The organism is Micromonospora palythoicola, from assembly GCF_036689795.1.
GTDB lineage: Bacteria > Actinomycetota > Actinomycetes > Mycobacteriales > Micromonosporaceae > Micromonospora > Micromonospora palythoicola.
The window spans coordinates 1-56,967 of record NZ_JBAGKI010000005.1; the positions used below are offsets into that span (position 1 = coordinate 1).

49 protein-coding genes, 2 tRNA genes, 1 pseudogene and 1 riboswitch (1 of these 53 only partly in view) are annotated in these 56,967 nt (G+C 71.8%); of the genes and pseudogenes, 24 read left to right on the forward strand and 28 right to left on the reverse strand.

Annotation, left to right across the window (positions count from 1 at the left end):
- Positions 1–99: 99 nt before the first annotated feature.
- Positions 100–1,977 carry a molecular chaperone DnaK gene (gene dnaK / locus V5O40_RS03425; RefSeq protein ID WP_332904100.1) on the reverse strand — a complete coding sequence of 626 codons (1,878 nt, stop codon included), beginning with the start codon at positions 1,975–1,977 and terminating at the stop codon, positions 100–102.
- A 220-nt stretch (positions 1,978–2,197) separates the two neighbouring features.
- On the opposite strand from dnaK, the gene V5O40_RS03430 reads away from it, so the two are divergent.
- The 10 genes from V5O40_RS03430 to V5O40_RS03475 all read left to right on the forward strand — a co-directional run bounded on the left by V5O40_RS03430 (position 2,198) and on the right by V5O40_RS03475 (position 17,423).
- Entirely contained in the window at positions 2,198–4,063 is a 1,866-nt protein-coding gene (locus tag V5O40_RS03430) for a GTPase domain-containing protein (RefSeq protein WP_332904101.1), read from the forward strand.
- A 5-nt stretch (positions 4,064–4,068) separates the two neighbouring features.
- Positions 4,069–5,745 (forward strand): GTPase, encoded by a 1,677-nt coding sequence (locus V5O40_RS03435; RefSeq protein ID WP_332904204.1) that lies wholly within the window; start codon positions 4,069–4,071, stop codon positions 5,743–5,745.
- A 51-nt stretch (positions 5,746–5,796) separates the two neighbouring features.
- The gene (locus V5O40_RS03440) at positions 5,797–7,017 is read left to right on the forward strand and encodes a hypothetical protein (protein ID WP_332904102.1); all 1,221 of its coding nucleotides are present in this window, start codon (positions 5,797–5,799) and stop codon (positions 7,015–7,017) included.
- A 487-nt stretch (positions 7,018–7,504) separates the two neighbouring features.
- Entirely contained in the window at positions 7,505–7,933 is a 429-nt protein-coding gene (locus tag V5O40_RS03445) for a hypothetical protein (RefSeq protein ID WP_332904103.1), read from the forward strand.
- A gap of 636 nt (positions 7,934–8,569) precedes the next feature.
- The gene (pdhA, locus tag V5O40_RS03450) at positions 8,570–9,745 is read left to right on the forward strand and encodes a pyruvate dehydrogenase (acetyl-transferring) E1 component subunit alpha (protein WP_332904104.1); all 1,176 of its coding nucleotides are present in this window, start codon (positions 8,570–8,572) and stop codon (positions 9,743–9,745) included.
- Positions 9,745–10,734, forward strand: coding sequence for an alpha-ketoacid dehydrogenase subunit beta (locus V5O40_RS03455; RefSeq protein WP_332904105.1), 990 nt, complete (start codon positions 9,745–9,747; stop codon positions 10,732–10,734). Before pdhA ends, V5O40_RS03455 begins: the two co-directional genes overlap by 1 nt.
- Before the next feature lie 5 nt (positions 10,735–10,739).
- Entirely contained in the window at positions 10,740–12,215 is a 1,476-nt protein-coding gene (locus V5O40_RS03460; RefSeq protein WP_332904205.1) for a dihydrolipoamide acetyltransferase family protein, read from the forward strand.
- 217 nt (positions 12,216–12,432) lie between these two features.
- The gene (locus V5O40_RS03465; RefSeq protein ID WP_196255796.1) at positions 12,433–12,570 is read left to right on the forward strand and encodes a hypothetical protein; all 138 of its coding nucleotides are present in this window, start codon (positions 12,433–12,435) and stop codon (positions 12,568–12,570) included.
- Between the two features lie 342 nt (positions 12,571–12,912).
- Positions 12,913–15,372: an LppU/SCO3897 family protein gene (locus tag V5O40_RS03470; RefSeq protein WP_332904106.1), complete on the forward strand. Its 2,460-nt coding sequence runs from the start codon at positions 12,913–12,915 to the stop codon at positions 15,370–15,372.
- 215 nt (positions 15,373–15,587) lie between these two features.
- A complete protein-coding gene (locus tag V5O40_RS03475) occupies positions 15,588–17,423 on the forward strand; it encodes an NHL domain-containing thioredoxin family protein (RefSeq protein WP_332904107.1) in 1,836 nt (611 codons plus the stop codon).
- Between the two features lie 29 nt (positions 17,424–17,452).
- On the opposite strand, the gene V5O40_RS03480 is transcribed toward V5O40_RS03475, so the two are convergent.
- The 3 genes from V5O40_RS03480 to V5O40_RS03490 are packed head-to-tail and all read right to left on the reverse strand — an operon-like array spanning position 17,453 to position 19,717.
- Positions 17,453–18,202: a LamB/YcsF family protein gene (locus V5O40_RS03480; RefSeq protein ID WP_332904108.1), complete on the reverse strand. Its 750-nt coding sequence runs from the start codon at positions 18,200–18,202 to the stop codon at positions 17,453–17,455.
- Positions 18,186–19,142, reverse strand: coding sequence for a 5-oxoprolinase subunit C family protein (locus V5O40_RS03485; protein ID WP_408631822.1), 957 nt, complete (start codon positions 19,140–19,142; stop codon positions 18,186–18,188). Before V5O40_RS03485 ends, V5O40_RS03480 begins: the two co-directional genes overlap by 17 nt.
- Complete coding sequence (locus tag V5O40_RS03490) at positions 19,040–19,717, reverse strand: 5-oxoprolinase subunit B family protein (RefSeq protein WP_332904110.1); 678 nt, start codon at positions 19,715–19,717, stop codon at positions 19,040–19,042. Before V5O40_RS03490 ends, V5O40_RS03485 begins: the two co-directional genes overlap by 103 nt.
- 106 nt (positions 19,718–19,823) lie before the next feature.
- Between V5O40_RS03490 and trhA the strand changes: the two genes are divergently transcribed.
- The gene (gene trhA, locus V5O40_RS03495; protein WP_332904111.1) at positions 19,824–20,501 is read left to right on the forward strand and encodes a PAQR family membrane homeostasis protein TrhA; all 678 of its coding nucleotides are present in this window, start codon (positions 19,824–19,826) and stop codon (positions 20,499–20,501) included.
- Between the two features lie 77 nt (positions 20,502–20,578).
- Here trhA and V5O40_RS03500 read toward each other — a convergent pair whose 3' ends face one another.
- On the reverse strand, positions 20,579–20,863 hold the full coding sequence (locus V5O40_RS03500) for a DUF6458 family protein (protein ID WP_164448696.1): 285 nt from the start codon (positions 20,861–20,863) through the stop codon (positions 20,579–20,581).
- 117 nt (positions 20,864–20,980) lie between these two features.
- Here V5O40_RS03500 and V5O40_RS03505 point away from each other — a divergent pair, with 117 nt between their 5' ends.
- Entirely contained in the window at positions 20,981–21,520 is a 540-nt protein-coding gene (locus tag V5O40_RS03505; protein WP_332904112.1) for a SixA phosphatase family protein, read from the forward strand.
- A 34-nt stretch (positions 21,521–21,554) separates the two neighbouring features.
- Here the strand turns inward: V5O40_RS03505 and V5O40_RS03510 are convergent, their stop codons facing one another.
- From V5O40_RS03510 to V5O40_RS03525, 4 genes are all read right to left on the reverse strand, one after another.
- Entirely contained in the window at positions 21,555–21,824 is a 270-nt protein-coding gene (locus V5O40_RS03510; RefSeq protein WP_088996804.1) for a DUF6458 family protein, read from the reverse strand.
- 174 nt (positions 21,825–21,998) lie between these two features.
- Positions 21,999–23,855, reverse strand: coding sequence for an acyl-CoA dehydrogenase (locus V5O40_RS03515; protein ID WP_332904113.1), 1,857 nt, complete (start codon positions 23,853–23,855; stop codon positions 21,999–22,001).
- A 145-nt stretch (positions 23,856–24,000) separates the two neighbouring features.
- A complete protein-coding gene (locus V5O40_RS03520) occupies positions 24,001–25,128 on the reverse strand; it encodes a PP2C family protein-serine/threonine phosphatase (RefSeq protein ID WP_332904114.1) in 1,128 nt (375 codons plus the stop codon).
- Positions 25,129–25,228: 100 nt separating this feature from the next.
- Positions 25,229–25,858, reverse strand: a complete 630-nt coding sequence (locus V5O40_RS03525) for a septal ring lytic transglycosylase RlpA family protein (RefSeq protein WP_332904115.1) — start codon at positions 25,856–25,858, stop codon at positions 25,229–25,231.
- A 179-nt stretch (positions 25,859–26,037) separates the two neighbouring features.
- Here V5O40_RS03525 and V5O40_RS03530 point away from each other — a divergent pair, with 179 nt between their 5' ends.
- On the forward strand, positions 26,038–26,607 hold the full coding sequence (locus tag V5O40_RS03530) for a phosphoribosyltransferase family protein (RefSeq protein WP_332904116.1): 570 nt from the start codon (positions 26,038–26,040) through the stop codon (positions 26,605–26,607).
- Positions 26,608–26,679: 72 nt separating this feature from the next.
- Here the strand turns inward: V5O40_RS03530 and V5O40_RS03535 are convergent, their stop codons facing one another.
- Positions 26,680–27,195 carry an alpha/beta fold hydrolase gene (locus V5O40_RS03535; RefSeq protein ID WP_332904117.1) on the reverse strand — a complete coding sequence of 172 codons (516 nt, stop codon included), beginning with the start codon at positions 27,193–27,195 and terminating at the stop codon, positions 26,680–26,682.
- A 116-nt stretch (positions 27,196–27,311) separates the two neighbouring features.
- Between V5O40_RS03535 and V5O40_RS03540 the strand changes: the two genes are divergently transcribed.
- Entirely contained in the window at positions 27,312–27,743 is a 432-nt protein-coding gene (locus V5O40_RS03540) for an ASCH domain-containing protein (RefSeq protein ID WP_332904118.1), read from the forward strand.
- Between the two features lie 55 nt (positions 27,744–27,798).
- Here the strand turns inward: V5O40_RS03540 and V5O40_RS03545 are convergent, their stop codons facing one another.
- The 3 genes from V5O40_RS03545 to V5O40_RS03555 all read right to left on the reverse strand — a co-directional run bounded on the left by V5O40_RS03545 (position 27,799) and on the right by V5O40_RS03555 (position 29,485).
- Positions 27,799–28,719, reverse strand: a complete 921-nt coding sequence (locus V5O40_RS03545; protein ID WP_332904119.1) for an LLM class flavin-dependent oxidoreductase — start codon at positions 28,717–28,719, stop codon at positions 27,799–27,801.
- Between the two features lie 47 nt (positions 28,720–28,766).
- A complete protein-coding gene (locus V5O40_RS03550) occupies positions 28,767–29,303 on the reverse strand; it encodes a phosphoribosyltransferase family protein (protein ID WP_332904120.1) in 537 nt (178 codons plus the stop codon).
- A 108-nt stretch (positions 29,304–29,411) separates the two neighbouring features.
- Positions 29,412–29,485: transfer RNA gene (locus tag V5O40_RS03555), tRNA-Gly, on the reverse strand.
- A gap of 304 nt (positions 29,486–29,789) precedes the next feature.
- On the opposite strand from V5O40_RS03555, the gene V5O40_RS03560 reads away from it, so the two are divergent.
- Positions 29,790–30,794: a zinc metalloprotease gene (locus V5O40_RS03560; protein WP_332904121.1), complete on the forward strand. Its 1,005-nt coding sequence runs from the start codon at positions 29,790–29,792 to the stop codon at positions 30,792–30,794.
- A 66-nt stretch (positions 30,795–30,860) separates the two neighbouring features.
- On the opposite strand, the gene V5O40_RS03565 is transcribed toward V5O40_RS03560, so the two are convergent.
- A complete protein-coding gene (locus V5O40_RS03565) occupies positions 30,861–31,397 on the reverse strand; it encodes a pyridoxamine 5'-phosphate oxidase family protein (RefSeq protein ID WP_332904122.1) in 537 nt (178 codons plus the stop codon).
- Between the two features lie 77 nt (positions 31,398–31,474).
- Between V5O40_RS03565 and dcd the strand changes: the two genes are divergently transcribed.
- The gene (gene dcd, locus V5O40_RS03570) at positions 31,475–32,053 is read left to right on the forward strand and encodes a dCTP deaminase (RefSeq protein WP_093409429.1); all 579 of its coding nucleotides are present in this window, start codon (positions 31,475–31,477) and stop codon (positions 32,051–32,053) included.
- A gap of 12 nt (positions 32,054–32,065) precedes the next feature.
- Here dcd and V5O40_RS03575 read toward each other — a convergent pair whose 3' ends face one another.
- The 4 genes from V5O40_RS03575 to V5O40_RS03590 form a co-directional block, all read right to left on the reverse strand.
- Positions 32,066–33,097 carry an NlpC/P60 family protein gene (locus V5O40_RS03575; RefSeq protein WP_332904123.1) on the reverse strand — a complete coding sequence of 344 codons (1,032 nt, stop codon included), beginning with the start codon at positions 33,095–33,097 and terminating at the stop codon, positions 32,066–32,068.
- Between the two features lie 12 nt (positions 33,098–33,109).
- Positions 33,110–33,244: riboswitch (cyclic di-AMP (ydaO/yuaA leader) on the reverse strand.
- Positions 33,245–33,437: 193 nt separating this feature from the next.
- Positions 33,438–34,433, reverse strand: a complete 996-nt coding sequence (locus V5O40_RS03580) for a C40 family peptidase (protein ID WP_332904124.1) — start codon at positions 34,431–34,433, stop codon at positions 33,438–33,440.
- Positions 34,434–34,701: 268 nt separating this feature from the next.
- On the reverse strand, positions 34,702–36,897 hold the full coding sequence (locus tag V5O40_RS03585) for a (Fe-S)-binding protein (RefSeq protein WP_332904206.1): 2,196 nt from the start codon (positions 36,895–36,897) through the stop codon (positions 34,702–34,704).
- A 279-nt stretch (positions 36,898–37,176) separates the two neighbouring features.
- Positions 37,177–37,443 (reverse strand): cell division protein CrgA, encoded by a 267-nt coding sequence (locus V5O40_RS03590; protein WP_093409169.1) that lies wholly within the window; start codon positions 37,441–37,443, stop codon positions 37,177–37,179.
- 224 nt (positions 37,444–37,667) lie between these two features.
- On the opposite strand from V5O40_RS03590, the gene V5O40_RS03595 reads away from it, so the two are divergent.
- The 4 genes and pseudogenes from V5O40_RS03595 to V5O40_RS03610 all read left to right on the forward strand — a co-directional run bounded on the left by V5O40_RS03595 (position 37,668) and on the right by V5O40_RS03610 (position 41,896).
- The gene (locus tag V5O40_RS03595) at positions 37,668–38,477 is read left to right on the forward strand and encodes a DUF881 domain-containing protein (protein ID WP_332904125.1); all 810 of its coding nucleotides are present in this window, start codon (positions 37,668–37,670) and stop codon (positions 38,475–38,477) included.
- 1,378 nt (positions 38,478–39,855) lie between these two features.
- Positions 39,856–40,935, forward strand: a pseudogene (locus tag V5O40_RS27890) (class E sortase); the annotation flags it as partial.
- 2 nt (positions 40,936–40,937) lie between these two features.
- On the forward strand, positions 40,938–41,240 hold the full coding sequence (locus tag V5O40_RS03605; protein ID WP_332904127.1) for a hypothetical protein: 303 nt from the start codon (positions 40,938–40,940) through the stop codon (positions 41,238–41,240).
- A gap of 5 nt (positions 41,241–41,245) precedes the next feature.
- Positions 41,246–41,896: an aminodeoxychorismate/anthranilate synthase component II gene (locus V5O40_RS03610; protein WP_332904128.1), complete on the forward strand. Its 651-nt coding sequence runs from the start codon at positions 41,246–41,248 to the stop codon at positions 41,894–41,896.
- Positions 41,897–42,080: 184 nt separating this feature from the next.
- Here V5O40_RS03610 and V5O40_RS03615 read toward each other — a convergent pair whose 3' ends face one another.
- Genes V5O40_RS03615 through V5O40_RS03650 form a run of 8 tightly spaced genes read right to left on the reverse strand, consistent with a single transcriptional unit; the run spans position 42,081 to position 51,757 of the window.
- Complete coding sequence (locus V5O40_RS03615) at positions 42,081–42,746, reverse strand: SanA/YdcF family protein (RefSeq protein WP_332904129.1); 666 nt, start codon at positions 42,744–42,746, stop codon at positions 42,081–42,083.
- Positions 42,747–42,772: 26 nt separating this feature from the next.
- Positions 42,773–44,596, reverse strand: a complete 1,824-nt coding sequence (pknB, locus tag V5O40_RS03620) for a Stk1 family PASTA domain-containing Ser/Thr kinase (RefSeq protein WP_332904130.1) — start codon at positions 44,594–44,596, stop codon at positions 42,773–42,775.
- Complete coding sequence (locus V5O40_RS03625) at positions 44,593–45,963, reverse strand: serine/threonine-protein kinase (protein ID WP_332904131.1); 1,371 nt, start codon at positions 45,961–45,963, stop codon at positions 44,593–44,595. The genes pknB and V5O40_RS03625 overlap by 4 nt, the downstream gene beginning before the upstream one ends.
- A gap of 1 nt (position 45,964) precedes the next feature.
- A complete protein-coding gene (locus V5O40_RS03630) occupies positions 45,965–47,470 on the reverse strand; it encodes a peptidoglycan D,D-transpeptidase FtsI family protein (RefSeq protein WP_332904132.1) in 1,506 nt (501 codons plus the stop codon).
- Positions 47,467–48,954, reverse strand: coding sequence for an FtsW/RodA/SpoVE family cell cycle protein (locus V5O40_RS03635; protein ID WP_332904133.1), 1,488 nt, complete (start codon positions 48,952–48,954; stop codon positions 47,467–47,469). The genes V5O40_RS03630 and V5O40_RS03635 overlap by 4 nt, the downstream gene beginning before the upstream one ends.
- A 26-nt stretch (positions 48,955–48,980) precedes the next feature.
- Positions 48,981–50,456 carry a protein phosphatase 2C domain-containing protein gene (locus V5O40_RS03640; protein WP_332904134.1) on the reverse strand — a complete coding sequence of 492 codons (1,476 nt, stop codon included), beginning with the start codon at positions 50,454–50,456 and terminating at the stop codon, positions 48,981–48,983.
- A complete protein-coding gene (locus V5O40_RS03645; protein ID WP_332904135.1) occupies positions 50,453–50,941 on the reverse strand; it encodes an FHA domain-containing protein FhaB/FipA in 489 nt (162 codons plus the stop codon). Before V5O40_RS03645 ends, V5O40_RS03640 begins: the two co-directional genes overlap by 4 nt.
- A 6-nt stretch (positions 50,942–50,947) precedes the next feature.
- Entirely contained in the window at positions 50,948–51,757 is an 810-nt protein-coding gene (locus V5O40_RS03650; RefSeq protein ID WP_093409193.1) for an FhaA domain-containing protein, read from the reverse strand.
- A 228-nt stretch (positions 51,758–51,985) separates the two neighbouring features.
- On the opposite strand from V5O40_RS03650, the gene V5O40_RS03655 reads away from it, so the two are divergent.
- From V5O40_RS03655 to V5O40_RS03665, 3 genes are all read left to right on the forward strand, one after another.
- Positions 51,986–52,071 (forward strand) — tRNA-Leu (locus tag V5O40_RS03655).
- Between the two features lie 64 nt (positions 52,072–52,135).
- A complete protein-coding gene (locus V5O40_RS03660) occupies positions 52,136–53,251 on the forward strand; it encodes an NAD-dependent epimerase/dehydratase family protein (protein WP_332904136.1) in 1,116 nt (371 codons plus the stop codon).
- Entirely contained in the window at positions 53,248–54,045 is a 798-nt protein-coding gene (locus V5O40_RS03665) for a WecB/TagA/CpsF family glycosyltransferase (RefSeq protein ID WP_332904137.1), read from the forward strand. Before V5O40_RS03660 ends, V5O40_RS03665 begins: the two co-directional genes overlap by 4 nt.
- A gap of 57 nt (positions 54,046–54,102) precedes the next feature.
- On the opposite strand, the gene V5O40_RS03670 is transcribed toward V5O40_RS03665, so the two are convergent.
- Positions 54,103–55,977, reverse strand: coding sequence for a S8 family peptidase (locus V5O40_RS03670; RefSeq protein ID WP_332904138.1), 1,875 nt, complete (start codon positions 55,975–55,977; stop codon positions 54,103–54,105).
- 220 nt (positions 55,978–56,197) lie between these two features.
- Here V5O40_RS03670 and V5O40_RS03675 point away from each other — a divergent pair, with 220 nt between their 5' ends.
- Positions 56,198–56,800: a hypothetical protein gene (locus tag V5O40_RS03675; RefSeq protein ID WP_332904139.1), complete on the forward strand. Its 603-nt coding sequence runs from the start codon at positions 56,198–56,200 to the stop codon at positions 56,798–56,800.
- Here the strand turns inward: V5O40_RS03675 and V5O40_RS03680 are convergent.
- Positions 56,765–56,967, reverse strand: partial view of a hypothetical protein gene (locus V5O40_RS03680; RefSeq protein ID WP_332904140.1) — the 3' portion only. Its footprint extends 202 nt past the window's final position; the window shows 203 of its 405 coding nt (coding positions 203–405); its start codon lies off the right edge, out of view; its stop codon occupies positions 56,765–56,767. The two genes, V5O40_RS03675 and V5O40_RS03680, sit on opposite strands and share 36 nt — an antisense overlap.

Genomic DNA, 56,967 nt, shown 5'->3' on the forward strand with positions numbered 1-56,967 from the left:
CCCGGCGCCGACCCGGTGTCACCCGGGTCGGCGGCTCGTGGCTTCTCCGTCATACGACTACCTCATCCCTCTGCCCGTGCGCTCGGGTGGCCAGGACCGTCACTTCTTGTCCTCGTCCACGATCTCCGCGTCGACCACGTCGTCCGCACCGGGCCGTGCGCCGCCGGCCTGCGCGCCACCGGCCGCACCGGCACCACCGGCCGTACCGGCACCGGCCTCGCCACCCGGCTGGGCCTGCTCGGCCTGCTGGGCGTAGAGCAGCGAGCCCGCCTCCTGGGAGACCGTCGCGAGCCGCTCGTGCGCCGACTTGATCTTCTCGATGTCACTGCCACCGAGAGCGCCACGCAGCTCGCCGAGGGCCTCGTTGAGCTTCTCGCGGTTCTCGGCGGGGAGCTTGTCACCGTTCTCGGCGAGGAACTTCTCGGTCTGCCACTGCAGAGCCTCGGCCACGTTGCGGGTCTCGGCCTCCTCGCGGCGGCGCTTGTCCTCCTCCGCGTGCTCCTCGGCGTCCCGGCGCATCCGCTCGATGTCGTCCTTCGGCAGCGAGGAGCCGCCGGTGATCGTCATCTTCTGTTCCTTGCCGGTGCCCAGGTCCTTGGCGTGGACGTTGACGATGCCGTTGGCGTCGATGTCGAAGGTGACCTCGATCTGCGGCACGCCGCGCGGGGCCGGCGGGAGGCCGGTGAGCTCGAAGGTGCCGAGCTTCTTGTTGTACGCGGCGATCTCACGCTCGCCCTGGAAGACCTGGATCAGCACCGACGGCTGGTTGTCGTCGGCGGTGGTGAACACCTCGGAGCGCTTGGTCGGGATGGTGGTGTTGCGCTCGATGAGCTTGGTGAAGATGCCACCCTTGGTCTCGATGCCCAGGCTCAGCGGCGTCACGTCGAGCAGCAGGACGTCCTTGACCTCGCCCTTGAGCACGCCGGCCTGCAGGGCGGCGCCCACCGCCACGACCTCGTCCGGGTTGACGCCCTTGTTCGGCTCCTTGCCGGTGAGCTGCTTGACCAGGTCGGTCACCGCCGGCATCCGGGTCGAGCCACCGACGAGGATCACGTGGTCGACGTCGGAGATCTTGATCCCGGCGTCCTTCACGGCCTGCTCGAACGGGCCCTTGCAGCGGTCCAGCAGGTCCTGCGTCATCCGCTGGAACTCGGCCCGGCTGAGGGTCACGTCCAGGTGCAGCGGACCGGCCGCCCCGGCGGTGATGTACGGCAGGTTGATGTTGGTGGTGGTGGCGGCGGACAGCTCGATCTTGGCCTTCTCGGCGGCCTCCTTGAGCCGCTGCATCGCCATCTTGTCCTGCGACAGGTCGATGCCGTGCTCGCCCCGGAAGGTCTTCACCAGGTGATCCATGATCCGCTGGTCCCAGTCGTCACCACCGAGGAGGTTGTCACCGCTGGTCGACTTGACCTCGATGACGCCCTCGGCCAACTCCAGCAGCGACACGTCGAAGGTGCCGCCGCCGAGGTCGAAGACCAGGACGGTCTGCTCCTTGGAGCCCTTGTCCAGCCCGTACGCCAGGGCTGCCGCGGTCGGCTCGTTCACGATCCGCAGCACGTTGAAGCCGGCGATCTCGCCGGCCTCCTTGGTGGCCTGACGCTGGCCGTCGTTGAAGTAGGCCGGGACGGTGATCACCGCATCGGTGATCTGCTCGCCCAGGTAGGCCTCGGCGTCCCGCTTGAGCTTCATCAGCGTCCGGGCCGAGATCTCCTGCGGGGTGTACTTCTTGCCGTCGATGTCGACGGACCAGTTGGTGCCGATCTCCCGCTTGACCGAGCGGATCGTCCGGTCCGGGTTCGTCACCGCCTGGCGCTTGGCGACCTCACCGACGAGCACCTCGCCGTTACGGGCGAACGCGACGATCGACGGGGTCGTCCGCGAGCCCTCAGCGTTGGCGATGACGGTGGGCTCACCGCCCTCCAGAACGCTGACGCAGGAGTTCGTCGTGCCGAGGTCGATACCGACCGCACGTGCCATCTTCGCTTCCTCGCTTCGTTACGTTGAGCAGGTGACGGGCCCTCCCGTCCCGCTGCGCGGCACCTGCCGTCCGCAGCGACCCCACCTCAAGTTGAGTGAACTTGACTCAATAGTGCCACGCCCCCGGGAATCGTCAAGTCAAGGTTGAGTCGGATCGACGCAACTCACCAGTCCTACCGACCGGTTGTCTTACCTTGTGTCGGTCGGGCACGCTTTAGCGGTGACGACGCACGGCGATTCCGCCTCACCGTCCGGCGCGCCCGCCGTCGCAGCCCGCACCGGGTCCACCGGCGCCGGCGAGGACCGGCCCGCGCCCACCGGGGACGACACCCTGCCAGACGCCCTGACCAGTCTGCGCGCCGCGATCGGGGCGGCCCGGTTCCCGCTGGCCCTGCCCTCGGCCGAGCTGGCCGCACGCACCGTCGCCGCCCTCGCCGACCAGCTCGATGACTACCTGCTGCCCCGCCTGGCCCGCCTCGACGCTCCGCTGCTCGTGGTGGTCGGCGGATCCACCGGTGCCGGCAAGTCGACCCTGGTCAACAGCCTGGTGCAGGCCCGGGTCAGCGCGGCCGGCGTGCTGCGACCCACCACCCGGTCGCCGGTGCTGGTCTGCAACCCGGCCGACTCGGCCTGGTTCCGCCGGGGCGAGCTGCTGCCCGGGCTGACCCGCACCAACCAGCCCAGCGACGATCCCCGCACCCTGCACCTGGTCACCGCACCGGCGCTGCCCCCGGGGCTGGCGTTCCTGGACGCCCCCGACATCGACTCGGTGGTCGACGCCAACCGGGCCCTGGCCAACCAACTGCTCGCCGCCGCCGACCTCTGGCTCTTCGTCACCACCGCCGCCCGGTACGCCGACGCCGTCCCCTGGGAACTGCTGCACAACGCCCGAGCCAGGGGTGCCGTCCTCGCCCTGGTACTCAACCGGGTGCCCACGGAGGCGAGCGACGAGGTGGCCGCCCATCTCGCCGAGATGCTCGCCGAGCAGGGCCTCGACGCCGCGCCGCTGTTCGTGCTCACGGAGACCTGGATCGACGGGCAGGGGCTGCTACCGGGCCGCAGCACCGCACCGCTGGCCGACTGGTTCGCCCGGCTCGCCGCCGACGCGGAGGCCCGCGCGGCGGTGGTCCGGCAGACCCTCGGCGGCGCGCTGGCCCTGCTGCAACCCACCGTCGAGAGCCTGGCCCTCGCCGTCGACGAGCAGGTCACCGCCGCTGACGCGCTGGACGACCGGGTACGCGCGGCGTACCGGGCCGCGAACCGGACCGTCGAGCAGGGGCTGCGCGACGGTCGACTGCTCCGTGGCGAGGTGCTCGCCCGTTGGCAGGAGTTCGTCGGCACCAGCGACCTCTTCCGCACCCTCGAGGCGCGGATCGGCCGGCTGCGGGACCGCGTCATGGCCGCCTTCTCCCGCCGCCCGGCCCCCGCCGTCGAGCTGCGCGACGCGATCGAGTCGCAACTGGTCACCCTGCTGCGGGGGGTGGCCGCTGAGGCGGCCGAGCACGCGTACACCGGATGGAAGGCGCACCCGGCCGGCGCGGCGCTGCTCGAACCGGACCTGGCGCACCACGCCGCCGACCTGCCGCAGCGCGCCGAACGGCTGGTCCGCGACTGGCAGCGCGGCGTGCTGGAACTGGTCCGGGCCGAAGGTGGCGACCGGCGCTTCGTGGCCCGGACGGCGGCGTACGCGGTCAACGCCACCGGACTGGCCGTGATGATCGCTGTCTTCGCCTCCACCGCCTTCATCCCGACCGGGCTGGAGGTCGCCACCGGGGCCGGCACCACCCTCGCCGGCCAGGCGGTGCTTCAGGCGATCTTCGGCGACCAGGCCGTGCGTACGCTGGCCAGAAAGGCCCGCGAGGACCTGCTGGAGCGGGTGACGGTGCTGCTGGACGACGAGGCCACCCGCTATCTCACCCGGACCCGGCAGACCCGACCCCCGGCCCGGACCGCGACGGATCTGCGCCAGGCGGCCGAACGGGTCGAGGCGGCCCGGTTGCGCAGCGGCTTCGCCGACGCCGCGCCCGTGCTCAGCGCCCAGACGACGGGCGTCGACGCCCCGGTGACCGATGGGGAGCGGCCGTGACCGGCATGGGCGGACGCCTCCGCGAGGCGTTGCGGATCGCCGACGGGCGGGTGGATGCCGATCAACTGGTCGCCCGGCTGGAGGCGGTGCGGCGTTTCCTCGGCATCGTCGACGGGCACCTACCGGACACCCCGCTGGTGCCGGCCCGCACCCTTGTCGAACGGGCCGGCACCCGGCTGGCGCTGTCGCGCGACCACACCGTGGTGGCGCTGGCCGGCGCCACCGGCAGCGGCAAGTCGAGCCTGTTCAACGCGATGGCCCGGATGGACCTCTCACCCGTCGGGGTACGCCGGCCCACCACCGGTGTCACGCACGCCTGCGTCTGGGGCCCCCTCGACGGAGGCACCCGGCTGCTCGACTGGCTCGGCGTGCTGCCCCGCCACCGGTTCGTCCGGGAGAGCCTGCTCGACGGCGACGACGAGTCCACGCTGCACGGGCTGATCCTGCTCGACCTGCCGGACTTCGACTCCGTCGAGCACTCGCACCGACTGGAGGTGGACCGGCTGCTCGGCCTCGTGGACCTGGTGGTCTGGGTGGTCGACCCGCAGAAGTACGCCGACCGGGTGGTGCACCGCAGCTACCTCCGCGAGTTCCACCGGCACCGGGACGTGACGGTCGTCGTGCTCAACCAGACCGACCGGCTGCCTCCGGCCGAGGTGCCCCGGGTGCTGGCCGACCTGCGCCGCCTGCTCGACGCGGACGGGCTGGCCGAGGTGCCGCTGCTGGCCACCACCGTCGCCGACCCGGACGGCCCGGAGCGGCTGCGGGCGGCGCTGGAGCGTACCGTCGCCGAACGACAGGCCGCGCTGCGTCGCCTCTCCGGTGACGTCGACGCCGTCGTCGACGCGCTGGACGACATGGTCGGCGCGCCCCGCACGGCGCTCGCCGCGGACGATCCCGCGGTCACCGCGCTGGACCGTGCCCTGTGCAGGGCGGCGGGAGTGCCGACCGTCGTGGCGGCGGTCGAGCAGGCGTACCGGCATCGCGCCGCGGCGGCCACCGGCTGGCCCCTGCTGCGGCTCTGGCGGCGGCTGCGGGCCGATCCGCTGCGCCGGCTGCATCTGCCCGACCGGCGGGCCGGCGGTGACCCGGCGGCGAGCCTGGTGGCCGCGACCTCGGTACCCGAGCCCAACGCGGCCGACAAGTCCGCGTTGGCGTTGGCCCTGCGGACGGTCGCCGAGCGGGCCGGGGCCGGGCTGCCGAACGCCTGGCCGGACGCGATGGCCGCGGCGGCCCGGTCCCGCCTCGGCGACCTGCCGGACGCCCTGGACGGCGCGCTGGCCGGCACCGATCTCGGCGTCGACCGTCCCCGTGTCTGGTGGCGACTGGTCGGCGGGGTGCAGTGGCTGGTGACGCTCGCCGCGGCGGCCGGGCTGGGCTGGCTGGTCCTCGGTTACGCGATGCGGGCACTCGGGTTGCCGGAGTTGCGGCACCCGATGGTCGGTGAGGTACCGGTGCCGACCCTGCTGCTGCTCGGTGGACTGCTGACCGGGGCGCTCGTCGCGGCACTGACCCGACCCCTGGTCAGGTGGGCGGCGCGGCAGGCTCGACAGCGGGCGGAGGCGCGGCTGGCCCGGGCCGTCGCCGGTGTCGGCGAACAGCAGGTGCTGGCCCCGGTGCGGGCGGTGATCGCCGCGCACGCCGACGCGCGCACCGTCCTCGAGGTGGCCCGACACCGCTGACCCGGCCGCCGAACGTTCCTGGACCCCGCGCGATCGGCGTAGGGTCGAGTCATGGCCACGCCACAGACCCCTTACGAAGCGGTGCTGCACGCCGCACGCGACGTGACCAAGCTCGACTCGGCCCTCGACGCGGAGATGCTCGGTGCGGCCCTGCTCGGCAGCGTGTACGAGGTCGCCGAGACGGACCGGGAGGCGGCGGTGCGCGACTTCGTGGGCGAGTTCCTCGCCGCCACCTCGCGACGGCGGGCGGTCGCGGCGACGACGGTCCGGGCCGTCTTCGCGGCCCTGGTGCCGGACGCGGCGGGCGCCGACCGGGTGCGGCCCGGTGCGACCGCGCCGGCCTGGTCCGGGCAGCTCGGCAAGGTGCACGTCACCGGCACCTGGGCATACGGCGACGTGTACGGCGACCAGACCTCCTACCTGGCCACGTTCGCCTACGACGATGCCACCGGAGGGCCGGAACACGCCCTGGTCGCCCTGATCGACCACAACATCGGCATCACCAAGGACGTCTTCGTCGGCGGTCCGGCCGGCCGGATCCTGGAGCAGGTCAGGCAACTGTGCGCCGAGGACGAGCTGACCTGGTTCCGGGAGGAGAGCCCGACCCGGATGCGCGACCAGGTGAGCCGGCATCTCGCCGTGACCGATCATCTGGGCCAGCTGCCCGGTGCCGCCTCACTCGCCACCGACCGGGCGCTGGTCGGGGCCCGGCTGGCGGTGCTGCCGGCCGCGACCGCACCACCGCCCCGGCAGGCCGACGACCCGTTGCCCGACGCCGAGCGAGCCGCGGAGATCCGTCGTTTCCTGGGCTCACCGGACGCAGCCCGGGCCGGACTGGACGCGGTCGACGACGCCGAACTGGCCTCGCTGCACTTCTGTCTGGGCCTGCTGCTCGACCACGCGGCCACCTTCCCCGACGCCGACCCGCTGCGGTGGAGCCCGACCGTCGCCGGCCTCTTCCTGCTCGACTGGGTGCACCGCCGTGCCGTACTCGACATGGACGACGCGGCGATGCTGCCCCGGGTACTGCGCGCCTGGGCCGGGTACGCGGCCCACCGGCGCGGGCTGCCCGAGTCGGCGGCTGCCGCCACGGACGCGGCGATCGAGGAGATGGTGCCGGAGTTCGTCCGGCTCTACGCGACCGGCGAGCGGCGCAGCCCGGCCACCGCCGCGGTGGCCCAGTTGATGGCCGACGGCGTCGACCCGGACGATCCGGCGGCCCTGGACGCCTGGATCGAGGCCAACCGGCACCGTCTCGCCGACGACGGCTGACCCGCACCTACGCTCACCGGACCGCCGGACGCACGGCGTCGCCGGGCAGCCGCCGGGCCGACACCGCTACCGCGGCCGGGACCGGGCGCGGGCGCTGCCGTTGCGCTCGGGTGTGCCGAGCACAGCCGGCTCGGTCACGATGCTGGTCGGTGGGGGTTCCGGCGCGGACCCACCGCCACTCGGACCCCCCGGCACGGTGGGCCCGGCGGACGCGGAAGGACCGCTGGACGCACCCGGGTCGGTCGTCGGCTCCGGGTCACTCGACGTGGTCGGTTCGGCAGACGCGGTAGGACCGTCCGACGAGCCCGGATCGGCAGACGCCGAAGGATCACTCGACGGGCCCGGATCGGCGGACGCGGAAGGATCACTCGACGGGCCCGGATCGGCGGACGCGGAGGGATCGGTCGACGGGCCCGGGCCCGCGGGAGGCGGGTCGCTGGACGCGGTCGGATCGGCCGAGGCGGTCGGATCGGCCGAGGATGTCGGCGTGGGCGAGGCGGTCGGGGTGGGCGAGCCGCTGGTCGGGGCCGGTGAGGGTGTCCGGGACGGGACGGGCGCCGGGCGAGGGGCCGGTGTGCTGGTGGGCGTCCGGGGGGCCGGTGCGGTGGCCGGCGCGCCGGGGCGACGCGCCGGCGTGTGCTCGACCGGTGTACCGATGATCGCCGGCCGGGGCGTCGGCACCACGGGGATGACCGGCGGCGCCGCCGGTTCGACCGAGGGCACCGCGGTCACGATGGAGGTCGGCGAGCCACTGGGTGGCGGTGGGACCACTACCGGTCCGACGGAGGGTGTCGGGATGAACGGCGTGCTGCCGTCCGGCAGCGCCGTGCTGCCGACCGTCGCGGAGCCGGTGCTGATCGCGGCGAGAACCGGCATCGAGGCGGTGCCCGCCAGCAGCGCCACCGTCAGCAGATAGCCCCGGGTTGGCCCGGCGGTACGCACGGCCCGGTGCGCACCCACCACGCGCCGGTAGCCGGGCGCCCGATGCCGGCCGAGGACCGGCGCGCCCGGGCCTTCACCTGGTTCGGACACCACGCACCCCCTCGTCGTCACCCCTGGTCGAGGCCGCCGTCCGGGCGCCCTCGCGGGCCGTTCGGAAGCGGCAGCCGACCCGCGCGATCAGCCTGGGGCAGTGACTCTGCGTCAGCCAAGACCACACCGCGTGTCGACACGCGTATCTGGCCGAATGGTGACGAACCACCACCGGAACGGCCGGGAGTCGCTCGACCCGACACTGCGGCACTTCGGGTAACGAAGCGGGCCGGCCACCGGATGCGGGGCGGGCGGGGTGTGGGACGCCTCACCTCTGATGCGAAACTGGAGCCACGGCGGCAGCGCAGCCGCGACCTCCGCGCACCCACGCGGTAGGCGCGACTGGGCACCGGCGCTCCCGAACCGGGTTCGGCCAGAATCCGGCTCATGCCGCGCGGCAACCCCTACCGGGGTCAGGCGCGGCCGCCAGGAACCATCCCGGCACCAGCCGGGACGGGCGCACGAGTCGCGCGGCCGGGTGACCCCCCGGTGCCGACGCAGACACGACAGGGAGAGACGGATGGCAAAGGGCGACCCCGGGGCTCCGGCCCGCGGCCGGCGAGCCGCACCCCGATCCAGGAAGGCCACGACCGGCGATCCGGAGCTGGTGCAGCTGCTCACGCCCTCGGGCGAGCGGATCGAGAGCGTGACCGGCCCGGACGGCACCGAGTACCGCGTCGACTTCACCGACGAGGAGTACCGCGGCCTCTACCGCGACCTGGTGCTCGTCCGGAAGCTGGACGCCGAGGCGACGGCCCTGCAACGACAGGGCGAGCTGGGTATCTGGGCGAGCCTGCTGGGCCAGGAGGCGGCGCAGGTCGGTTCCGGCCGGGCGCTGCGTAGCCAGGACATGGCCTTCCCGACCTACCGGGAGCACGGCGTGCTCTACTGCCGTGGCATCGACCCGATCATGCCGCTGGGCCTGTTCCGTGGGGTCGACCAGGGTGGCTGGGACCCGAACGAGTTCAAGTTCAACATGTACACCATCGTGATCGGCGCGCAGACCCTGCACGCCACCGGCTACGCCATGGGCGTCGCGATGGACGGCCGGACCGGCACCGACGACGGCGAGGCCGTGATCGCCTACTTCGGCGACGGCGCAACCAGCCAGGGCGACGTCAACGAGGCGTTCGTCTGGGCCGGCGTGTTCAACTCACCGCTGGTGTTCTTCTGCCAGAACAACCAGTACGCCATCTCCGAGCCGCTGGAGCGGCAGACCCGCATCCCCCTGTACCGGCGGGCCGCCGGCTTCGGCTTCCCCGGCATCCGGGTCGACGGCAACGACGTGCTGGCCACGTACGCGGTGACCCGGCACGCGCTCGACAACGCCCGGCACGGGCAGGGCCCGAGCCTGATCGAGGCGTACACCTACCGGATGGGCGCGCACACCACCTCCGACGACCCGACCCGCTACCGGATCGCCAGCGAGGTCGAGGCGTGGCAGGCCAAGGACCCGATCGCCCGGATGAAGGCGTTCCTGGAGCGGGAGAAGATCGCCGACGCCGGCTTCTTCGGCGAGGTCGACGAGCAGGCCCGCCGCGAGGCGGTGGACCTGCGTGAGCGGGTGCTAGCCATGCCGAACCCGGAGCCGGGCACCATCTTCGACCACGTCTACCCCAACGGGTCCCCGCTGCTCGACCAGCAGCGGGAGCAGTTCAGCCGGTACCTGGAGTCGTTCGAGGGGAGCGTGCACTGATGGCCACGGAGACCCTCACCCTCGGCAAGGCCCTCAACGCCGGCCTACGCAGGGCGCTCGAGAACGACCCGAAGGTCGTCATCATGGGCGAGGACGTCGGCAAGCTCGGCGGCGTCTTCCGGATCACCGACGGGTTGCAGAAGGACTTCGGTGACCAGCGGGTGATCGACACCCCGCTGGCCGAGTCCGGCATCATCGGCACCGCGGTCGGCCTGGCCATCCGGGGCTACCGTCCGGTCTGCGAGATCCAGTTCGACGGCTTCGTCTACCCCGCGTACGACCAGATCGTGTCGCAGGTGGCGAAGATGCACTACCGGTCGCGGGGCAAGCTCAACATCCCGATGGTGATCCGGATCCCGTTCGGCGGCGGCATCGGCGCGGTGGAGCACCACTCCGAGTCGCCCGAGGCGTACTTCGCGCACACCGCCGGGCTGAAGGTGGTGTCCTGCGCCAACCCGCAGGACGCGTACGTGATGATCCAGCAGGCCATCGCCTCGGACGACCCGATCGTCTTCCTGGAGCCGAAGCGGCGTTACTGGGAGAAGGGGCCGGTCGACCTGGACGCCCCGCTGTCCGAGGCGTACCCGCTGCACGCGGCCCGGGTCGCGCGGGCCGGCACCGACGCCACCCTGCTCGCGTACGGCCCGATGGTGCGTACCTGCCTCGACGCGGCGACCGCCGCCGCCGAGGACGGACGGAACCTGGAGGTCATCGACCTGCGCACGCTCTCCCCGCTGGATCTCGGCGTGGTGTACGAGTCGGTGCGCCGTACCGGCCGCGCGGTGGTGGTGCACGAGGCGCCGTCCAACCTGGGCATGGGTGCGGAGGTCGCGGCCCGGATCACCGAGGAGTGCTTCTACTCGCTGGAGTCGCCGGTGCTGCGGGTGGCCGGCTTCGACACCCCCTACCCGGCGGCCCGGGTGGAGGAGGAGTACCTTCCCGACCTCGACCGGGTGCTCGACGCCGTCGACCGCACCTTCGGCTGGTGAGCGGCATGTCGCGGATCAAGGAATTCAACCTGCCCGACCTGGGCGAGGGGCTGACCGAGGGCGAGATCCTCGCCTGGCTGGTCAAGGTGGGCGACACGATCGAGCTGAACCAGCCGATCGTCGAGGTGGAGACGGCGAAGGCGGCCGTGGAGATCCCGGCGAAGTGGGCCGGCCAGGTCCAGGCGATCTTCCACCCGGAGGGCACGACCGTCGAGGTCGGCACCCCGATCATCGCGATCGACACCGAACCGGGCGCCGGCCCGGCGGAACAGTCCACCACCGGTGCGTCCACCAGTGACCTGCCCACCCCGTCGGCGGCGTCGTTGGCCGCCGTCGAGGTCGCGCCAACCGAGGGTGCGGTCGAGCCGGGCCTGATCGGTGGTCCCGCCCCGGGTGGCCGTACCGCCGTCCTCGTCGGGTACGGCCCGCGCACCACGGCGGCCAAGCGTCGCCCCCGGAAGGGCGCTGCTCCGGCCGCCTCCGCACCGGCGGCCGCGCCGGCGGCACCGGTGCAGCACAGCCCGGTGCCGGTCGTCGCGGCACCCGTGCAGCCTCCGGCCCCGGCGGTCAACGGCAACGGCCGGAGCAGCGGACCGGTGCTGGCCAAGCCGCCGGTGCGCAAGCTCGCCAAGGATCTCGGGGTCGACCTGAGCGCGCTCACCGGGTCCGGCCCGTCGGGTTCGATCACCCGGGAGGACGTACAGCGGGCGGCGGCGGCCCCGGCGGCGGCCGAGCCGCTGACGGTCACCAGCCCGGTCAGCTCGGCCGCGAGCTTCGGCGCGGACCGTGAGCAGCGCATCCCGGTCAAGGGGGTACGCCGCCTCACCGCCGAGAACATGTCCCGCTCGGCCTTCACCGCCCCGCACGTCACCGAGTTCCTGACCGTGGACGTGACCCGCGCCATGAAGGCGCTGGACCGGCTGCGCGGGCGGCGGGAGTGGCGTGACGTACGGGTCTCGCCGCTGCTGCTGGTCGCCAAGGCGGTGCTGCTGGCGGTCCGGCGGCATCCGATGGTCAACTCCAGTTGGGCCGGCGACGAGATCGTCGTCAAGGAGTACGTGAACCTCGGCATCGCGGCGGCCACCGAACGCGGCCTGATCGTGCCGAACATCAAGGACGCCGGCCGGTTGACCCTGCGTGAGCTGGCCGACGCGATGACCGACCTGGTGCAGACCGCCAAGGCCGGCAGGACCTCGCCGGCCGACATGTCCGGCGGCACTCTGACCATCACCAACGTCGGGGTGTTCGGGGTGGACACCGGAACGCCGATCCTGCCCCCGGGTGAGTCGGCGATCCTGGCGTTCGGCGCGGTACGCGAGCAACCCTGGGTCCACAAGGGCAAGGTCAAGCCGCGCCTGGTCACCACGCTCGGCCTCTCCTTCGACCACCGGATCATCGACGGTGAGCTGGGGTCGAAGTTCCTCCGTGACGTGGGCGACTTCCTCGCCGATCCGGAGGCGACGCTGCTCGCCTGGACCTGACGCGTCAGCACGGCTTCGGCCGGTGTGCCACGGGTTGCCGCCCGGCACACCGGCCGTTGCCGTTTGACGAAGAAAGGTTTGCCATCGAGGGTTGCTCACCTAAGATTCGTAGGCTGGTGGCTCAGCTCACCTAATAATCGCTGGAAAATCCGACCTCGCTGCGCTTCAATGGAGGTGACGACGGGACGACAACCGAATAGCCAGGAGGAGAGACACCATGAGCATGATCGAGCGAATCCGCAACCGCCGCGACGCCAACCGCCGCGCCCGTGCCATCGAGCGGGCCCTGCGCTCCGCCAACTCGCCCGCGGTCCGCGACGAGATCCTCGCCATCGCCCAGCGTCACATGCACTGACGCCACACGACGTTATCCGCCTCCTCCAGATCGACGACCCGCCCGGGCACACCGGGCGGGTCGTCGGCGTTACGACGGCCGCTGACACCGGGATACCGCCCCGACGCAGCGCCCGGTACGGTGGGGCTCGGTCGTCGTCCGCGCTCGGGGCCAGGCCGAGGCGATAGAAGCACCTCGACACCGCCCGGCGACGGACAGTGACGATCGAAGCTCCCCGGAAGCCCACCAGCGGCTACCGGGATACGGTGCGGGGAGCCGGCATCGCCGGTACGCCGGCACCGCCGGCTGCCCTGCCGAGACCATCGGCGACGGCGGCCGACATGTGATGGAGGAGGCGCACGCATGACGTCCGAGGGCCCGCACCGCCCCGGCCAGGAGCCGGACGAGGCGCCGCCGGGCGGCGGCGGACCGGCGCCGTACGGCGACCGTCCGACTCAGCAGGACAACGGGTACGGCGCGACCGCCCCCGACCTCGGTTGGGCTCCGCCACCACCCGCCCGCCCGGACACGTCCGCACCAGCCTGGGCGAACCAGCAGGGCAACGCCTGGGGCAGCGCCCAGGCGACGCGTCAGGCGGAGGCCGTGCCCGGCAACTGGGACCAGCCCGCCGGCAACCAGCAGCCCTGGGCGCCCCAGGGGGACCAGCCGCAGCAGCCGACCCCGGGTTGGGCGCCGGCCGGTCCGCCCACATCGGAGGGGCCTGCCTGGGCGAACGGCGGCCAGGCCGGGCCCGCCTGGGCCACCGATCCCGCCACTGCGGACACCGCGCAGCCGGCAGAGTGGACGCCGAACCAGCCGGCGAGCCAGCCCGACCGCGCCAACGGTCAACCACCGGCTGGCCAGCCGGGCTGGGCCAACGGTCAGGCCGCCGCGGGCCAGTCCAACCCGGCAGCGCCCAGCGGCTGGGGCGGCGGTCAGCAGCCCGACTGGGCAGGCGCCCCCCGGACCGACGATCAGACCCCCGGCTGGGCCTCGACCGCCGGTCCGCCCGAGCCGCCCCAACCGGCCTGGGCGCAGAACGACCAGCCGACGCCGACCCGCGAGCCGGCGGCCCGGGCCAGCGCTCAGGTGCCGGTCGCCGACGCGGGTCAGCAACAGCGGCCCACCGACGGGTCGTCCCACGCCGAGGCGTGGCCCGCCGAGCAACCGGAGCAGTCCGGCTGGGCGGCCGGCCAGCGGCGGGAACCCGCCGGCGGTTGGGCGAGCGACCAGCCGGCGGAGGGCTGGCACGCGGGTGGTGACCGCCCGTCGCAACCCGACTGGGCCACCCCCGCCCAGGAGGAGCCGGCCGGTTGGGCCGGCGGCAACCCGGCTGCCGGGCCGCCGCCGTCCTGGAGCCCGTCCGCGAAGCCGCTCCCGTCCCGTACCGCCGCTGACCGGAACGCCATGCCGGACATCCAGCCCTGGGCACCCGGAGAGGCGTGGGGTCAGCCGACCGCGGAGCCCGCCGCGCCCCGGACCAACGCCGAGCCCGATCCGGGCCGGTCCGACGATCCGGTCTACCAGCCGGCACCCGCCCCGGGCATCTCCCCGGCCAACGTGGTGCCGTTGCCGCCGCAGGAGCAGCGCGTGCCGGGTGCCAGCCTGGCCGCCACGCCGCCCGCGGACTTCGCCCAGCCCCCGCCGTTCACCGACGACCCGGCCGGGTCGGCCGGTGGCCCGGCCTGGGGCCACCCCGAGCCCCGACACGACGAGTCGCAGTCACCGGCGATTCCGGCGCCCCGTACCTCTCCCGAGGCCGAGGGCCGCCCCGCGTCGCCGGCCGGCGGTGGTGTCGCGGCGAGCGCGTCCGTGCCACTGTCCAGTCGGGTCATGCCCCCGGCCGACCATCCGGCTCGCCCGGCCGGTTCGCCCGCGCCCCAACCACGGGTGTACGGCCGGCCGGCCCGCACCGAGCACACCGAGGAGCCGGCGCCGGAGCACGACGAGCAGCCGCTGGTGCCCCGCTTCGACCAGGGTCCGGGCCGGTTCGACGGTGACCGGGGCGCGGCGCGCGGCGATCAGGGCCCGGAGCGGTACGAGCCGGCCCCGGAGCCCCGCTTCGCCGACCGGGAGCCGCCGATGGGCGGGCCGAACGCCTTCGCCGGTCCGGCCGCTCCGGCGTCGCCGGCCGCCCCACCTCCCTTCCCCCCGGGGATGCCGTCCTTCGTCGACGCGCCGCCGGCCAACCGGCCGGTCAACGGCGTTCGGCCGCACGCCGAGCCGGACCGCCCGGCCGACCCGTTCGGCGGCGCGCCGCGTGACCCGTTCGGTGCCCCGGGCAACGACCCGTTCGGCGGGCCGTCCGAGCGCCCAGGCGGCACCTACGGCGCCCCTTTCCGGTCCGAGGCCGGCGGCGAGCACAACCCGGCGTACCCCCCGCCGCCACAGTCCGCACCGCCGTGGAGCCCGGGTCCGGGCAGTGGATCGGGCGAGGCGGAGCAGGGCCGCTTCGACGCCTTCAAGCCGGTCGCCGAACCAGCTGCGGAAGCCCCGGCACCGAAGGTGCGCAACGGACGGGTGCTCGCCGCGGTACTGGTCGCCGCCGTGCTCATCCTGGCCATTCCGCTCGGCCTGCTGATGCTGCTCGGCATGGTCGGCGGGTCGGACGACGCGAACGCCTTCGACCCGCCGATCGGCTCGTGCGTCAAGCGTTCCGGCAGCACCGCGGTGGCTGCCGACTGTGCCGAGCCGGAGGCATTCAGCGTGGTGTCCAAGGTCGAGTCGAAGGACAAGTGCCCCGACCCGGCCATGCCGCACGTGGACCTGCGCGGCGCCACCGCCAACCCGGTGCTCTGCCTCAAGGAGGCGACCGGCGGCTGAGCCGGCGTACCCGTCGGCGGGGTCACGGTTCGTCCGTGACCCCGCCGTCGCTGTCTCGGGGCTCGCCCTGCCAGCCGGCCAAGCTCGCAGTTCGCGGCAAGTCGCGCCTTCCGGCCGGCGTGAGAGCCCGCGTTGCGGCAATCCGTGCTCGTCGCGCCTCCCCGGGCTCCCCCCTTCGCGCTGGTGGGCGTCCGCCGGTAGGGCACGATGGGGTCATGAGTGCACGCGTGCGGGCTCCCGAACTGCGGGGTCGGGCCTGGCTGAACACCGGCGGGCGGCGGCTGACGCTCGCCGACCTCCGAGGCAAGATCGTCATAGCGGATTTCTGGACCTTCTGCTGCATCAACTGCCTGCACGTGCTCGACGAGCTGCGTCCTCTTGAGCAGAAGTACGCCGACGTCCTGGTGGTGATCGGGGTGCACTCGCCGAAGTTCGAGCACGAGAAGGACGCCGACGCGCTGGCCGCCGCCGTCGAGCGGTACGGCGTGCACCACCCGGTCCTCGACGACCCCGAACTCGACATGTGGCAGCAGTACGCGGCCCGCGCCTGGCCGACCCTCGCCGTGATCGACCCGGAAGGGTACGTGGTGGCCACCATGGCGGGCGAGGGTCACGCCGACGGGCTGACCCGGCTGATCGACGACCTGATCGCCACCCACGAGGCCAAGGGCACGCTGCACCGGGGCGACGGCCCGTACGTCCCGGTCACCGAGCCGGAGACCACCCTGCGCTTCCCCGGCAAGGCGGTGGTCCTGCCCGACGGCGGCCTGCTGGTCTCCGACTCGGCGCGGCACCGCCTGGTCGAGTTGGCCGCCGACGCCGAGACCGTCGTCCGGACCATCGGCACCGGTGAGCGGGGCCGGACCGACGGTGGTGCCGGTGTCGCGACCTTCTCCGAGCCGCAGGGGTTGGGTCTGCTGCCGCCGCACGTGGCCGAGGTCGCCGGCTACGACCTGGTGGTCGCCGACACCGTCAACCACCTGCTGCGGGGCGTCCGGCTGGCCACCGGCGAGGTGCTCACCGTGGCCGGCACCGGGCGGCAGTGGCGGTCGACGGTCGACGACCACGCACACGACGCCCGCTCGGTCGACCTCTCCTCTCCCTGGGATCTCGCCTGGTACGACGACCGGATCGTCATCGCCATGGCCGGCATCCACCAGCTCTGGTGGTTCGACCCGATCAGGCGCACCGCCGGCATGTACGCCGGCACGACCGTGGAGGCGCTGCGCGACGGGCCACTGGCCGAGGCGTGGCTGGCCCAACCGTCCGGGCTCGCCGTCTCCGCCGACGGCAGCCGGCTGTGGGTCGCCGACAGCGAGACCAGCGCCATCCGCTACGTCGAGAACGGTGTCCTGGGTAGCGCCGTGGGTCAGGGCCTCTTCGACTTCGGGCACGTGGACGGGCCGGCGGCGCAGGCCCTGCTCCAGCACCCGCTCGGCGTCTGCGCCCTGCCCGACGGCTCGGTCCTGATCGCCGATACCTACAACGGCGCGGTACGCCGGTACGACCCGGCCGACGACCGGGTCGCCACCGTCGCCGCCGGTCTGGCCGAGCCCAGCGACCTGGTCCGCACCGCCGACGGCGCGGTGCTGGTGGTGGAGTCGGCGGCGCACCGGATCACCCGGCTGGCTCCTGGTGCGCTCTCGGCGGCCGGCGCGGAGACCGTCGACGGTCCCCGGCACCGTACCGAGCGCAGGCCGACGGAGTTGAGCGCGGGTGAGGTGGTCCTGGACGTCGTCTTCACGCCGACCCCCGGGCAGAAGCTGGACGACACCTTCGGACCGTCCACCCGGCTCGTCGTCTCGGCGTCGCCACCGGAGCTGCTGGTCGAGGGGGCGGGCACCGGCACGGAGCTGTCCCGGCGGCTGGTGATCGACGGATCGGTGCCCGACGGGGTGCTTCAGGTCACCGCCCAGGCGGCCACCTGCGATGCCGATGTGGAGCACGCGGCCTGCCATCTGACCCGGCAGGACTGGGGCGTACCGGTGCGGGTGGTCGACGGCGGCGCCGGCCGGCTGCCGTTGGTCCTGCGCGGCATGGACGCCGGCTGACGCCCGACCACGGTGCTCTGCCTCGCACCTCAGGCGAACGGGGCGGGGGTGACCCCGGCGTCGACCAGGGCGGCGCGGACGAGTTCCGCGGCGGCCACCGCCCCGGGGGTGTCGCCGTGCAGGCAGACCGACTCCACCACGCACGGGACCGTACCGCCGTCGACGGTCGTCACGACCCGCTCGGTGGCCATCCGCACCGCCCGGCGGGCCACCTCCTGCGGGTCGGTGACCAGCGCGTCCGGGAAGGTGCGCGGTACCAGGCGACCGTTGGGCAGGTAGTTGCGGTCGGCGAAGCCCTCGGCCACCACCCGGACCCCGGCGCCCTGGGCGAGCTGGGCGAGGACCGAACCGGGCGGGCAGAGGACGGGCAACTCCGGGTCGTGGTCCTCGATCGCGGCCAGCAGGGCCGCCGCTGGCAGTTCCTCGCTGGCCGCCGCGTGGTAGAGCGCCCCGTGCGGCTTGAGGTAGCGAACCCGGGTGCGGTACGCCCGGCAGAAGGCGTTCAGCGCACCGAGCTGGTAGAGCACCTCGTCGCGCAGCTCGGCGAACTCGTACTCGATGTGCCGCCGGCCGAAGCCGGCGAGGTCCCGGTACCCGACCTGGGCTCCGACGGCGACTCCCCGCTCGGCGGCGGCGGCGCAGACCCGGCGCATCGTGGCCGGGTCGCCGGCATGGAAGCCGCAGGCGACGTTGGCCGAGGTGACCAGGTCCAGCAGGGCCTGGTCGTCGCCGAGACGCCAGATGCCGAAGCCCTCGCCGAGATCAGCGTTGAGGTCCATGAAATCTCACCGTAGTGCCTGGGCGGGCCTGTGCGAGCGGGGTCACGTCCGCCACCACCGCGATGACCGGGTATCCGCCGGTGGTGGGATGGTCGGCGAGGAAGACGAGTGGCTGACCGTCCGCCGGCACCTGCACCGCGCCGAGCACGAGTCCTTCGCTCGGCAGCTCCCCGGCCACCGAGCGGGGTAGCGGCGCGCCGCTCAGGCGCGCGCCGACCCGGTTGCTCAACGGACTCACCTGGTACGCCGTGCCGAGCAGCCGGTCCAGTGCCGCCGGGGTGAACCAGTCGTGCCGAGGTCCGAGTCGTACGGTGAGCCGCAGCTCCGGCGGCGACGCCACCGGCACGGTGACGTCGACCGGGGCGGGCGGGCCGGCGGGGGCACCCAGCGGCAGCTGGTCGCCGTCGCGTAGCGGGGCCGGTCCGAGCCCGGCGAGGGTGTCGGTGGAGCGGCTGCCGAGCACCGGTGTGACGGCGATGCCACCGGCCACCGCGAGCCAGCAGCGCAGGCCCCGTCGGGCGGGGCCGATGCGCAGCACCGCCCCGCGTGGGACGGCCAGTGGGCGACCGGTGTCGCCGGGACGCTGGCCGACCCGCACGTCGGCGTCGGCACCGACCACGGCGACGGTGGTGGCCCGGCTGGGTCGCAGCTCGCAGCCGGTCAGGGTGATCTCCAGCCCGGCCGCCTGCTCCGGGTTGCCGACCAGCCGGTTGGCCAGGCGCAGCGCCGCCGGGTCGAGGGCACCGGAACGGGGTACGCCGAGGTGTGCCCAGCCCGGTCGGCCGAGATCCTGCACGGTGGTCAACGCCCCGGCCCGGAGCACTTCGAGGAGGCCGCTCACCGGTCCACCAGCCGGACCCGGGTGCCGGGGCTGAGCAGGGCCGGCGGGTCCGCCGTCACGTCGAAGAGGGTCACCTCGGTGCGCCCGACCAGCAGCCACCCGCCGGGGGACGCGGTGGGGTAGACGCCCGCGTACGGACCGGCAAGCGCGACCGAGCCGGCCGGCACCCGTGCGCGGGGTGTCGCCAGCCGGGGCACCGCCAGCTCGGCGGGCAGCCCGGTGAGGTATCCGAAGCCGGGTGCGAAGCCGCAGAAGGCGACCTGGAACTCGGTGACCCGCAGGCGACGTACCACCCCGGGTCCGTCCGTGCGCCAGTGATCGGCCACCCGGCTCAGGTCTTCCCCGTCAAAGGTCACGGGCACCTCGACGAGACGGGCGGGTGCGGCGGCGGTGGGCGCGGTCGCGGCCCTTTCGACCGGTGGCGCGGTGGTGGTCCAGGTGGCGATCCGGGCGGCGGTGGCCGGCGGGTCGGGTACGCCGTCGAGCAGCACCGTGGCGGCGGCCGGAACGATCTCGACGGCGACCAGTTCGCCGAGTTCACGGCGGCGCCACAACTCCGCCCGCCACGCCTCGACGACGGCGGCCACATCGGTTACCGATCCGGGAGTGTCAGTGTCCTCCGGACTGGCGAGGTCGAGCAGGAGTGCCCGGGTGCCGACCGTTCTGATCCGCATCCCACCATCCTCCCGGACGAGCGGAAACGTCCGCGTCGGCTACCTGTCGGACGACGTGACCAGTTGCACTACCCGAAAGTAACCTACGCTGCCGTAACCTATGGGCGTGACCACCTCAGCACGCCCCCGGCTCAAGCCGGTCGACATCGGGAAACCCCGGATGCGCGGCTGGCTGCACACGTACGCCTTCTTTGTCGCCCTGGTCTGCGGCATCGTGCTCTGTTCGATCGCCGCCACCCGCCCGGGCTGGACACCCCTGGTCAGCTCCGCCGTCTACAGCTTCACCGTCTGCGGCCTCTTCGGCACCAGCGCGTTGTACCACCGTCGGGTGTGGTCGACCCGCGGCTATGCGGTCATGCGCCGGATGGACCACTCGATGATCTTCCTGTTCATCGCCGGCACGTACACACCGTTCTGCCTGCTGCTGCTGGAGACCCGGGCCGCCGTCATGATGCTGTCGATCGTCTGGGGCGGCGCCCTGGGCGGCGTGGCGCTCAAGCTGATCTGGCCGCACGCCAACCGGTGGATCTCCGCGCCGCTGTACGTCGCCCTCGGCTGGGTGTCGGTGGCGATGCTGCCCGACATCCTCCACCAGGGCGGCGTCACCGCCCTGGTGCTGCTCGCGGTGGGCGGCGGGATCTACACCGTGGGGGCGGTCTTCTACGCGCTGCGTCGCCCCAATCCGTGGCCCACCGTCTTCGGCCACCACGAGTTCTTCCACGCCTGCACCCTGGTCGCGGCCATCTGCCACCACATCGCCATCTACTTCGCACTGTTCGCCTGAGCCGGCGCGGCACCCACCGACAACGGGGGTGGTGAGCCTCGTCGCTCACCACCCCCGCTGGGTCTTTCGGATGCGGGTCAGATCGTGGGGCCGGGCCGGCGCACCTCGCGGTACTCCTGGACCACCCGGTCGTCCCGGACCGGCACGGCACGCTCGGCCACCACCCGTTCCTCGCGCACCGGCGCGACGACCGCACGCCGCCGCGAGTTCCAGAAGTAGAGGGTCACGATCAGCCCGGCGACACCCGCGAGCATCAGCACCCAGCCGACGACGCTCAGGTTGAGCCAGCCCAGGTCCGCCTCCACGGCGAACGCGAAGATCGCACCCAGCGCGATCAGGAAGATACTGCCACCGATGCCCATCTCGTCGTCTCCTTGGCTATCGAAGCTGGCATTCCACTCCGCCGCGGCCACGGATGAGGTTGCGGCACCGACCGACTTACCCCGGCACGGAGATCGCCAATCGGGCAAGCTGGAGACATGACGGACAGCCCGCCCCACGAGCGGACACTGGTGCTGCTGCGGCACGCCAAGGCCGAACCGCCCACCCCGGACCGTCCCGACGTCGAACGTCCGCTGGCCGCTCGCGGCCGGGCGGACGCCGCGGCAGCCGGGGCGTGGCTCGCCAGGCAGGGGCTGCTGCCGGACGTCGTGCTCTGCTCGGCGGCCGTACGAACCAGACAGACGTGGCACGACGTCCAGTCGGGGATCACCGGCGCACCGCCGGAGAGCGGTCCGGCCGGCCCGGCTCCGGCGATCCGCTACGAGCCGGACGCCTACGAGGCACATCCGGAGGACCTGCTGCACCTGATCCGGCAGGTGTCACCTACCGCGACGACGGTCCTGCTGATCGCCCACAACCCGGGTGTCTCACTGCTGTCCGAACTGCTCGACCCGGTCGGGGCGGAGCCGGAGGGGCTGCGTACCGGCGGTCTCGTGGTGCACCGGACGGCCGTGCCCTGGGCGGAGCTGAGCCGCGGCGCGGCCCGGATCGAGACACGACACACCGCACGCGGCTAGCCGGGCCACGTGCGGTGTGTGCGGAGGCGGTGGTTCAGCTCGGTGGCGCGGTCGGTGGCGGTGGATCGGGCGGTGGCGGCATCATCGCGGTCGGATGCGAGAGCCGGTTCTCCTCCACGATGAGGGTCCGGGCCCGCTTGCGCCGGTCCTGCCAGAACCAGAGCGTGGTGAGCAGCACGGCCAGCCCGGCCAGGATGAAGACCCAGCCGACCGCCCGCAGGTCGATCCACCAGACGTTGGCCCGGATGGCGAAGGTCAGGATCGCGCCGATCGCGATCAGGAAGATCCCACTACCAATGCCCATGTGCGCGGCACTCCCCCGTGCGGTTGCTCTGGGCGTACTCGGACTGGCCCGCCACGCATACCCACCCACCCCCCATTGACACCCCGTTGATCATGAGGTTAGCGGCAAAGTTGATCTCTTAAACTGCCGCTAACCTCATGATCAACCAGACGGAGGTTGGGGTGGGGGTGGGGGTTAGAAGGCCTCGGTGGGGAGGTCCATGATGTCCAGGTCGGTGGACTCGATGATGCGGCGGTCGGCGCCGATGCGGGGCAGCACCTCGCGGGCGAAGAATCGGGCGGCGGCCACCTTTCCGGTGTAGAACGCCTTGTCCGCCGCGGTCACCTCACCGGCGAGGGCCTTCAGCGCCACGTCGGCCTGCTTCTGCAACAGCCAGCCGACGACCAGGTCGCCGAGGGCCAGCAGGAAGCGGCGGCTGCCGAGCCCGACCTTGTACAGCGCCCGGGTGTCCCCGCTCTGCGCCTCACCCAACCAGCCGGTCATCACGCCGAGGATGTTCTGGATCTCGGCGAGTGCCTTGCCGAGCGCCTGACGCTCCTCCTTGAGCTGACCGTTGCCCGCCTCGGTGGCGATGAACTCCTGGATCTCACCGGCCACGGCCATGAGTGCCTTGCCGTTGTCCCGGACGATCTTCCGGAAGATCAGGTCGAGGCTCTGGATCGCCGTGGTGCCCTCGTACAGCGTGTCGATCTTCGCGTCCCGGACGTACTGCTCCAGCGGGTAGTCCTGGAGGAAGCCGGAGCCCCCGAAGGTCTGCAGCGACTCGTGCCCGAGCAGCTCGTACGCCCGCTCCGAGCCGACGCCCTTGACCAGCGGGAGAAGCAGGTCGTTGACCCGCTTGGCCAGCTTGATGGCCTTCTCGTCACCGGCCGCCTCCGCCATGGCGACCTTGTCCTGCCAGGTGGCCGTGTAGAGGACCAGCGCCCGCAGGCCCTCGGCGTACGACTTCTGCAGCAGCAGCGAGCGACGCACGTCCGGATGCGCGGTGATGGCCACCCGCTCGGCGGTCTTGTCCGCCATCTGGGTCAGGTCGGCGCCCTGCACCCGGTTCTTGGCGTACTCCAGGGCGTTGAGGTAGCCGGTGGACAGGGTGGCGATGGCCTTCGTGCCGACCATCATCCGGGCGTACTCGATGATCATGAACATCTGCCGGATGCCGTCGTGCTTCTCGCCCAGCAGCCAGCCCTTGGCCGGTACGCCGTGCTCGCCGAAGGTGATCTCGCAGGTGTTGGAGACCTTCAGGCCCATCTTGTGCTCGACGTTCGTCGCGAAGACGCCGTTGCGCTCGCCCAGCTCGCCGGTGTTCTCGTCGAAGTGGTACTTCGGCACGACGAACAACGACAGGCCCTTGGTACCGGGGCCACCCACGCCCTCCACGCCGACCGGACGGGCCAGTACGTAGTGGACGATGTTGTCGCTCAGGTCGTGCTCGCCCGAGGTGATGAAGCGCTTGACGCCCTCGATGTGCCACGAGCCGTCCGGCTGCGGGATCGCCCGCGCCCGGCCGGCACCCACGTCCGAGCCGGCGTCCGGCTCGGTGAGCACCATCGTGGAGCCCCACTGCCGGTCGATGAAGAGCTTGGCCCACTTCTTCTGCTGCTCGGTGCCCTCGACGTGCAGCACGTGCGCGAAGGACGGGCCGGAGGCGTACATCCAGACCGGCGCGTTCGAGCCGAGCACCAGCTCGGCGAGCGCCCACCACAGCGCCCGGGGGGCGTTGGTGCCGTCCAGCTCCGAGGGCAGGTCCAGGCGCCAGAACTCGGACTCCATGAAGGCCCGGTACGACTTCTTGAACGACTCCGGCAGCGGCGCGGTGTGCGTGGCCGGGTCGAAGACCGGCGGGTTGCGATCGCTGTCCTGGTAACTGGCGGCCAGGTCCTGCCGAGCCAGCCGGTCGACCTCGGCGAGGAAGCTCCGCGCGGTGTCGACGTCGAGGTCGGAGTACGGCTCCTGGCCGAACGCCCGGTCCGCCCCGAACACCTCGAACAGGTTGAATTCGAGGTCCCGAAGGTTGCTCTTGTAGTGGGTCATCTCGCTGGCCCCGCTTCCGGACAGGTGTTACCGATCAGTAACCCTGACTCTATTACTCACGGGTAGGCAGCGACAAGCCGATCCCGCCAGTGACAGGCATTACACACCTGCCGTTCGGGTTCGCCGGTCTCCTCCCCTCGACGTCTCACCCTTCGGCGGCGCCGACCTCCCAACTCGGCACCGCCGCCGTCGTGTTGCCAGGTGAGCCCGTGTACTCCATCAGGACCAGTGCGATGTCGTCGTCGAGGCGGCCGTGCACCCATTCGACAAGGGCGGTCTCCAGCGAGGCGAGGCCGTCGCCGACCGTGCCGTGGCCGAGCAGCCGCCAGGCCCGGTCCGCGGTGGGGAAGAACTCGCCGTCCCGCCGGGCCTCGCCCAGCCCGTCGGTGAACAGCAACAGCCGGTCACCCGGCTCCAGCCGTTCGACCCTCGGCCGGACCGTGGGCATGAACCCCAGCGGAGGCGCCGGTGCCGGTGGCTCAAGAGAGATCACCGCGCCGCGGCGCAGCAGCAGCGGTGCGGGGTGCCCGCAGTTGACGATGGTGAGCGTGCCGCCACGCTCCTCGACCAGGGCGGCGGTGACGAAGTCCTCGTCGCCGACGTTGCGCGCCACCGCCCGGTCGAGATCCGCCACCACGGCCCGCAGATCGGCCCGCTCGTACGCCACGTGCCGGTACGAGCCGAGGACGATGCTCGCCAGCCGGACCGCCTCCAGGCCCTTGCCGCGCACGTCCCCAATGATCATCCGAACGCCGTACGGGGTCTCGATCGCCTCGTAGAGGTCGCCGCCGATCTCGGCCCGGGCGGTCGACGAGATGTACCGGCCAGCCACGGAAAGGGCGCCCACCCGAGGACCGAGCGGACGCAGCACCGCCTGCTGCGCGACCATGGCCAGCTTCGACAGCTCGGCGATCTGCTCCGCCTGCCGCTGCCGTACCGCCGCCACCGCCCCCGCGATGCCTGTGCCCAGCGCGATGCCGGCCACGGCGACCGCGGTGGAGAGCGAGACCGTCCGCTCGGCCAGGGCGAAGGTCGCCCCCAGCACGGAGGCGGCCGCACCGACGCCCAGCACGACCCGCCACGAGGCGAGCGCGGCGGCCAGGAACGGCGCCGCGACCATCAGCGCGATGTAGTTCGCCGTACGGCCGTCCGCCAGCTCGACCGCCGAGACGATTGCGAGCAGGACGAGGGCCGCGCCGAGGCCGGCGCGGGATCCGGGGCTCAGCGGGCCGCGGCCCGGCTGGAGGAGTTGGTTACGTACATCCGACAGCATGCCCGATGTCGGTGAGCGAAAGAATGAGCCAGGCCCCTCCGACGTGACGGATCTTGCCGCGAGGATCCGGGGCCGGAGCCGATCTCGACGCCGCACCGGCTCAGCCGAGCACCTCGTAGCGGACCTCGATGTGACCGAGGTCGAGCGACGCGATCTCGCCGAACGCGGCCCGCGCCAGGTCCAGGCAGCGTCCTTCGATGAACGGACCCCGGTCGTTGATCCGGACGGTGACCGACTTGCCGTTGGCCGGGTTCGTGACCCGTACCTTCGTGCCGAACGGCAGGGTCTTGTGGGCGGCGGTCATGCCTTCCGGGTCGAACGTCTCGCCGTTGGCGGTCAGCTGACCCTGCCAGTAGAAGGACGCGCCGCAGGAGCCGGAGTCGACCACCGGGCGGGCCGTCGTCTTCTCGGCCGTCGGCTTCGGTTTCGGGCTGGCCGTACGTTGCTTGCTGCGGGACGGCGCCTGCGCGGTGCGGCTCGGCTTCGGTCGCGCCGTCGGGCTCGGCGAGGAGCTGACGCCGGGGGTCGGCGACGCGCTCGGCGAAGCTGGGACACTCGTCGCGGTGGTGGGCGACAGGTCGATCGCGGCCGGTCGCACCGGCTCCGACTCGGCGGTCAGCCGAACGGCACCCACGGTGCCGCCGACGGCGAGCGCGACCGCCACCACGGCGCTGGCCGTGAGCCCGGCCGGCGAGGTGAACCTGCGGGTACGGGAGTGCCTACCAGCCACCGGCCCGGTCCTTTCTCAGCGGGTCAAACCGGGTCGGACCATAACGAGAGAAGCACTTCCGAAGTCAACGTGATCATGGCGTTATGCCGGTAATTGTGGCGATACGTGCAGCCGATCATCCGACCCGGCGTGGGCCGGGCGGGCGGGTGTCCGGCAGGTGCCTGACGCAGGATGGTGACATGCCCGCTGAGCTGAGAAGACGTCTCGTCGAGCTGTTCGAGTGGGTCGATCCCGGACCGGGCGCGAGTCACCTGGTCAGTGACACCTCCGGGTGGTGGCGGGATCCGGGGACGCTCGCCGCGCTGGGGCCGGCGTTGGTCGCGCCGTTCCGGGCGACGCGACCCACGGTGGTCGTGTCCCCGGCGGTCACCGGGTTCCTGCTCGGGCCGTTGGCCGCCGCCGCACTCGGCGTGGGGTTCGTGGCAGCACACAAGTCCGGTGACGGACGGCTGCCCACCGGCTCGCTGACCTGGGCGCAGAGTCAACCCGACTTTCGCGGTCGCCGCCTGGACCTCGCGGTGCGAGACCGGCACCTGGGCCCCGGAGACCGGGTACTGGTGGTCGACGACTGGGTGGACACCGCCGCTCAGGTACGCGCTGTCTACGACATCTGCGCCGCCCGCGGAGCGGACCCGGTAGGCACCGCCGCCGTGGTCGCCACCTGCCCACCCCCGGTGGCGGCCGAGCTGAGGATCACCGCCCTCCTCACCACCCCCGACCTCCCCCCTGACCCACCCTGTCGATCATGAAGTTGTTGTCCCACACGTCGGCGTGGCGCGACCACAACGTCATGGTCAACGGCGAGCAGGTGGGTGCGGCGGTCAGCGGACGAAGTCTTCGACCACGGTGCAGACCTGGCCGAGTGCCTCGGCGGAACGGGCCAGCGGCCCGGGCACCATCAGTGCGTGGTCGGCGCCGGGGATCTCCAACACGTGCGGGGTGAGCCGCCGGGCGACCCCGCCGTCCCAGGACGAGTCGGCGGTGCCGCCGACCAGGATGAACGGGGCGGTGGCCCGGCGCAGCGCGTCGACCACGTCACCCCGGTGCAGCAACGGGGTGAGCCAGACGGCGGGCAGCCCCCGCCCTGCCGCGAGCGGCGCGGCGAGGGTGCCGAGCGACTTGCCGACCAGCAGGTCCGTCCGCTCGGTCAGGGTCGGGGCGACCTGGTCACACACCCACCTGCCGATGGTGTCGATGTCGAATTGCTCCGGCACCTGCCAGGAGATCCCGTGCAGCCCGAAACCGACCCGGCGCAGTGCCTCGCCCAGGTAGAGGAAGAGGGGGTACCGGGTGTCGTACCCGCGTCCCGGGATGAGCACCGCGCGTCGGTCCGCCATGGACATCTCCTTGTCGTCGGCCATCGACCGTACCCCCAATCGCGCCCGCGCGGACCGGCTCGGCGTACCGGAACGTCGGCGATGTCGCGGCGGGACCGGGCGGTAGCCTCGACAGGATGTGGCCACGGATCGGCGGTCTCCGCGCACTAGCCCTCGGCACCCCCGGTGACCTGCGGTCGCGCCTCAACACCCTGGTGCTGGCCGGCGTGAAGACCGCCACCGCCGGCCTGCTCAGTGAGTACGCCGAGGAGGACGAGGAACTTGAGCACGTCGGAGAGCGGCTGGTCCTCGTGGACGACGCCGACGCGCTGGTGGCCGTCGTCGAGGTGACCGGCGTCGAGGTGACCCGGTTCGCCGAGGTGCCGTGGGACTTCGCCCGCGCCGAGGGCGAGGGCGACCGCTCGATCGAGGAGTGGCGGGCCGGACACGCCGCCTACTGGGCTCGCGTCGGCACCCCGGTCACCGAGGACAGCGAGGTCGTCTGCGTGCGCTTCCGCCTGGTGTCCGCCGGAGCCGGCGGCATCGCCACCGGCGACCTCGGCACCTGAGCCGCCCTCCGGCTCGCAGCTCCGCGCCACCGCACCGGTCCGGAGGTGCGCCGGCTCAGCGACGTAGCTCGGGCAGGAGACGGGTGGCGACCTCCACCAGGACCGCCTCGTCACCGGCGTACCAGCTGCTCGCCCGTGGCCAGTGCGTGATCACATCGGTGAAACCGAGCCTCGTCGCCCGCTCCACCTGATCGGCGAAGAACTGCGCGCTGCTCAGCGAGAAGACCGGAGCCGAGTCCAGCGAGAGGTAGCGGTCCAGACTGGCCGGATCCCGTCCCTGCGCTGCCAGGGCCGCGTCGAGCCGGCTGGTCAACTCGGCCACCCCGGTCCACCAGTCGTCCAGGTCGTCGACGGCGGGTCCGGTGGTCACCCAGCCCTGCCCGAAGCGGGCCGCGATCCGCATCGACCGGGGTCCGTTGGCGGCCACCACGAACGGCACCCGGGGTTCCTGCACGCAGCCCGGACTGCTCCGCGCGTCGACCGCCGCGAACCAGTCACCCTGCCAGGTGGTGCCGTCTCCCCGCAGAATGGTGTCGAGCAACTCGGTGAACTCGGCGAACCGGTCCACCCGTTGCCGTGGGGGCAGCGTCTCACCGCCGAGGACGGCGGCGTCGAACCCGATGCCGCCCGCGCCGAGGCCGAGCAGCGCCCGCCCGTCGGAGACGTCGTCCAGTGCGGTCACCTGTCGGGCGAAGGCCGCCGGATGCCGGAAGTTCGGTGAGGCGACGAGCGTGCCGAGACTGATCCGCGTGGTCACCGCCGCGGCGGCGGTCAACGTGGTCATCGAGTCGAACCAGGGCCCGTCCACCAGGTCGCGCCAGCCCAGATGGTCGTACGTCCAGGCGTGGTCGAAGCCCCACTCGTCGGCTCGTCGCCACCGGTGCCGCGCCACCGACCAGCGCTGGTCGGGCAGGATCACGATGCCTATTCGCATGATCACGATCGTACGGGGCTCGGTGGGTGGCACCGCCGGCATCGGCGGACGGGGTGCCGGTGGACGGCCCGTCGCCCTCGCACGGAGTGCTAGCCGGTCCACACCGGCAACTCGTCGGCCCGCACCAGGCTCAGCACCGTGCCGAGTGCCGCCCGTCGATCATCATGGAGCTGATCGACCAGGACGCTGCACCCCACCCAGCTGCTGCCGCACTGCTCGACCATCTGTCTGGCGGTGAGCGCCTGGTTGCCTGTCTCGATCCAGTCATCCACGAGCAGAACCCGATCGTGTGAGCCAAGTGAGGATCGCTGCAGGCGCAAGGTGTGCGACTGCTGGCGGTAGTCCCGTTCGGCCGCCGCTGTGATCTTGTCGCCAGGAAACAGCCCGTCACGCTTGCGCACCGGGATGAAGCCGACGCCCAACTCCACAGCCGCGGCGCCCCCGAGAAGGAACCCCCGGGACTCGATCCCGCAGATGGCGGTGACATCCGAGTTCCTGAACGGATCGACCAGACCTGCGACGACATGACGCAGTGCCTTGGCATCGCGGAATATCGCCCACACGTCAGCGTGGCCCTCGATCCATCGGAAGTGCTTCAGCAGGGCACCACGTGTGGAGTTGGACATGGTGGGATTATGGCTGCCAAGGCCGACGACCGCCGGGGCTCGGCTCGCGATCCGGGATAGGTCGAAGGCTTTGATTGGGACTCGCGTCCTGACCAGGGCCTTCGTGCGTGGAGCGGGTGACGGGAATCGAACCCGCACTGTCAGCTTGGGAAGCTGATGTTCTGCCATTGAACTACACCCGCGAGCGGGATCACTCTACCCGAGCCCTCACCCGGATGCACCCAAGGCCCCCCACCCCTCACGCCGCGCGTCGCGCCAGGGCGGTCTCAGACAGCAAGATCCCCGAAGTTGCCGTGTCGCGGCGGGTCGGCGGCAGCAACATCCCGGGAACTGCGTAGATCTTGAACTTCGGATGGGCCGGGGAGAAGTTTCATGACCGCAACATATGGCCATGTTCAAATCTGTCTATCGGTTGTAACGTCTGCCCCACGTTTTCCGCACGACGCGACACAACCCCCGGTCGCGTCGCCAGAAAGAGGTGGGCATATGGGACTGCGTCCCGTCCTGCTGAACCGGCGCACGGCCGGCATCGCATCGACGTCGCTCGCACTGGTGCTCGGCGTGGCCACGGTCGGCCTCCTGCCGGCCGCCACCACGACCGCGAGCCCGGCGGCGGCCGCCGTCACGGCCGACGAGGTGTGTGAGGATCAGACGGGCACCCTGGCCAGGGCCAAGGGTGGCAGCGCCGTCAAGCACGATCCGAACCAGTTGACCCTCGCCCAGGTGCACCAACGCGAGGCCGAGTTCGCCGACATCCTGCAAGAGCGCGCCAAGCGAGTTGGCCAACGCGCGCTGAGCGCCCAGGCCGCTGCGGCCTCGGTCACCATCCCGGTCGTGGTGCACGTGATTCGCCGGGACACCACCCGGGCCGGCGGCAACATCCCCGACTCGATGATCCAGTCCCAGATCAACGTGCTCAACCAGTCGTTCAGCGGTGCGACGGGTGGCGCCGCGACCGCCTTCGCGTTCCAGTTGCAGAGCATCAACCGGGTGACCAACTCGTCGTGGTACCCGATCCGGCAGGGCTCGTCGGCCGAGCGGCAGATGAAGACCCAGCTGCGGCAGGGCAACAAGGCGACGCTCAACATCTACCTCGGCGCGCTGAGCAACAACCTGCTCGGCTGGGCGACCTTCCCGCAGCGCAACCTGAACGTGATGGATGGCGTGGTGGTGCTCAGCGAGTCGCTGCCCGGTGGCACCGCCACCAACTACAACCAGGGTGACACCGGCACCCACGAGGTCGGCCACTGGCTGAACCTCTACCACACCTTCCAGGGCGGCTGCTCGGGCAGCGGTGACCAGGTGTCGGACACCCCGGCCGAGGCCTCGCCGGCCAGCGGCTGCCCGACCGGCCGGGACACCTGCTCAAGCTCGGGCCTCGACCCGATCACCAACTTCATGGACTACTCGTACGACGGCTGCATGTACCAGTTCACGTCGGGTCAGGCCACCCGCATGATCAACGCCTGGAACTCCTACCGCGCGGCATAGCGCGAGCGTCGCACCGCGTACCGCGGGTGCCGGCTCCGTCGGACGGGCCGGCACCTGCGGGTGTGGTCAGGCGGCGCGGCGGTGATGCCGCCCGGAGTGGGCCGGCACCGAGCGCGTGGCCTGGGGTGTGGCGCCCGCCGGGTCGAGCCAGACCTGGACCGCCGGACGCGACGCCAGCTCGCTCGGCCCAGCCACCGACTGCTCCCGTCGGGCCAGCATCGCCACGTCGACCGTGAACTCGAACAGGCGCCAGTCGGCGTGCGGGGCGGCTCGCGCCGCGAACGCCAGCCGGGCGACGGTGGCGTCATCGGTGACGGGCCGGGCCCGCCCGGCCACGTACGCCTCGTCGTCGCTCTCCTCCGGCGGGAACGAGTGCAGCGCGTAACGGCCGTCGCGTTCCAGGTCGCGCCGCTTCGGTGAATCGACAACGAAGCAGTAGAGACCGTCGTCGGTGATCACCGGGGAGACCGGGTGCACCCGGGGTCCGCCGTCGGCGCGGACCGTGGCCAGGTAGCCGAAGCCCGGGCCGTACTGCTGCATGAGAAGGCGGATCCCGCTGGCGAGTCGAGGCTCGTCAGCGGCGAATTCGGACCAGGAAGCCATGCCGACATCCTATCGAACACACGTTCGAAGCGGGTAGTCCGACACGCGTGTCGCATACCGGCAGCTATGGTGTGGCGATGCTGCTCTCCGACCGCGACCTGGTCTCCGAGATCAAGGCGGGCACCCTGGCGCTCGAACCGTTCGAGCCCACTCTGGTGCAGCCCTCCAGCATCGACGTGCGTCTGGACAAACTCTTCCGGGTCTTCAACAACCACCTCTACACCCACATCGACCCGGCCACCCGGCAGGACGACCTCACCTCGGCCGTCGAGGTGCCCGACGGCCAGGCGTTCGTGCTGCACCCGGGCGAGTTCGTACTCGCCTCCACGCTCGAGGTCATCTCGCTGGGCGACCAGCTCGCCGGCCGCCTCGAAGGCAAGTCCAGCCTGGGACGACTCGGCCTGCTCACCCACTCCACCGCCGGCTTCATCGACCCCGGCTTCTCCGGTCACGTCACCCTGGAACTGTCCAACGTGGCAAACCTGCCGATCACCCTCTGGCCCGGGATGAAGATCGGGCAGCTCTGCATCTTCCGGCTCTCCTCACCGGCCGAGCACCCGTACGGTTCGGCCGTCTACGGCTCCCGCTACCAGGGTCAGCGCGGCCCGACGCCCAGTCGTGCCTGGCAGAGCTGGCGCACCTGGCCCACCCGCTGACACCGGCGATCCTCAGCCGGGCCGGCCGAAGCTGTGCACCGGGCTGCTGTCCAGCCGCTTCATCTTGACCGGTTGACCCGCCCGGGAGGCGTGCACCACCCAGCCGTCGCCGACGTACATCCCGACATGGTGCAGGTCCCGGTAGTAGAAGACCAGGTCGCCGGGGCGCAGCGCGCCACGACTCACCGCCTCGGTGACCCGACGCTGCCGCGCCGCGTTGTGCGGCAGCGCGACACCGGCCCGCGACCACGCGGCCAACGTCAGCCCGGAACAGTCGTACGCGTCGGGCCCCTCGGCGCCCCAGGAGTACGGCTTGCCGATCTGGGCGCAGGCGAAGGTCACGGCCTCGCCGGCCGCTCCGCCCGGGTAGCTGGCCGGACAGGGCGCCGGCCGTAGCGGGCCACCACCACCCTTCCCGTACGCCCGCAGCCGGAGCCGCTGCAACCTGTCGATCTCGGCGTCGATCTGTCGCCGCCGCTCGGCGAGATCGGCCTCGGTGCGGGTCAGCTCGCCGATCGTGCGGTCCAGGCCGGCCTTGGTCTCGGCGAGTTCGTCGCGCAGGTCGCTCGCGTGCCGCACGTCCTGCTGCTGCACGCGGGCGTACCGGTCGAGCAGGCCGAGCTGCTCGACCACCTCGCCCGGCGACCGGCTACCGAGCAGCGTGTTGACGACCCGGACGTGTTCGCCCTTGTAGGCGCGGGCAGCGAGCTTGCCGACCCGGTCCATGGCCTCGTCCACCTGGCGTTGCAGCGGTGCCATCCGGGCGGCCAGCGCGTCCGCCTCCCGCCGCTTGCCGGCCAGGTCCTGCCGGGTCGCGTTGTGCTGCTCGATGACGGGTTCGAGCCGATTCCAGTCCTCGTCGATCTGGCGCTCGATGTCGGCGACCGTGGGCTCGGCCCGGGCCTGCGTCGCGCCACCGACAAGCATCACGGCGGTCGCGGCCAGGCCGGCGAGAATGCAGCGGTACCAGCTGGAACGCGGCGGGACCGCCGATCGGCCGGGCCATGCCGGCGACGACGGTGGCCGCGGTGCATGATCTGCCACCGGGCTCAGCACTCCTTCTTCCGCTACCGCCTACCGGGTTAGCTGACGGGTTCGGGCGGGAAGGGACGCCCTACCGTGACCGTCACGGATTCACCCCAGGTACCTGGTTCCCCGGCTCGCTCACGAGCGATTCGGCGGTGTCGGACCGTTACCGCCCGGGCTGGGCGGACCTGCCAGCGGCCGACGGTTGCCCAGCGTAGGGACGACCGGCGTCGATACGCAACAGAGCCGCACCATCACTGTGGGTGCTGACATCTGACAATGACGAAGGCCCCCGTCGGCTTGACCGGGGGCCCTCGGGCGTTCCTGGGCGACCGCTCAGGCGGCGGCCGATGGTGGCTCAGCCGGGTCGGCGGAAGCCGGCGAGCGGCATGGTCGTGATTGGCGAGACGTTGACCGGCTTACCGGCCCGCGCCGCGTGCACCATCTGGTTGTTGCCCAGATACAGCCCCACGTGGTGCAGATCGCTGAAGAAGAAGACCAGATCACCCGGGCGGGCGTCGGAGCGGGAGATCGCCTTACCCTCGTTCCACTGTGCGCCGGTGAAGTGGGTCAGCGAGATGCCGGCCGCCCGGTAGGCGTACTGGGTTAGACCGGAGCAGTCGAACGAGTTGGGCCCGGTGGCACCCCAAACATACGGCTTACCGACCTGGGCGCAGGCGGTCCGGATCGCCGTTCGGGCGGCCTCGCTGACCACACCGTTGATGGTCGGGCAGTTGGTCGTCTTGACCGTGGTCACCGGCAGCGACTTCTCCAGCCGCTTGATCTCGGCGTCGATCTGCTTCTTCTTCGCCGCCAGCTGCTTCTGCTTCGCCTCCTGGTCGACGATCAGGGCGTCGAGCTTGGCCTTCTGGTCGTCGTACTTCTTGCGGATCTTCATGACGCCTTCGAGCTCGCGGCGCTCCTGCGAGGCGAGCCGGTCGAGGAAGGCCATCTGCTCGCCGAGCTCGTTCGGCTTCGAGTTGAGCAGCACGACACCGATCTCCTTGGACGGGCCGGTGATGTAGTACCGGGAGGCGAGGTCGGCCACCCGGTTCATCGCCAGCTCGGTCTCCAGGGCCAGCGGCTCGATCTTCTTCTCCAGGCTCTTCGACTTCTGCCTGTTGACCCGCAGCTGGGAGCGCACCTTGTTGTACTGCTCGATGGTGGGCTCCAGCTTCTGCCACTGCTTGTCGATCTGGGCCTCGATCTCCTCGACCGAGGGCTCGGCGTACGCGGGGGCGGCGAGCAGGCCGGCACCGACCGCGGCGGCGGCTACCAGGACGACCAGCCCGCGGGCGGCCCTACGCAGGCCACCCGGACGGGATCGTCCCGGCGCACGACGATGGAGGGGCATGGTTGCCACCGGCAGCGTCTCCTTTGCAACCGACCACCGGGCGTCCCGCGAGAGGTAAGTGGCGGGATCCGACGACCCATGGCGGTCGGTGCCCCACATTAGGGAACGGTAGGTGGGGAATCAAGGCGACCAACGGCTCATTCACCTTTGCGCGACGGTACGCACACTATGGGTGTCGGCCGATTCGTTATAGTCACGTACGCCAATACAAAACCGGGCGGGGCGGCACTGGATAGGGGTGCCGCCCCGCCCGGTGCGTCCGGGCCGGTCAGCCGGTCACCGGCGTGGTCTCCTCGGCGCCGCCGACCTGCTCGGGCTTGACCGAGCGGAGCAGTACGCTGGCCACGTCGATGACCTCGACCTGTTCTCCGGCACCCTTGCCGTTCACCCCGTCGGTGAGCATCGTCGAACAGAACGGACAACCGACGGCGACCGTCCTCGCCCCGGTGGACATGGCCTCCTCGACCCGGTCCACGTTGATCCGCTTGCCGATGCGCTCCTCCATCCACATGCGGGCACCACCCGCACCGCAGCAGAAGGAGCGCTCGCTGTTACGCGGCATCTCGGTCAGCTCACCCTCGATCGCGCTGCCGAGCACCTCGCGCGGCGGAGTGAAGACCCGGTTGTGCCGGCCCAGGTAACACGGGTCGTGGTAGGTGACGCCGCCGTCGACCGGCTGCACCGGGGTGAGCTTGCCGGTGGCGACCAGGTGGGCCAGCAACTGGGTGTGGTGCACCACCTCGAACTCGCCGCCCAGCTGGCCGTACTCGTTGCCCAGGGTGTTGAAGCAGTGCGGGCAGGTTGCGACGATCTTGCGCTTGGCCTTCTCCCGGCCCTCGAACGCCTCATTCAGGGTTTCGACGTTCTGCTGGGCCAGCATCTGGAAGACGAACTCGTTGCCGATCCGGCGGGCCGGGTCGCCGGAGCAGGTCTCCCCCTCGCCGAGGATGGCGAACGAGACGCCGGCCTCGTTGAGCAGGGTCGCGACGGCCCGGGTGGTCTTCTTCGCCCGGTCCTCGAACGCACCGGCACAGCCCACCCAGAACAGGTACTCGAAGTCCTCGGTCTCACCGACCCGGGGCACCTCGAAGTCGAGGCCCTTGGTCCAGTCCTCCCGGGTGTTCTGCGGCGCGCCCCACGGGTTGCCCTTGTTCTCCAGGTTGCGCAGCATCACGCCGGCCTCGGAGGGGAAGCTGGACTCGATGAGCACCTGGTAGCGGCGCATGTCGACGATGTGGTCGACGTGCTCGATGTCGACCGGGCACTGCTCGACGCAGGCACCGCAGGTGGTGCAGGACCAGAGCACGTCGGGGTCGATGACCCCGCCGGACTCGGCGTCGCCGATCAGCGGCTTCTCCGCCTCGGCGAGGGCCAGCACGTCGACGTGGGCGAGTTGCGCGGCGGTGGCCTTCTCCTCACCGGTGAGGTCCTTGCCGCCGCCGGCCAGCAGGTAGGGCGCCTTGGCGTACGCGTGGTCACGCAGGCTGAGCACCAGCAGCTTCGGCGACAGCGGCTTTCCGGTGTTCCACGCCGGGCACTGTGACTGGCAGCGACCGCACTCGGTGCAGGTGCTGAAGTCCAGCAGCCCCTTCCAGGTGAACTGCTCGACCTGGGCGACGCCGAACTGGTCCTTTTCCGGGTCCGCCTCCTCGAAGTCGAGCGGCTTGCCGTCGCTCATCATCGGCCGGAGCGCGCCGAGACCGGAGCCGGCCGCGCCGGGCCTGCGCTTGAAGAAGATGTTGGGGAAGGCGAGGAAACGGTGCCACGCGACACCCATCGTCACGTTCAGCGAGATCACGATGACCCAGACCATCGAGATCGAGATCTTGATGAGCGCGGCGACGCTGACGCCGGACTCCCAGCCGGGCAGCGCGGCGCCGACCGCGTGACTGAGCGGGGTGGCCCAGGTGGGGTACTCGAAGTGGTCGGTGGCCACCTTGAAGCCCCGGATCAGAAAACCCATCACCAGTACGGCGAGGACGACCGCCTCGACGAAGTAGCCCTGCCACATGGTGGAGCCGGTGAACCGTGACCGGCGTCCCGCCCGGTTCGGCCGGTTCGCCAGCCGGATCGCGATCAGGACGCCGATTCCGACCACGCCCAGGATGCCGATCCACTCGGTGACCAGCCCGTAGAGCGTCCAACCGCCGATCAGCGGCAGCCCACCCGTTGGCGACACCACCTCGAAGTACGCCTCGAGCACCAGCAGCGACAGCACGATGAAGCCGACCATCACGAACCAGTGCGCCGCGCCCACCACGCTCCAGCGGAGCATCCGGGTGTGCCCGGCGGTCTCCGCCAGCATGGTCCTGGTGCGGCTGATCTTGTCACCGGAACGGGTGGGATCGGGCTGACCCAGCCGGATGACGGCCACCATCTTCGAGACCGCGCGTACCGCAAGCCACACCGCAACGGCGGTGATGGCGGCCGCGAGGATCGTGGTGACGATCTGGACGCTGCCCATCGAGTTGGCCTCCCGGTCTGCTGCCTGTCGACGGCTCGGCGACCGGGGGCGTCGGTGCGGTCGTCGACCCAACGCCGCCGCACCTCGACCCGATCGGTCGATGACCTCGCTCCGCTCGGTCATGCAGTGCAGCCTACGCGCAAGGTTACCCAGCAGTAACGTGAGTCATCTCGCACCCGGGGCCACGCCGCCCTTGGCACACCTTAGGAGGCCGGCGGCACCGCCGCTCGGGCGGGCCGCCGGTGGTGGTGCCGGGCAGTCACGGCTTCGAGCTGCGGGTCAGCGCCAGCGGGAGAGCACGATCAGGGAGGCGACCATCGCGCCGAACCCGACCGCCAGGTTCCAGTACCCCAGCTCCATGACCGGGTACTCCTGCTCGGAGAGGTAGTAGACCACCAGCCAGCCGATGCCGAAGACGATCAGCGACACCGCCAGAACCGGCAGCCACACCGGGCTGGGCTTGTTGGTTGCCGCGGTCGTCGCCGTCGGGCGGACGTCCGTGGGCGGGGTGTACACCTTCTTCTTGCGGACCTGAGACTTGGGCACGACGCTCTCCAGAGGGGTTACGACCTCGTCCGGCCTGACAACCGGGCGCGAGGGCGACGGTCCATGGCCAATAATGTTCGACAGCTAGCGTAGTCCGGAAGACCCGTCCGATCCACGAATGAGGTGAGACCGGTACCGGGCAGCACCGGAAAACGGACGCAGGACGACCGGCGCCGCGCCCCGCACCGGGTAGCGTCGGAGCGGAAGAGCAGGGGGACTGGCCCGTGGAGTACACGTCCGGCGCAGCGTCGTGGCAGAAGGCGCTGCGACGACTCGTCGCCGGGTTGCTGCCTCGGCGGCCACGTCAGCGCCGCCCGTTCTGGTCGGTCGGCGTGCCGCTGATCGCCCTGGCGGCGGGCCTGCTGTTCACCACGACGGCCACCACGGCGGGCGGCACCGCCCTGCGGGAGGACCGCCGACCCCAACTGACCGAGCTGATCGAGGATCGCCGCGCGCAGGTGGCGGCGAACGAGCAGCGCGCCGCCACGCTGCGCGGCGAGGTGGAGAGCCGGACGGCCGTCCTGGCCAACTCGGACGGCCCGATCCGGGAACAGCAGCAGCGGGCCGACGCCAACCGGGCCGAGGCCGGCTTCACCGCCCTCACCGGCCCCGGTCTGACCGTCGAGCTCAACGACGCGCCACAGTTGAGCAACCTGCCCGAAGGGGCCTCCAACGACGACCTGGTCGTCCATCAGGGCGACGTGCAGGCGGTGGTCAACGCGCTCTGGGCCGGTGGTGCCGAGGCGATGTCAATCATGAACGTGCGCGTCCTGGCGACCAGCGCGGTACGCTGCGTGGGTAACACCCTGCTGTTGCACGGGCGGGTGTACTCCCCACCTTTCAAGATCGTAGCAATTGGCGATCCCGCCGCACTCCGGCAGGCCCTCGCCGCTTCCGAGGGAGTCCGGTGGTTCAGGGACGCGGTCAACAACTACCAACTCGGCTACTCGGAGACCGCTGGCACCGTCACGGTGCCCGCCTTCGAGGACTCCACCACCCTGCGTTCGGCGACGGTGCCGGCGGTGCCGCAGTGAGCCCCCGGTGAGCCCGCAGTCCGACGGTCGGCACCGCGACCAGACCGACGAGCCCACCGCCTTCCTGCCCAAGGTCGACCGGGCCGCGCCCACCGACGCCCGGGCGGCGGGCGCCTGGCCCGACCCGGTGCTGCCCACCCGGTCCGGACCGTCCCCGGCACCGCACGATCCGCCGCCGACCGCAGCTCCGCCGCCGACCGGTCAGGCTGCCGCCGGAGGTCGACCGCCGGACGGCCAGCGGCCGACCAACTCCGGTCGTTTCGACGGGACCGCCGAGCCCACCTCGCCCGCCGGCTCCGGCCGATGGGATCCGGCACCGTCGGCGCACCAGTGGGACGCCGCCGCGACCACCGGTCGTGGCGCCAACCAGTGGGATCCGGCACCCGGCGCGCAGCGTCCGGCGGATCCCGACCGCACGGCCAACCAGTGGGACTCCGTGCCCGGTCCGGTTCGTGGCGCATCCGGTCCGCCGCAGAGCGCGGGAGACAACGACCAGTGGCATGGCGTGCCCCTGCCGTCGGGTCAGCCGGACATTCCGGTGGGGCCCACGCCGTGGCACGGCGCCTTCCAGCCCACCCGGCGCCCGGGCGACCCGCAACAGCAGCCACCGAGCGGCAGCCGCCCAACAGCCCCGGACGGCGGTCACGCCGGATCCGGTCATCCGGGCGTCACCGGCACCCCACCACCATGGCCCGGCACCCAAACGCCCGGTCCGAGCCGGGGCGGGACCGCACCGACGCCACCCAGCGGTGGCGCGGCCCGGCCCGACCGTGAGCCGCCGAGGCAGCCTGGCGGGGCCGCGAACCCCGCCACCGTACGCCCGGCCACGCCACCGACCGGTCCGTCACCACAGCCGTCGCCAGCCACGCCGACCCCGCAGTTCGGCGCACCCCACGGTGAGCACGCGCCGCGTCCCGGTGCCGGCCAGGCCGGCGCCGCAGCGTCGGCACCGCAGGCACCACGCCCCGGGTCCGGGCAGCCTGCCGCCGCAGCGCCAGCATCGCAGGCGCCGTTCGCCGGACCGGCGAGCAACAACGGCCCGGTCCAGCCGCCGCGTCCCGGCCAGCCGGGTCAGGACAGGTCGGCACCGCAGTCGCCACATGCCGGGCAGGCCGGCCAGGACAGGTCCGCCGGAAACGGTTCGGCGTACCCGGTGCCGGGCCAGCCGCCGGCCGTACCGTCCTGGTCCGCCGAGAGTCGGCGCGCGGCGGGGGTCGAGCCGGCACGGCAGTCGCCGGAACGCGCACCCGGTCAGAGTGACTGGTCCGGCGAGGGCCCGACCGCGCTGATACCGAAGGTCGGCGACGTCGCCGGTCCGGCAGCCGGCCGGGGGACGGAGTCGACCAGGGCGACTCAGGCGACGAACGGTCACCCCGGCACTGCGGCCGTCCCGGGCAGCCCGGCGGCCACGGACCGTCCGGTCAACTCCACCTCGGGTCAGCAGGCCCGCCCGGCGGCACCCGGCCAGCCGACGGCACCGGGGCAAGCTTCCGCACCCGGCCAGCCGTCCGCGCCGGGCCGGTCGGCCGACCCGGCGGCGACCGCTCTCATCCCGGCGGTCACCGCCGCCAGGCCGAGCGCTCCGCCGGTCCTGGATTCGACCGCCCTGATGGGTGCCGTACCTCGTCCGCCCAGGAGCGAGGAACCGTCGGACGGTGCCGACCAGCCCGCCGAGGCACCGAAGCCGCGGCGTGGCGACCGGGTGGTGCAGCTGCGCCCCCACCAGACGGGTGAGGGCTACAAGAGCGTCTACTCGGAGCTGACCCGACCGTCGCTGTGGTCCCGGGTACGCACCGGTCTCCGGTTCAGCGGCGAACTGCTGATCACCTTCGGCCTGGTGGTGCTGCTCTTCGCCGGCTACGAGATCTGGGGCAAGTCGGCGATCGTCGACGCCCACCAGGGCGAGCTGAGCGAGCAGTTGGCCCAGGCGTGGGCACCCGAGCCGGTGACGGACCCGACGGTGTCCGCGTCGGCCAGCCCGTCCGCCAAGCCGAAACCGGCGGTGCAGGGCACCCCGATCGCCGGCCTCTACATTCCGAAGTTCGACAAGGAATGGATCGTGGTCGAAGGGGTCGGCCAGCAGGACATCCGGTACGCGCCGGGGCACTACCCGGACAGCGCCATGCCGGGCCAGGTGGGCAACTTCTCCGTGGCCGGGCACCGGAACCGGGCCACCTTCTGGCGACTGGACGAGCTACGCGAGGGCGACCCGATTCTGGTCGAGGGCCGCAACGAGTGGTACGTCTACCAGGTGACCGAGAGCCTGGTCGTCAAACCGACCCAGGTCGAGGTGGTGGCACCGGTGCCGGGTCGGCCGGGCGAGAAGCCGACCAGGCGGATGCTGACTTTGACCACCTGCAACCCGAAGTTCGACAACTACGAACGGCTGATCATTCACGCCGAGTTGACGCGTACCCAGCCGAAGGCCGAGGGACGCCCGGCGGAGCTGGGGACCTGACGATGTACGCCTGGATCTGGCGCAAGCTGCCCTTCGGGCTGCCCGGCAAGCTAGTCGGCAGCCTGCTGCTCGCCACCACCATGGTGGCGTTGCTGTGGTACGTGGTGTTCCCCTGGGCGGAACCGCTGCTGCCCTTCGACGACGTGCAGGTCACCCAGGAGGACTCCGGCGTACCGGGCGCACCGGACGGCGACGTCGGGTCCGGTGACGACGGCGCGGTCGACGATGCCCCACCGGGCGACGAGCACGATCTGCCGTACGACACCGACCGGAACAACACGCCGCCGCCGGACGAGGACGAGTGAGCCCGATGCGCGTCCTGGTGATCGACAACTACGACTCGTTCGTCTTCAACCTCGTGCAGTACCTCGGCCAGCTCGGCGTGGAGTGCGAGGTGCGCCGCAACGACGAGATCGAGGTGGCCGAGGTCGGCCGGGTCGGCGCGGCCGGTGTCCTGCTCTCCCCGGGCCCGGGCACGCCCGACCGGGCCGGCATCTGCCTCGACGTGATCCGCCAGTACGCCGGCGAGCTGCCGATCTTCGGGGTGTGCCTGGGTCACCAGGCCATCGGCGAGGCGTTCGGGGCGACCGTCACCCGGGCTCCGGAGCTGCTGCACGGCAAGACCTCGGAGGTCCGGCACGACGACACCGGCGTCCTGGCCGGGCTGCCCGATCCGTTCACGGCGACCCGCTACCACTCGCTCGCCGTGCTGCGGGAAACCCTGCCGGCCGAGCTGGAGGTGACCGGCTGGACGGCTTCCGGGATCGTGATGGCGATGCGGCACCGCACGCTGCCGATCGAGGGTGTCCAGTTCCATCCCGAGTCGGTGCTGACCGAGGGCGGGCACCTGATGCTGGCCAACTGGCTCGCCGCCTGCGGTCACCCGGAGGCGCTGGAACGTGCCCCGGAGCTGGCCGCCGAGGTCGACGCCCGTCGCCGGGCCGCCTTCGCCACCACCTGAGGATCAGGTCTCGCGGTCGGCCCGCCGGTTCCCTGGTGACCAGGAGCGGACCGTCCGCCAGATCACGCCGACAGCCTCCCGGCTCCCGCAGCGACCGCCAAGGACGCAGCGACCGCCGTGGGTGCTCCGGCAGCGTCACGACCGGAAACCGTCACCGGTGTCGTCGGGCGGAGCCGCAGGGTGGTCAGCGGGCCAGGGCGTCGGAGATGGCGGGGTCGGCGGGTGAGCTGACGGCCGGTGGCCGGTCGCGGACGGCGTCCCAGGCCGCCTTGCCGCTGGCGAGGTAGTCCCGGGCCGCCTTGCGCACCAGCAGGCCGGTGCCGCAGCCCGAGCAGCGGGCGGTCACCCCGTCGGCGTCGATGCCGACGTGCCGGCACAGCGTCACCGCCCGGGACAGGTGGTAGGACTGGGTGACGATCAGCGCACGCTCGATCCCGTAAACCTGACGGGCCCGCAGGCAGCTGTCGTACGTGTCCAGCCCGTGCGGGTCGGCGACGACGCGCTGCGGATCCACGCCGAGCCGTTCGCTCAGGTGGGCGGCCATGATCGCCGGTTCGTCGCCGGACCCGCCCGCTCCGTCGCCGGAGACGAGGACCACCCGGGCCTTACCGCTGCCTACCAGCTCGGCGGCGGTCTCCAGCCGACCGGCGAGCCGGACGCCCGGTTGCCGGCCGTCCTCCGTCACGGCGGTACCCAGCACGATCACCACGTCGGCGGCCGGTGCCTCGGCGGCAGCGTGGACGTGGCCGCGCGCCCCGGCGGTCGTCCAGAGCCAGGGCAGGCTGGCGACCAGCAGCGCGGCCAGCGCCGGCACGGCCAGCAGAAGCAGGCGGCGTCGCCGACGTCTCACCCGGTCGGCCGGCGGGGTCGCCCCCGTCACTCCTGACCGAGGCGGAACGGGGCGAAGGACGGCAGGAGCCCGCCACCGCCACCGTCGTCGTCATCGTCCGGCGGCGGCGTGGTGGGGGCACCGGAGGTCGGCGGGGTCTGGGTCGGCGGATCGGGATCCTCCGGCTCCGGCACCGACACGATGATCTTCACCGTGCTGCCCTTGGTGCGCTCGGCGTTGGCGTTCGGACTCTGGTCGACCACCCGCCCGGCCTCATCCGCAGGCCGCTCCGGGCCAAGGTCGACGTCGACGTCGAAGCCGGCGCGCTCCAGGGTCCGCTCCGCCTCCGCCTGAGGCAGCCCGACCACCGACGGCACCGTCGCCACGTTGCCCCTCGAGACGGTCAGGGTGACCGTGGTGCCTTCCGCGACCTTCTCGCCCGACGGCGGGTCGACCTTCAACACCTGACCCTTGGTGGCCGCGTTGTCGTCCTGCTCGATCTTCACCTCGAGGTTGAGGTTCTTGAGCTGGGTCTCGGCGGCCTCCTGGGTGCTGCCGACGAGGCCGGGCGGGATTTCCACCTCGGGCTTGCCGCCGCAGATGCGTACGGTCACCGTGCTGTTCGGTTCCGCCCGCTCGCCGGGAGGTGGGGACTGGTTGGTGACCGTCCCCTCCTTGCAGTCCGAGGTGAACTCCGGCTCGCCGCGTGCCGGCACGAAACCGTCCCGCTCGATCTGGGCGAACGCTTCGGCCTGGCTGAGCCCGGTGACCGTCGGCACCGCCAGGTCCTGCGGCTCGTCGCGCTGGTTCAGCAGCAGGGCGGCGACCAGGGCGATCACCGCGAGCACGCCGAGCGCGGCGAACGTGGCGATCAGCCAGGACGACGCCTTGCGCTGACGCGGATCACCCACCCGGGCGGGGATCTGCCGGGTCTGCGTCGCGCCCCCCGTCGGGTAACCCGGGTGACCGGCCGCGGCCATCGCCACGGTCTCGTCCTCGCGCATCACCGGGGTCGCCATCACCGGCCGGCCGGCTGCCGCGCGGAGCAGGTCGGCCCGCATCTCCCCGGCGCTCTGGTAGCGGTTCAACGGGTTCTTCGACAGCGCCTTGAGCACGATCGCGTCGACCGCCGGGTTGACGTCCGGGTTGAGGTCGCTCGGGGTCGGCGGAGCCTCCCGCACGTGCTGGTACGCCACGCTCACCGGGCTGTCGCCGACGAACGGCGGATGCCCGCAGAGCAGCTCGAAGAGCACGCAGCCGGCGGCGTACACATCGGAACGGGCGTCGACCGCCTCGCCGCGCGCCTGTTCCGGGGAGAGGTACTGCGCGGTGCCGATGACCGCGCTGGTCTGCGTCATCGTGGTGGCGCCGCTGGCCAGCGCCCGGGCGATGCCGAAGTCCATCACCTTGACCTGGCCGGTCTGGGTGAGCATCACGTTGCCCGGCTTGATGTCGCGGTGGATGATGCCGTGCCGGTGGCTAAAGTCCAGTGCGGCGCAGATGTCGGCGGAGATCTCCAACGCCCGCCGAGGCTGCAACCGGCCCTCGGCGCCGAGCACCTCCTTCAGCGTGCGCCCGTTCACGAACTCCATCACGATGAACGGCAGCGTCTCGCCGGTCGGCGCCTGCTCCTCACCGGTGTCGTAAACGGCCACGATGGCCGGGTGGTTGAGCGAGGCGGCGTTCTGCGCCTCCCGCCGGAAACGCATCTGGAAGGTGGCGTCCCGGGCCAGGTCGGCGCGGAGCATCTTGATCGCGACGTCCCGACCGAGCCGCAGGTCACGGCCACGATGCACCTCGGCCATGCCGCCGTACCCGAGCAGCTCGCCGACCTGGTACCTGCCACCGAGCAGGCGGGCCTGCGCTGTCATCGCGTCTGTCGTCCTTCGCTCGTCGTCGTCACGTCGCTGCCCGGTCGGGGCTGATCCAGTCGACGGTACGCCGTATCGACCAGATCGTCTCGCCCGTCAGGCCGCAGCGCGTCGGACGTCACCGTTGGCGCGGAAGCTCCCCCCGGCGTGCCCGCGCCGAGGTTGTTCCGCAGTTGGTAGGAAATCACGCCGGAGCAGATGAGGACCAGTGCGCCAAGCATGATGACCAGGAAGACCATGCCGGATCGTGACCGTCGAGGTACCGGGCGTGACGGTCCGGGCTGCGGAGCGTACCCGGGCGGGACGGTGGCCGCCCCACGCGGGTAGCCGGCGGCGGCCGGTGCCACCGCGGTGGGACGGTGCGGGGCAGCCGGTTGGTGGCTCGGCGGCGGTCGGTGCCCCATGGCCGGCGGGTGCGCCGGGGCCGGGGAGTGCGGGGCCGCCACCGGACGCGGTGCCTGCGGCGGCGGAACCTGCGCGCGTCCCGGTGCCGGGGAGGCCGGCGCGGCGGAGATCGGTGCGGCCTGCCCACCGGCCCGGGCCTGCCGGGACAGCGCGGTCTTCAACTGCCGGGCCGCACCGGCCAGCGTCGCGGCGCTCGGCCAACGATCCTTCGGGTCCTTCGCCAACGCCCGCTCGACGAGCGCGCGGACCTGGGGCGGAATGTCGGCGGGCAGCGGCCGGGGCGTCTCCCGGACGTGCCGCATCGCGATGTCGAGGGGATTGTCACCCTCGAAGGGCCGCCGCCCGGCGAGGCACTGGTAGGCGACCACGCCGAGCGCGTAGACGTCGGAGGCGGGGGTGGCGACCTGGCCGGTGGCCTGCTCCGGCGAGATGTACGACGCGGTGCCGAGCACCGAGCCGGCCGCGGTGAGCTGCCCGACCAGATCCGACCGGGCGATGCCGAAGTCGGTGAGCACCAGCGTGCCGTTGGGACGGACCAGCAGGTTGCCGGGCTTCACGTCCCGGTGCACGATGCCCTTCACGTGCGCGGCGTGCAGCGCGTCCGCGGCCTGGGCGACGAGCGCCATGGTCCGCGCCGGGGTGAGCCGGCCGACCCGACTCAGCGTCGCCGAGAGGGGATCGCCCTCGACGTACTCCATCACCAGGAAGGCGATGTGCTGGTCGTTGCCGAAGTCGTAGACGTCGACCACGCCGGGGTGGTTGATCGTGGCCATGGTGCGGGCCTCGCCACGGAACCGCTCGGCGAAGCCGGGCTCGTCCAGCAACGCCGGGAGCAGGCTCTTGACCGCCACCGTACGACCGAGCACCTGGTCGGTGCCGCGCCAGACGTCACCCATGCCGCCGCTGGCGATCCGCTCGTCGAGGCGGTAGCGGTTGCCGAGTTGGACCCCCGGACTGAGCATGTCAGCGCCCCCCGGGCTCGGCGATGGCGGCCCGCATGATCTGTCCGGCGATCCTGGCGGCCTCGGCGCTGCCGCCGCTGCCGGCCTCCTCCAGGACGACGCAGACGGCGGAGACCGGCTTGCCGTCGGAGTCGAGGGCGAAGCCGATGAACCAACCGTGGTCCGGGCGGTCCGGCGCGGACTGGGCGGTGCCGGTCTTGCCGCCGACCGTGTAGCCGTTGATCCGGGCGTTCTGGCCGGTGCCGTTCTGCACCACGCTCACCATCATCTCCCGCAGGTCGGCGGCGACCTGACCGCTCACCGGCCGGCGCAGCTCGCGCGGGTTGGCGGTGTCGTAGACGGTGGTGCGGTCCGGTGCCAGCAGCTGACGCACCAGGTACGGCCGCATCTGGCTGCCGCCGTTGGCCACCGCGGCAGCGATCATGGCGCCCTGCAACGGGGTCATCCGCACGTCCCGCTGCCCGATGGAGGACTGCGCCAGCGCCGCCGGGTCGGGGCCGCCGTCCGGGTTCTCCATGCTGCCGGTCCGGCTGGCCGCCACGCTCAGGCCGCCCTCGCCGAGCCGGCCGACGGTCAGATCCTCCTGCTCGAAGCCGAACTGTCGGGCCTTCTCCTTGAGCACGTCGGGACCGAGCTGGACACCGAGCTTGGCGAAGCCGGTGTTGCAGGATTCGGTGACCGCGTTCATCAGGGTCACCTGCGACTCGGGGCAGATCGACGGCGCGGCGTTGCGGATCGGCTCGCCGGAGGTGGGCGGGGTGTAGCTCGACCCGGCCGGGATGTTCGTCTCCTTGGTGATCCCGTTCTCCAGCGCCGCCGCGGCCACCACGATCTTGAAGGTGGAGCCCGGCGGCAGCACCTCGCCGAGCGCCCGGTTCCGCAGCGGCCGTCCCGCCTCCTGTTCGAGCCGGTTGTACGCGGCGGTCGCCTCGTCGGTGTCGTGGCTCGCCAGCGGGTTGGGATCGAAGCTGGGAATGGAGACCAGGGCCTGCACCGCCCCGGTGGCCGGGTCGAGGGCGATCGCCGCGCCCTTGGTCGCACCCTTGTTGTTGCCGCGCAACTCGTCGTACGCGGTGTCCTGCGCCCGCTTCGACAGGGTCAGCAGCACGTTGCCGCCGGCGGTGGTGTCGCCGGTGACCATGTCCCGCAGCCGGTTGACGATGAGCTGGTCACTGGTGCCGGCGAGGAAGTCGTTCTCGGCGCGCTCCAGCCCGGTGGCGGCGCCGTTGACCGGCTCGTACCCGAGCACGTGGGCGTACTTCGCGCCGCCCGGGTAGGTGCGCAGGTACTTCAGCTCACCGTCGGTCTCCTTGCTGACCGCCAGCGCGGTGCCACCGGCCTCGATGTTGCCGCGCTTGCGGTCGTACTTGGCGACCTGGACCCGACCGTTGTAGTCGCTGGTGCGGTACTCGTCGGCCTTGTAGGCCTGGATCCAGTTCAGGTTCGCGAAGAGCAGGCCGAACAGGACGATGACGACGACGCCGACCCGACGCAGCGGTGCGTTCACGGCTTGATCACCTCCGTGGGGGCACCGTGCAGCTGCTCGGGCGGCCCGGAGGGGCGGGTCACCTTGCCACCGGCACCGTCGACCGGCCGACGACCGGCGTCGGAGACGCGCAGCAGCACCGCGATGAGCAGCCAGTTCGCCATCAGCGAGGAGCCACCGGCGGAGAGGAACGGGGTGGTCTGACCGGTCAGCGGGATGAGCTTGCTGATCCCGCCGACGATCACGAAGACCTGGAGCGCGAGGGTGAAGGCGAGGCCACCGGCGAGCAGCTTGCCGAACGAGTCCCGGACCGCCAGGGCGGCCCGCAGACCCCGCTCGACGATGAGCAGGTAGATCACCAGTAGCGCGGAGAGACCGAAGAGGCCGATCTCCTCACCGATGCCGGCGAAGATGAAGTCGTTCTGCACCTCCGGCAGCAGCAGCGGCTGACCACCGCCCGGCCCGGCGCCGAACAACCCGCCGGAGCCGAGCGCGAGCAGCCCCTGCACCAGTTGGTAACCGTCGTCGTACGGCTGGGCGAACGGGTCGAGCCAGATCTGTGCCCGCAGGTAGAAGTTCGCGAACGGGCCGCCCACCGCCTCGCCGAGCACGTACGCGAGGTAGGCGCCGCCGAAGAAGAGGACCAGGCCGATGAGCAGCCAGCTGACCCGCTCGGTGGCGATGTAGACCGTGGCCACGAACATGCCGAAGTAGAGCAGTGAGGTGCCCAGGTCCTTCTCGAAGACGAGGACCAGCAGGCTGATCACCCAGACCACGAGCACCGGGCCGAGGTCGCGCCCGCGCGGGAAGTCGATGCCGAGGAACCGGTGGCTCGCCAGCGACAGCACCTCGCGCTTGCGCACCAGGTAGTAGGCGAAGAAGACGAGCAGGGCGAGCTTGGCGAACTCACCGGGCTGGATCGAGAAGCTGCCGATGCGTACCCAGAGCTTCGCGCCGTTGATCTCGGAGATGCTGGCCGGCAGCACCGCCGGCAGCATGACCAGCACGATGCCCGCCAGCCCCAGGGTGTACGCGTACCGGGAGATCGACCGATGGTCACGCATCAGCGCCAGCAGGCCGGCGGCGAGGACCACCGAGATCAGGGTCCAGGCGAGCTGGCGACCGCCGGTCCCGGCGAAGATGGCCAGGTCCGCCCGCTCCTCGGGGGCCGCCTTGGCGAGGTCGAGCCGGCGCAGGAACCCGACGCCCAGCCCGTTGAGCAGGGCCACCGCCGGCAGCAGCGCCGGATCGGCGAAGGGCGCGAGGAACCGGATCACCAGGTGCATGCCGAGGAAGACCGCGGTGAGCGTGGCGGCCGGCACCCAGAAGCCCGTGGTGACCGTGTCGAGCACCTTCGCCTCGACCATCGCCCCGTACGCGGCCACCAGCGCCATCGCCAGCAGCAGCAGCGACAACTCGGCGTTGCGGCGGGACCGGGCCATGCGTACGCCGGGTCGCTCGCCCGCGGTCGCGGGCGAGGATGCCGGGGTGGCCGCTGCGGTCACGATCGTCCTCGGGTGGGAGCCGGTGCCTACTCGGGCGACCGGCAGGCCGCCGGGTCGACCGTGGGCGTGAAGGTGTCGACGGGGGGCGCGTCGGGGGTGCTGTCCGGCGCGGCGGCTGAGGCGCCGCTCGGCGTGGCCGTGACTCCGGCGCGCGGTGACGCCGAGATACTGCCCACCTGACTCGGTGAGCCGGCCGGAGCGCTCGGCGATCCCGTCGGCGCGCTCGGCGTCGGGGACGGCGAACCCACGAGCGAGGGCGTGGAGCTCGGTGTCGGCGGACAGATCGGCTTGAGGTTCACGTTCGTCGGGCTGTCCATCGTCAGCTCCGCCAGCCGCCGTTCCGCGTCCGGCTCGCTCTTGGCCGGGATGCCCTGTTTCACCTGCTCCTGCGCGGCCAGGGTGAGGTCGTCCAGCTGGGCCTCGCTCTCGGAGTGCACGCTGGAGAGGTCCATCCCGGCGATCTGCCCCTGGATGCCACGGAACACGGCCACCTGGCCGTCCTCGGTCGCGCCCACGTAGTACTGGCGCTGGGTGTAGCTCCAGCCGGCGAACACCCCGCCGCCGACGATCACCAGCAGGGCGGTCGTCATCGCGAGCGCACGCAGCGGACGTCGGCGCGCCTCGGGCTCGTCGTCGGCGTTCGCGGCGGAGTCGTCGGGCGTCGGCGGCCGGGGCGCGGAGAGCGCCGAGGCACGGGCCGCCGGGGTGGAGACGTCGGCCGAGGTGGCCATCCCCCGGTCCCGGGCCGCCGCACCACCGACGATCGGAGCCGCCTCGACGATGTCCCGGTCGGTGGCGTCGGCGATGATCACGGTGATGTTGTCCGGACCGCCACCGCGCAGGGCGAGCTGGACGAGCCGCTCGACACACTGCTGCGGGTCCGCGTACTCCCGCATGGTCTCGGCGATGGTCTCCGCGCTGACCACGCCGGAGAGCCCGTCGGAGCAGATCAGGTACCGGTCGCCGGGGAGCACCTGCCGGACCGAGTACTCCGGGTCGATGTCGCGGCCGTCCAGGGCCCGGGTGAGCAACGAGCGCTGGGGGTGGCTGCTCGCCTCCTCCGGGCTGATCCGGCCCTCGTCGACGAGCATCTGGACGTAGGTGTCGTCCTTGGTGATCTGCGCGAACTCTCCGTCGCGCAGCAGGTAGGCCCGCGAGTCGCCGATGTGGACCATGCCCAGCTTGCTGCCGGAGAACAGGGTCGCGGTGAGCGTGGTGCCCATCCCCTCCAACTGGGGGTTGGCCTCCACCGTCTCGCGGAGTTGTTGGTTGGCGGTGCCCACGGCGGAGCGGAGCGCGTCGACCAGGGCGTCGCCCGGGACGTCCTCGTCCAGTGGCGCCATGGCACCGATGACAATGTTGCTGGCGACGTCACCGGCGGCCATACCGCCCATGCCGTCGGCAACGGCGAGTAGCCGCGGCCCGGCGTAGACGGAGTCCTGATTACCGTCTCGGATCAGACCGCGGTCGCTGTGGGCCGCATAGCGCAGGGTCAGAGTCATGGCCGTAATTCGAGAGAGGTGCGGCCGATCCGAATCGGCACGCCGAGGGGGACGGGGGTCGGTCCGGTGACCTTAGCGCGATCCAGGTACGTCCCGTTAGTCGAACCCAGGTCCTCGACGAACCACTGCCCATCACGCGGCACGATCCGGGCGTGTCGCGCGGACGCGTAGTCGTCGGTGATGACGAGGGTGGAGTCCTCGGCACGACCGATCGTTATCTGCGCCTCACCCAACGTGATCCGCGTGCCGGCCAACTGACCCGCGGTCACCACCAACTGGTGCGCCGCCCGCCCCCGCTTCACCTTCGCCGGCTTCGCCGTCGCCTGACCTGTCGACGCACCCACCGCCCGGGGCGCGGCCACCAGCCGACCCGAGCGGGCCCCCGCGAAGAGGTCCCGCCGGATGACGCCGACCACCGTGAACACGAAGATCCACAGCAGTACCAGGAATCCGAACCGGGCAACGGTGATAACGAGTTCCGGCAAGGCGGATCAGCCGTCCACGCGGAAGGTCAGAGTGGTCGTACCGAGCTGGATCATGTCACCGGGGTTCAACGCCACGGCGGAGACCCGCTGGCCGTTGACCATGGTGCCGTTCGTCGAGCCGAGATCGGTGAGCACGACCTGCCCGCCGTCGAAGTCCAGCCGGGCGTGTCGGCGGGAGATGCCGACGTCCGGCAGACGCAGGTTGGCCTGGTCGCCTCGACCGATCACGGTCGAACCCATCTGCAGCGGGTAGGTGCGGCCGTCACCGGAGACCAGCCGGATGTTGCGCCCACCGCCGTGCCCCGGCGGCGGGCCGTAGCCGCCACCCTGGTCGTAGGACGGGTAGCCGGGCGGGCCGGCGTCGTATCCGGGCGGGCCGGCGTCGTATCCGGGCGCCGAGACCGGGGCGACCTCGCCACCGGTGTAGACCTCCGCGGTGACCCGGAACATTCCGGTGTCCAGTCCTTCACCGCGCTCGATCTCGACGATCACGTCCCCGTAGACCGTCCAGGCCTGCTCGCCGATGAACTCCGCCTGCGACTGGGCCAGCTCCTGGGCCAGCGCGGCGGCGTACGGCGCCAGCCGACTGTGGTCGTACGGGGAGAGATCGATCACGTAGCGATTGGGCACCAACGTGCGCCCACCAGCGAGGATGGCCTTGTGTGCCTCGGCCTCCCGCTGCATGGCGTTGAGGATCTCCACGGGGTGGACCACCCCTTTGAAGACCTTGGCGAAAGCCCCTTCGACCAGGCCTTCCAGACGCTTCTCGAAGCGTTGCAGCACGCTCACCGGCTCCTCCTCGGGTCCCGAGGACATGATGGTATCCGTCCAGAGCGCACGCAGCTCACACGCCGCTCGGCCGGCAGGCCACGGCCCGTTCGGACGGCTTCTGATTGTCGTGCTACTCTTTCGTCCGCCACGAACGGTAACCGCTGCGAGCAGCGAAAGCCATTCGCGGCGACAGACCCAGGTCACGTAGCATGGCCGAGGCTCGCCGGTGACCGGCGAGACCCGGTGCGGCCACGTTGATCGGGGTCGAGCCACGGGGAAGTGGCGGAATGGCAGACGCGCACGGTTCAGGTCCGTGTGTCCGAAAGGACGTGGGGGTTCAACTCCCCCCTTCCCCACCACAGCCGAGGGCTCCGCGGAATGCGGGGCCCTCGCTCCGTATCGGGGCGTGCCGGACGTCACGCTATGCTCCGATGGTTTCTGCCTCCGACGCACCAGGAGTGGCATGTGAGTGTCGCATTCGTGACCGGGTCGGGCGGGCTGATCGGCTCCGAGGCGGTCCGGCACTTCGCCGGCCTCGGTCTCGACGTCGTCGGCATCGACAACGACATGCGGCAGGAGTTCTTCGGTGAGGAGGCGTCCACCGCGTGGAACGTCCGCCGGCTGACCGACGAGCTGGGTGAGGCGTACTCCCACCACAGCATCGACATCCGGGACCGGGCGGCGCTCGGCGCGCTGTTCGGCCGGTACGGCCGGGACGTGGCTGTGGTGATCCACACTGCCGCGCAGCCCTCGCACGACTGGGCGGTGCGCGATCCGTTCACCGACTTCGACGTGAACGCCGCCGGCACCCTCAACGTGTTGCAGAGTGTCCGGGAGCACTGCATCGACGCCCCGGTCATCCACTGCTCCACGAACAAGGTCTACGGCGACCGGCCGAACAGCCTGCCCCTGGTGGAGCTGGAGACGCGCTGGGAGATCGAGCCGGGCCACCCGTACGAGCAGGGCATCCGGGAGGACATGTCGATCGACGCCTGCCTGCACTCGATCTTCGGTGCCTCGAAGGTCGCGGCCGACGTGATGGTGCAGGAGTACGGCCGCTACTTCGGCATGAGGACGGCCTGCTTCCGGGGCGGGACGCTGACCGGGCCGGCGCATTCGGCGACCGAGCTGCACGGCTTCCTCGGCTACGTGATGCGGGCGAACATGGAGCGCCGCACCTACAAGATCTTCGGTTACCAGGGCAAGCAGGTCCGGGACGCCATCCACAGCTCGGACGTGGTCTCCGCGTTCGAGGCGTTCTTCCGCAACCCCCGCTCCGCCGCCGTCTACAACCTCGGCGGCGGCCGGCACTCGAACACCTCCAACCGCGAGGCGTTCACGCTGGCCGAGCAGATCACCGGCCAGGAGATGATCACCGAGTACGTCGAGGCCAACCGGATCGGCGACCACAAGTGGTGGATCGGCTCCAACGAGGCGTTCCAGGCGGACTACCCGGACTGGAAGCAGGTGTACGACGTACCAATGATCATGCGAGAGATCTACGAGGCCAACGTGGACAAGTGGGTGCCGGGGGCATGACCAAGAAGAACGTGCTCGGTGTCCTGGTCGACGCGACCGACTACGCCGAGGCCACCGAGCGGGTGGTGGCCGCCGCACAGGAACGCCGGCCGTTGGCGCTCACCGCGCTGGCCGTGCACGGCGTGATGACCGGCGTGCTGGACCGGGCGCACAACGCCCGGCTCAACTCCTTCGACGTGGTGACCCCGGACGGCCAGCCGGTGCGCTGGGCGCTGAACCTGCTGCACGGCGCCGGGCTCACCGACCGGGTCTACGGCCCGACGCTGACCCTGCACGTGCTCTCCCGCTTCGCCGACGAGGGGTTGCCGGTCTACCTGTACGGCTCGACCGAGGAGACCCTCACCCGGCTGATTCCGGCGCTGGAGCGGATGTTCCCGGCCCTGAAGATCGCCGGAGTGGAGGCGTCCAAGTTCCGCGGTGTGCAGCCGGGCGAGGACGTCGAGATCGCCGACCGGATCAAGGCCAGCGGGGCCCGGCTGGTCCTGGTCGGGCTCGGTTGCCCCCGGCAGGAGATCTTCACGTACGCGATGCGCCCGCTGCTGGACATGCCGATGATGGCGGTCGGCGCGGCGTTCGACTACCACGCCGGGCTGCTGCGCCAGCCGCCGCCGTGGATGCAGCGCGCCGGGTTGGAGTGGTTCTGGCGTCTCGGCCTGGAACCCAAGCGCCTGTGGCGGCGCTACGTGATCCTCAATCCCGCGTACCTTGGTCGGCTGTTCGCCCAGAAGGCCGGGCTGTGGAAGGCCCGGCCACCCGCGCCGGCCACCGAACGTCCGACCGAGTTCGCGGTCTGACCCGGATCGACGAACGGGCCCCGGCGCTGTGCCGGGGCCCGCTTGCCGTACCGGACGTCAGAGGGTCAGCGTCCAGGTGTTGATGTACCCGGTGTCACCGCCGTAGACGTCGCGGACCTGGAGGCGCCAGGTGCCGTTCGCCGCCTCGCTGGACAGGTTCACCGTGTAGGTGGCGTTCACGTTGTCCGTGCCGTCGAAGTAGCTGCTGTTCTTCAGCCGGTAGGACGAGCCGTCCGGCGCGAGCAGGTCGATGACCAGGTCGCCACGGTAGGTGTGCACGATGTTCACCGCGACGGTCGAGCTCGACGAGGCGTTCCGGTTGCAGCCGGACATGGTGATCGAGCTGGTCACCGCTGAGCCGGTGTCCGGGATCGACACGTCCGTGCCGTTGGTTCCGGAGCAGCCACCGCCGCTGCCGCCGGTCACCGTCAGCGAGTACGTCGCACTCCTGGTGCCGGAGGCCGCGGTGCCGGTGACGGTCACGGTGTACGTGCCGGCCGGCGTGCTGGCCGAGGTGCCGATGGTCAGCGTGGACGACCCGCCCGAGGTGACGGTGGCCGGGCTGAACGAGGCGGTCGCCCCGGACGGCAGGCCGCTGGCCGAGAGGCTCACCGACTGGGCTGAGCCGTTGGTGGTGGCGGTGGCCACGGTGGCGCTCGCCGAGCTGCCCGCCGTGACCGAGCCGGCGGTCGGCGACACCGAGACCGAGAAGTCGTTGGTCGGCGGCGGAGTGCTGCCGTTGACCACGTAGAGCAGCTGGTTCGGGGTTCCCGTGCCGACGTTCGAGATCACGTTCGGGGTGGAGTTGCTGACCAGGTAGTCCCGGACCTGCTGGGGCGTCCAGGACGGGTTGGCCGAGAGCACCAGCGCCGCCGCACCGGCCACGTGCGGCGAGGCCATCGAGGTGCCGCTGATGGTGTTCGTCGCGCTGTCGCTGGTGTGCCAGGCGGAGGTGATGCTCACCCCGGGCGCGAGGATGTCCACACAGGTGCCGTAGTTGGAGAAGCTGGCGGCGGCGTCGTTGCTCTGGGTGGCACCGACGGTGATCGCCGGTGCGGCCCGGGCCGGCGAGTAGTTGCAGGCGTTCTGCCGCTGGCCGAGGGCGTTGCCGTTACCGGCGGCCACCGCGTACGTGACGCCGGAGTTGACGGAGTTGACGACCGCGTTGTCGACCGCGGTGTTCGCCCCGCCGCCGAGGCTCATGTTGGCCACCGCCGGCTTCACCGCGTTGGCGGTGACCCAGTCGATGCCGGCGATCACACCGGCGTTGGTGCCGCTACCGGAGCAGTTGAGCACCTTGACCGCCACCAGGCGGGTCGCCTTGGCCACGCCGTACGCCGAGCCACCGACCGTGCCCGCCACGTGCGTGCCGTGGCCGTTGCAGTCGGTGTTGTTGGAGTCGACCGTGTTGGTGCCCCAGGTCGCCCGACCGCCGAAGTCGGAGTGGGTGGTCCGGATGCCGGTGTCGATGACGTACGAGGTCACGTTCGTGGCCGTGTTGGGGTACGTGTACGAACTGTTGAGCGGCAGGTTCCGCTGGTCGATCCGGTCCAGGCCCCAGGACGGGGGGTTCGTCTGGGTGCCCGCGATGGAGACGACGTGGTTCTGTTCGACGTACGCGACGGCCGGGTCCGCGGCGATGCGCGCCGCGGCCCGCGCGCTGACCCGCAGTTCGGCACCACGGACGGCGGCGCTGTAGGTCCGGGCCGTGGCACCGCCGTGCCGGCGCAGCAGCCGGTCCACCGAGGAGCCGACGGACGTCCGACTGACCTCGCTGTCCTTGAACACCACGATGTAGCTGTCCTTGACGGCGGTCGCGCCACCGGCGCTCCGGACGGTGCCGACCGGCTCGGCCGCCATTGCCGGCGTGGCCGCCGCCACCATGGCCAGTGTGGCCAGCCCGACGAGCACGGATCTCTGTGGAAGAGCCATCTTCCTACCTCCCTCCGACCGGCACCGGACGTCCACCTGCTCGTGGCAGATTGATCGATGAATGCCGATCACGGTGAGGGTAGTTGGATGTGTGCGGACAGTTAAACATGTCGGATCCCTCATAACACTGGCGAGATGGTTCCCCTACGGGGACGGGTACGGGAGGAACGGGGGGCGGACCCGGATTCGGCGGGCCGGAAATCGGGCAAGGCTGATGGACATGCAGAGCCATCTCGCCCTCCTGCTTCCGGTCGCCGCCGTCTGGTGGGCCGCCGGCTATCTCGCGGACGGGCTACCCCGCCTGCGCCATGCGCGCGAGCTGCGTCAGCAAGCCGGCCGGCTGCTCGCGCTGACGCTGACCGGGCTAGGTCTGACGCTGGCTCTGCCGATCGCCGGGCTGGTCACCGTCGGGCCGACGCCTGCCGATCGGGCCGCCGACGGCCTGACGCTCGCCGCCGTACCCGCCCTGCTGGTGGCCGGCTGCACGGTGCGCCGGTTGCGCCGGCTGTGGGCGGGAGCCGGCGCACTTGCCGCCGCCGCCGGGACACCGACCCCGCACGGGCTGCGGGCCGCCGCCGCTCACCCGCTGATCGGCCTGCCGTTGCAGGTGACCGGTCTGGCGCTGCTGCCGGCGATGATCACCGCGAGCGGCGCCGGCCAGTACCTCGGCCCCTCGGCGACCGGGCCGGCGATCACCATCTCGGCGCTCGCCGTCGCGGCCATCGGCGTACGCCACGCGTTGCGGCACAACCGGTTCGCCGAGCGGGCCATGCCCGAACGGGCGGCGTCACCGCGCCCGGCCGCCGGCGCCCTGCACGTATAGCAGTTCCAGGATCGCCCTGGTCGCCTCGAACCAGCGGTCGAGCCACCCGGGTGGCGGCACGCTGCCCTTCGGCGGCAACTCCATCAACAGCCCACGCAGCAGCGGATGGTCCACGAGGGAGCCGTCGTCCGCCGTCGACCAGCCGGCGGCCGGGAAGGACGGCTCGG

Bases quoted from the DNA above. Each gene is read 5' to 3' on its own strand.
- V5O40_RS03520 (WP_332904114.1), bottom strand. From the start codon at position 25,128: ATGCTGTCGGATGTACGTAACCAACTCCTCCAGCCGGGCCGCGGCCCG.
- V5O40_RS03540 (WP_332904118.1), top strand. From the start codon at position 27,312: ATGTGGCCACGGATCGGCGGTCTCCGCGCACTAGCCCTCGGCACCCCC.
- V5O40_RS03585 (WP_332904206.1), bottom strand. From the start codon at position 36,897: ATGGGCAGCGTCCAGATCGTCACCACGATCCTCGCGGCCGCCATCACC.
- V5O40_RS03605 (WP_332904127.1), top strand. From the start codon at position 40,938: ATGTACGCCTGGATCTGGCGCAAGCTGCCCTTCGGGCTGCCCGGCAAG.
- V5O40_RS03530 (WP_332904116.1), top strand. From the start codon at position 26,038: ATGCCCGCTGAGCTGAGAAGACGTCTCGTCGAGCTGTTCGAGTGGGTC.
- V5O40_RS03505 (WP_332904112.1), top strand. From the start codon at position 20,981: ATGACGGACAGCCCGCCCCACGAGCGGACACTGGTGCTGCTGCGGCAC.
- V5O40_RS03490 (WP_332904110.1), bottom strand. From the start codon at position 19,717: ATGCGGATCAGAACGGTCGGCACCCGGGCACTCCTGCTCGACCTCGCC.
- V5O40_RS03470 (WP_332904106.1), top strand. From the start codon at position 12,913: ATGACGTCCGAGGGCCCGCACCGCCCCGGCCAGGAGCCGGACGAGGCG.
- V5O40_RS03580 (WP_332904124.1), bottom strand. From the start codon at position 34,433: ATGCCCCTCCATCGTCGTGCGCCGGGACGATCCCGTCCGGGTGGCCTG.
- V5O40_RS03670 (WP_332904138.1), bottom strand. From the start codon at position 55,977: ATGGCTCTTCCACAGAGATCCGTGCTCGTCGGGCTGGCCACACTGGCC.
- V5O40_RS03460 (WP_332904205.1), top strand. From the start codon at position 10,740: ATGTCGCGGATCAAGGAATTCAACCTGCCCGACCTGGGCGAGGGGCTG.
- dnaK (WP_332904100.1), bottom strand. From the start codon at position 1,977: ATGGCACGTGCGGTCGGTATCGACCTCGGCACGACGAACTCCTGCGTC.
- V5O40_RS03640 (WP_332904134.1), bottom strand. From the start codon at position 50,456: ATGACTCTGACCCTGCGCTATGCGGCCCACAGCGACCGCGGTCTGATC.
- V5O40_RS03550 (WP_332904120.1), bottom strand. From the start codon at position 29,303: ATGTCCAACTCCACACGTGGTGCCCTGCTGAAGCACTTCCGATGGATC.
- V5O40_RS03565 (WP_332904122.1), bottom strand. From the start codon at position 31,397: ATGGCTTCCTGGTCCGAATTCGCCGCTGACGAGCCTCGACTCGCCAGC.
- V5O40_RS03435 (WP_332904204.1), top strand. From the start codon at position 4,069: ATGGGCGGACGCCTCCGCGAGGCGTTGCGGATCGCCGACGGGCGGGTG.
- V5O40_RS03675 (WP_332904139.1), top strand. From the start codon at position 56,198: ATGCAGAGCCATCTCGCCCTCCTGCTTCCGGTCGCCGCCGTCTGGTGG.
- V5O40_RS03500 (WP_164448696.1), bottom strand. From the start codon at position 20,863: ATGGGCATCGGTGGCAGTATCTTCCTGATCGCGCTGGGTGCGATCTTC.
- V5O40_RS03515 (WP_332904113.1), bottom strand. From the start codon at position 23,855: ATGACCCACTACAAGAGCAACCTTCGGGACCTCGAATTCAACCTGTTC.
- pknB (WP_332904130.1), bottom strand. From the start codon at position 44,596: ATGACAGCGCAGGCCCGCCTGCTCGGTGGCAGGTACCAGGTCGGCGAG.
- V5O40_RS03545 (WP_332904119.1), bottom strand. From the start codon at position 28,719: ATGCCGGCGGTGCCACCCACCGAGCCCCGTACGATCGTGATCATGCGA.
- V5O40_RS03510 (WP_088996804.1), bottom strand. From the start codon at position 21,824: ATGGGCATTGGTAGTGGGATCTTCCTGATCGCGATCGGCGCGATCCTG.
- V5O40_RS03660 (WP_332904136.1), top strand. From the start codon at position 52,136: ATGCTCCGATGGTTTCTGCCTCCGACGCACCAGGAGTGGCATGTGAGT.
- V5O40_RS03455 (WP_332904105.1), top strand. From the start codon at position 9,745: ATGGCCACGGAGACCCTCACCCTCGGCAAGGCCCTCAACGCCGGCCTA.
- V5O40_RS03440 (WP_332904102.1), top strand. From the start codon at position 5,797: ATGGCCACGCCACAGACCCCTTACGAAGCGGTGCTGCACGCCGCACGC.
- V5O40_RS03475 (WP_332904107.1), top strand. From the start codon at position 15,588: ATGAGTGCACGCGTGCGGGCTCCCGAACTGCGGGGTCGGGCCTGGCTG.
- dcd (WP_093409429.1), top strand. From the start codon at position 31,475: ATGCTGCTCTCCGACCGCGACCTGGTCTCCGAGATCAAGGCGGGCACC.
- V5O40_RS03650 (WP_093409193.1), bottom strand. From the start codon at position 51,757: ATGTCCTCGGGACCCGAGGAGGAGCCGGTGAGCGTGCTGCAACGCTTC.
- V5O40_RS03560 (WP_332904121.1), top strand. From the start codon at position 29,790: ATGGGACTGCGTCCCGTCCTGCTGAACCGGCGCACGGCCGGCATCGCA.
- V5O40_RS03535 (WP_332904117.1), bottom strand. From the start codon at position 27,195: ATGGCGGACCGACGCGCGGTGCTCATCCCGGGACGCGGGTACGACACC.
- V5O40_RS03665 (WP_332904137.1), top strand. From the start codon at position 53,248: ATGACCAAGAAGAACGTGCTCGGTGTCCTGGTCGACGCGACCGACTAC.
- V5O40_RS03480 (WP_332904108.1), bottom strand. From the start codon at position 18,202: ATGGACCTCAACGCTGATCTCGGCGAGGGCTTCGGCATCTGGCGTCTC.
- V5O40_RS03625 (WP_332904131.1), bottom strand. From the start codon at position 45,963: ATGCTCAGTCCGGGGGTCCAACTCGGCAACCGCTACCGCCTCGACGAG.
- V5O40_RS03610 (WP_332904128.1), top strand. From the start codon at position 41,246: ATGCGCGTCCTGGTGATCGACAACTACGACTCGTTCGTCTTCAACCTC.
- V5O40_RS03465 (WP_196255796.1), top strand. From the start codon at position 12,433: ATGAGCATGATCGAGCGAATCCGCAACCGCCGCGACGCCAACCGCCGC.
- pdhA (WP_332904104.1), top strand. From the start codon at position 8,570: ATGGCAAAGGGCGACCCCGGGGCTCCGGCCCGCGGCCGGCGAGCCGCA.